Annotated in this window: 56 protein-coding genes, 6 tRNA genes and 3 rRNA genes (2 of these 65 cut by a window edge); 8 read left to right on the top strand and 57 right to left on the bottom strand. The window is 57.0% G+C overall.

The window, feature by feature from the left end:
* From M1E04_RS02645 to M1E04_RS02635, 3 genes are all read left to right on the top strand, one after another.
* Nucleotides 1–1,026, top strand: the 3' portion of a protein-coding gene (locus tag M1E04_RS02645) for an ABC transporter permease (RefSeq protein ID WP_456292341.1). Its footprint begins 240 nt before the window's first position; 1,026 of the gene's 1,266 nt are visible here — the last part of the coding sequence; its start codon lies beyond the left edge, outside the window; the stop codon is at nucleotides 1,024–1,026.
* 25 nt (nucleotides 1,027–1,051) lie between these two features.
* Nucleotides 1,052–1,558: a DUF3299 domain-containing protein gene (locus M1E04_RS02640; RefSeq protein WP_456292340.1), complete on the top strand. Its 507-nt coding sequence runs from the start codon at nucleotides 1,052–1,054 to the stop codon at nucleotides 1,556–1,558.
* A 113-nt stretch (nucleotides 1,559–1,671) separates the two neighbouring features.
* Nucleotides 1,672–2,358 carry an OmpW/AlkL family protein gene (locus M1E04_RS02635; RefSeq protein WP_065988442.1) on the top strand — a complete coding sequence of 229 codons (687 nt, stop codon included), beginning with the start codon at nucleotides 1,672–1,674 and terminating at the stop codon, nucleotides 2,356–2,358.
* Nucleotides 2,359–2,424: 66 nt separating this feature from the next.
* On the opposite strand, the gene M1E04_RS02630 is transcribed toward M1E04_RS02635, so the two are convergent.
* Nucleotides 2,425–3,354 carry an NAD-dependent epimerase/dehydratase family protein gene (locus tag M1E04_RS02630; RefSeq protein ID WP_192133444.1) on the bottom strand — a complete coding sequence of 310 codons (930 nt, stop codon included), beginning with the start codon at nucleotides 3,352–3,354 and terminating at the stop codon, nucleotides 2,425–2,427.
* Nucleotides 3,347–4,231, bottom strand: a complete 885-nt coding sequence (locus M1E04_RS02625) for a sugar nucleotide-binding protein (protein ID WP_065988444.1) — start codon at nucleotides 4,229–4,231, stop codon at nucleotides 3,347–3,349. The genes M1E04_RS02630 and M1E04_RS02625 overlap by 8 nt, the downstream gene beginning before the upstream one ends.
* A gap of 191 nt (nucleotides 4,232–4,422) precedes the next feature.
* Between M1E04_RS02625 and M1E04_RS02620 the strand changes: the two genes are divergently transcribed.
* Nucleotides 4,423–8,736 (top strand): DNA glycosylase AlkZ-like family protein, encoded by a 4,314-nt coding sequence (locus M1E04_RS02620; RefSeq protein WP_192133442.1) that lies wholly within the window; start codon nucleotides 4,423–4,425, stop codon nucleotides 8,734–8,736.
* Nucleotides 8,737–8,790: 54 nt separating this feature from the next.
* Here M1E04_RS02620 and M1E04_RS02615 read toward each other — a convergent pair whose 3' ends face one another.
* A complete protein-coding gene (locus M1E04_RS02615; protein ID WP_456292339.1) occupies nucleotides 8,791–10,953 on the bottom strand; it encodes a mechanosensitive ion channel family protein in 2,163 nt (720 codons plus the stop codon).
* A gap of 217 nt (nucleotides 10,954–11,170) precedes the next feature.
* On the opposite strand from M1E04_RS02615, the gene M1E04_RS02610 reads away from it, so the two are divergent.
* The 3 genes from M1E04_RS02610 to M1E04_RS02600 are packed head-to-tail and all read left to right on the top strand — an operon-like array spanning nucleotide 11,171 to nucleotide 14,690.
* Nucleotides 11,171–13,525, top strand: a complete 2,355-nt coding sequence (locus M1E04_RS02610) for an FdhF/YdeP family oxidoreductase (protein ID WP_456292338.1) — start codon at nucleotides 11,171–11,173, stop codon at nucleotides 13,523–13,525.
* A gap of 57 nt (nucleotides 13,526–13,582) precedes the next feature.
* Nucleotides 13,583–14,161, top strand: coding sequence for a TetR/AcrR family transcriptional regulator (locus M1E04_RS02605; RefSeq protein WP_296306172.1), 579 nt, complete (start codon nucleotides 13,583–13,585; stop codon nucleotides 14,159–14,161).
* 49 nt (nucleotides 14,162–14,210) lie between these two features.
* Complete coding sequence (locus M1E04_RS02600) at nucleotides 14,211–14,690, top strand: nuclear transport factor 2 family protein (protein WP_456292337.1); 480 nt, start codon at nucleotides 14,211–14,213, stop codon at nucleotides 14,688–14,690.
* 91 nt (nucleotides 14,691–14,781) lie between these two features.
* Here the strand turns inward: M1E04_RS02600 and M1E04_RS02595 are convergent, their stop codons facing one another.
* Entirely contained in the window at nucleotides 14,782–15,321 is a 540-nt protein-coding gene (locus M1E04_RS02595; RefSeq protein WP_037017756.1) for a single-stranded DNA-binding protein, read from the bottom strand.
* A 9-nt stretch (nucleotides 15,322–15,330) separates the two neighbouring features.
* Nucleotides 15,331–16,725: an MFS transporter gene (locus M1E04_RS02590; RefSeq protein WP_074891760.1), complete on the bottom strand. Its 1,395-nt coding sequence runs from the start codon at nucleotides 16,723–16,725 to the stop codon at nucleotides 15,331–15,333.
* A 189-nt stretch (nucleotides 16,726–16,914) separates the two neighbouring features.
* On the opposite strand from M1E04_RS02590, the gene uvrA reads away from it, so the two are divergent.
* The gene (gene uvrA, locus M1E04_RS02585; RefSeq protein ID WP_456292336.1) at nucleotides 16,915–19,749 is read left to right on the top strand and encodes an excinuclease ABC subunit UvrA; all 2,835 of its coding nucleotides are present in this window, start codon (nucleotides 16,915–16,917) and stop codon (nucleotides 19,747–19,749) included.
* Nucleotides 19,750–19,821: 72 nt separating this feature from the next.
* On the opposite strand, the gene bfr is transcribed toward uvrA, so the two are convergent.
* From bfr to M1E04_RS02325, 52 genes are all read right to left on the bottom strand, one after another.
* The gene (bfr, locus tag M1E04_RS02580) at nucleotides 19,822–20,286 is read right to left on the bottom strand and encodes a bacterioferritin (RefSeq protein ID WP_122623962.1); all 465 of its coding nucleotides are present in this window, start codon (nucleotides 20,284–20,286) and stop codon (nucleotides 19,822–19,824) included.
* Nucleotides 20,287–20,538: 252 nt separating this feature from the next.
* On the bottom strand, nucleotides 20,539–20,925 hold the full coding sequence (gene rplQ / locus M1E04_RS02575; RefSeq protein WP_065988453.1) for a 50S ribosomal protein L17: 387 nt from the start codon (nucleotides 20,923–20,925) through the stop codon (nucleotides 20,539–20,541).
* A gap of 42 nt (nucleotides 20,926–20,967) precedes the next feature.
* Entirely contained in the window at nucleotides 20,968–21,969 is a 1,002-nt protein-coding gene (locus M1E04_RS02570) for a DNA-directed RNA polymerase subunit alpha (protein ID WP_007970428.1), read from the bottom strand.
* Nucleotides 21,970–21,991: 22 nt separating this feature from the next.
* Nucleotides 21,992–22,612, bottom strand: coding sequence for a 30S ribosomal protein S4 (gene rpsD, locus M1E04_RS02565; RefSeq protein ID WP_037017742.1), 621 nt, complete (start codon nucleotides 22,610–22,612; stop codon nucleotides 21,992–21,994).
* A gap of 18 nt (nucleotides 22,613–22,630) precedes the next feature.
* On the bottom strand, nucleotides 22,631–23,020 hold the full coding sequence (rpsK, locus tag M1E04_RS02560; RefSeq protein ID WP_002555466.1) for a 30S ribosomal protein S11: 390 nt from the start codon (nucleotides 23,018–23,020) through the stop codon (nucleotides 22,631–22,633).
* Nucleotides 23,021–23,050: 30 nt separating this feature from the next.
* Nucleotides 23,051–23,407 carry a 30S ribosomal protein S13 gene (rpsM, locus tag M1E04_RS02555; protein WP_037017739.1) on the bottom strand — a complete coding sequence of 119 codons (357 nt, stop codon included), beginning with the start codon at nucleotides 23,405–23,407 and terminating at the stop codon, nucleotides 23,051–23,053.
* A gap of 130 nt (nucleotides 23,408–23,537) precedes the next feature.
* A complete protein-coding gene (gene rpmJ, locus M1E04_RS02550) occupies nucleotides 23,538–23,654 on the bottom strand; it encodes a 50S ribosomal protein L36 (RefSeq protein ID WP_002555468.1) in 117 nt (38 codons plus the stop codon).
* Nucleotides 23,655–23,682: 28 nt separating this feature from the next.
* The gene (gene secY / locus M1E04_RS02545) at nucleotides 23,683–25,014 is read right to left on the bottom strand and encodes a preprotein translocase subunit SecY (RefSeq protein ID WP_065988454.1); all 1,332 of its coding nucleotides are present in this window, start codon (nucleotides 25,012–25,014) and stop codon (nucleotides 23,683–23,685) included.
* Nucleotides 25,015–25,446, bottom strand: coding sequence for a 50S ribosomal protein L15 (rplO, locus tag M1E04_RS02540; protein ID WP_037017733.1), 432 nt, complete (start codon nucleotides 25,444–25,446; stop codon nucleotides 25,015–25,017). It lies immediately after the preceding gene.
* A 3-nt stretch (nucleotides 25,447–25,449) separates the two neighbouring features.
* The gene (rpmD, locus tag M1E04_RS02535; RefSeq protein WP_028621547.1) at nucleotides 25,450–25,626 is read right to left on the bottom strand and encodes a 50S ribosomal protein L30; all 177 of its coding nucleotides are present in this window, start codon (nucleotides 25,624–25,626) and stop codon (nucleotides 25,450–25,452) included.
* Between the two features lie 2 nt (nucleotides 25,627–25,628).
* Nucleotides 25,629–26,129, bottom strand: a complete 501-nt coding sequence (gene rpsE, locus M1E04_RS02530; protein ID WP_037017729.1) for a 30S ribosomal protein S5 — start codon at nucleotides 26,127–26,129, stop codon at nucleotides 25,629–25,631.
* Nucleotides 26,130–26,132: 3 nt separating this feature from the next.
* A complete protein-coding gene (gene rplR, locus M1E04_RS02525; RefSeq protein ID WP_037017727.1) occupies nucleotides 26,133–26,483 on the bottom strand; it encodes a 50S ribosomal protein L18 in 351 nt (116 codons plus the stop codon).
* Between the two features lie 10 nt (nucleotides 26,484–26,493).
* Nucleotides 26,494–27,027: a 50S ribosomal protein L6 gene (gene rplF, locus M1E04_RS02520; protein ID WP_122536825.1), complete on the bottom strand. Its 534-nt coding sequence runs from the start codon at nucleotides 27,025–27,027 to the stop codon at nucleotides 26,494–26,496.
* Between the two features lie 12 nt (nucleotides 27,028–27,039).
* Nucleotides 27,040–27,432 (bottom strand): 30S ribosomal protein S8, encoded by a 393-nt coding sequence (rpsH, locus tag M1E04_RS02515; protein ID WP_037017722.1) that lies wholly within the window; start codon nucleotides 27,430–27,432, stop codon nucleotides 27,040–27,042.
* 214 nt (nucleotides 27,433–27,646) lie between these two features.
* On the bottom strand, nucleotides 27,647–27,952 hold the full coding sequence (gene rpsN / locus M1E04_RS02510; RefSeq protein WP_003186042.1) for a 30S ribosomal protein S14: 306 nt from the start codon (nucleotides 27,950–27,952) through the stop codon (nucleotides 27,647–27,649).
* 13 nt (nucleotides 27,953–27,965) lie between these two features.
* The gene (gene rplE, locus M1E04_RS02505; RefSeq protein WP_037017720.1) at nucleotides 27,966–28,505 is read right to left on the bottom strand and encodes a 50S ribosomal protein L5; all 540 of its coding nucleotides are present in this window, start codon (nucleotides 28,503–28,505) and stop codon (nucleotides 27,966–27,968) included.
* Nucleotides 28,506–28,525: 20 nt separating this feature from the next.
* On the bottom strand, nucleotides 28,526–28,840 hold the full coding sequence (gene rplX / locus M1E04_RS02500) for a 50S ribosomal protein L24 (protein WP_002555478.1): 315 nt from the start codon (nucleotides 28,838–28,840) through the stop codon (nucleotides 28,526–28,528).
* Nucleotides 28,841–28,851: 11 nt separating this feature from the next.
* Complete coding sequence (rplN, locus tag M1E04_RS02495) at nucleotides 28,852–29,220, bottom strand: 50S ribosomal protein L14 (protein WP_002555479.1); 369 nt, start codon at nucleotides 29,218–29,220, stop codon at nucleotides 28,852–28,854.
* 23 nt (nucleotides 29,221–29,243) lie between these two features.
* Nucleotides 29,244–29,510 (bottom strand): 30S ribosomal protein S17, encoded by a 267-nt coding sequence (rpsQ, locus tag M1E04_RS02490; protein WP_003194644.1) that lies wholly within the window; start codon nucleotides 29,508–29,510, stop codon nucleotides 29,244–29,246.
* Between the two features lie 2 nt (nucleotides 29,511–29,512).
* The gene (rpmC, locus tag M1E04_RS02485) at nucleotides 29,513–29,704 is read right to left on the bottom strand and encodes a 50S ribosomal protein L29 (protein ID WP_002555481.1); all 192 of its coding nucleotides are present in this window, start codon (nucleotides 29,702–29,704) and stop codon (nucleotides 29,513–29,515) included.
* Entirely contained in the window at nucleotides 29,704–30,117 is a 414-nt protein-coding gene (gene rplP / locus M1E04_RS02480; protein ID WP_003186052.1) for a 50S ribosomal protein L16, read from the bottom strand. Before rplP ends, rpmC begins: the two co-directional genes overlap by 1 nt.
* 12 nt (nucleotides 30,118–30,129) lie before the next feature.
* Entirely contained in the window at nucleotides 30,130–30,816 is a 687-nt protein-coding gene (gene rpsC, locus M1E04_RS02475) for a 30S ribosomal protein S3 (RefSeq protein ID WP_003176422.1), read from the bottom strand.
* A 13-nt stretch (nucleotides 30,817–30,829) separates the two neighbouring features.
* A complete protein-coding gene (gene rplV, locus M1E04_RS02470) occupies nucleotides 30,830–31,162 on the bottom strand; it encodes a 50S ribosomal protein L22 (protein ID WP_003103908.1) in 333 nt (110 codons plus the stop codon).
* A 13-nt stretch (nucleotides 31,163–31,175) separates the two neighbouring features.
* Entirely contained in the window at nucleotides 31,176–31,451 is a 276-nt protein-coding gene (rpsS, locus tag M1E04_RS02465; RefSeq protein WP_002555486.1) for a 30S ribosomal protein S19, read from the bottom strand.
* Nucleotides 31,452–31,467: 16 nt separating this feature from the next.
* Nucleotides 31,468–32,292 (bottom strand): 50S ribosomal protein L2, encoded by an 825-nt coding sequence (rplB, locus tag M1E04_RS02460; RefSeq protein ID WP_003176423.1) that lies wholly within the window; start codon nucleotides 32,290–32,292, stop codon nucleotides 31,468–31,470.
* A 14-nt stretch (nucleotides 32,293–32,306) separates the two neighbouring features.
* The gene (gene rplW, locus M1E04_RS02455; protein ID WP_065988457.1) at nucleotides 32,307–32,606 is read right to left on the bottom strand and encodes a 50S ribosomal protein L23; all 300 of its coding nucleotides are present in this window, start codon (nucleotides 32,604–32,606) and stop codon (nucleotides 32,307–32,309) included.
* Nucleotides 32,603–33,205, bottom strand: a complete 603-nt coding sequence (rplD, locus tag M1E04_RS02450) for a 50S ribosomal protein L4 (protein WP_037017717.1) — start codon at nucleotides 33,203–33,205, stop codon at nucleotides 32,603–32,605. Before rplD ends, rplW begins: the two co-directional genes overlap by 4 nt.
* Before the next feature lie 12 nt (nucleotides 33,206–33,217).
* Nucleotides 33,218–33,853 (bottom strand): 50S ribosomal protein L3, encoded by a 636-nt coding sequence (gene rplC / locus M1E04_RS02445; protein ID WP_065988459.1) that lies wholly within the window; start codon nucleotides 33,851–33,853, stop codon nucleotides 33,218–33,220.
* An 81-nt stretch (nucleotides 33,854–33,934) separates the two neighbouring features.
* A complete protein-coding gene (rpsJ, locus tag M1E04_RS02440; protein ID WP_003186070.1) occupies nucleotides 33,935–34,246 on the bottom strand; it encodes a 30S ribosomal protein S10 in 312 nt (103 codons plus the stop codon).
* Nucleotides 34,247–34,385: 139 nt separating this feature from the next.
* The gene (tuf, locus tag M1E04_RS02435) at nucleotides 34,386–35,579 is read right to left on the bottom strand and encodes an elongation factor Tu (protein ID WP_024646116.1); all 1,194 of its coding nucleotides are present in this window, start codon (nucleotides 35,577–35,579) and stop codon (nucleotides 34,386–34,388) included.
* A 31-nt stretch (nucleotides 35,580–35,610) separates the two neighbouring features.
* Nucleotides 35,611–37,716, bottom strand: a complete 2,106-nt coding sequence (gene fusA, locus M1E04_RS02430) for an elongation factor G (protein WP_065988460.1) — start codon at nucleotides 37,714–37,716, stop codon at nucleotides 35,611–35,613.
* Nucleotides 37,717–37,746: 30 nt separating this feature from the next.
* A complete protein-coding gene (rpsG, locus tag M1E04_RS02425; RefSeq protein WP_002555493.1) occupies nucleotides 37,747–38,217 on the bottom strand; it encodes a 30S ribosomal protein S7 in 471 nt (156 codons plus the stop codon).
* Nucleotides 38,218–38,334: 117 nt separating this feature from the next.
* Nucleotides 38,335–38,706 (bottom strand): 30S ribosomal protein S12, encoded by a 372-nt coding sequence (gene rpsL / locus M1E04_RS02420; protein WP_002555494.1) that lies wholly within the window; start codon nucleotides 38,704–38,706, stop codon nucleotides 38,335–38,337.
* Nucleotides 38,707–38,907: 201 nt separating this feature from the next.
* Nucleotides 38,908–43,107: a DNA-directed RNA polymerase subunit beta' gene (rpoC, locus tag M1E04_RS02415; protein WP_192133301.1), complete on the bottom strand. Its 4,200-nt coding sequence runs from the start codon at nucleotides 43,105–43,107 to the stop codon at nucleotides 38,908–38,910.
* A gap of 63 nt (nucleotides 43,108–43,170) precedes the next feature.
* Nucleotides 43,171–47,244, bottom strand: a complete 4,074-nt coding sequence (gene rpoB, locus M1E04_RS02410; protein WP_065988462.1) for a DNA-directed RNA polymerase subunit beta — start codon at nucleotides 47,242–47,244, stop codon at nucleotides 43,171–43,173.
* Between the two features lie 221 nt (nucleotides 47,245–47,465).
* Nucleotides 47,466–47,831 carry a 50S ribosomal protein L7/L12 gene (gene rplL, locus M1E04_RS02405; protein WP_019409897.1) on the bottom strand — a complete coding sequence of 122 codons (366 nt, stop codon included), beginning with the start codon at nucleotides 47,829–47,831 and terminating at the stop codon, nucleotides 47,466–47,468.
* Between the two features lie 78 nt (nucleotides 47,832–47,909).
* A complete protein-coding gene (gene rplJ / locus M1E04_RS02400) occupies nucleotides 47,910–48,410 on the bottom strand; it encodes a 50S ribosomal protein L10 (RefSeq protein WP_065988463.1) in 501 nt (166 codons plus the stop codon).
* A gap of 197 nt (nucleotides 48,411–48,607) precedes the next feature.
* The gene (gene rplA, locus M1E04_RS02395; RefSeq protein WP_065988464.1) at nucleotides 48,608–49,303 is read right to left on the bottom strand and encodes a 50S ribosomal protein L1; all 696 of its coding nucleotides are present in this window, start codon (nucleotides 49,301–49,303) and stop codon (nucleotides 48,608–48,610) included.
* A complete protein-coding gene (gene rplK / locus M1E04_RS02390) occupies nucleotides 49,303–49,734 on the bottom strand; it encodes a 50S ribosomal protein L11 (RefSeq protein WP_037017696.1) in 432 nt (143 codons plus the stop codon). The genes rplA and rplK overlap by 1 nt, the downstream gene beginning before the upstream one ends.
* A gap of 119 nt (nucleotides 49,735–49,853) precedes the next feature.
* Nucleotides 49,854–50,387: a transcription termination/antitermination protein NusG gene (gene nusG, locus M1E04_RS02385; RefSeq protein WP_003317113.1), complete on the bottom strand. Its 534-nt coding sequence runs from the start codon at nucleotides 50,385–50,387 to the stop codon at nucleotides 49,854–49,856.
* Nucleotides 50,388–50,396: 9 nt separating this feature from the next.
* Nucleotides 50,397–50,765 carry a preprotein translocase subunit SecE gene (secE, locus tag M1E04_RS02380; RefSeq protein WP_037017694.1) on the bottom strand — a complete coding sequence of 123 codons (369 nt, stop codon included), beginning with the start codon at nucleotides 50,763–50,765 and terminating at the stop codon, nucleotides 50,397–50,399.
* Nucleotides 50,766–50,809: 44 nt separating this feature from the next.
* Nucleotides 50,810–50,885: transfer RNA gene (locus M1E04_RS02375), tRNA-Trp, on the bottom strand.
* Nucleotides 50,886–51,059: 174 nt separating this feature from the next.
* Nucleotides 51,060–51,135, bottom strand: a tRNA-Thr gene (locus tag M1E04_RS02370).
* 26 nt (nucleotides 51,136–51,161) lie between these two features.
* A tRNA-Gly gene (locus M1E04_RS02365) sits at nucleotides 51,162–51,235 on the bottom strand.
* A 27-nt stretch (nucleotides 51,236–51,262) separates the two neighbouring features.
* Nucleotides 51,263–51,347: transfer RNA gene (locus tag M1E04_RS02360), tRNA-Tyr, on the bottom strand.
* 142 nt (nucleotides 51,348–51,489) lie between these two features.
* On the bottom strand, nucleotides 51,490–51,927 hold the full coding sequence (locus tag M1E04_RS02355; RefSeq protein ID WP_456293139.1) for a hypothetical protein: 438 nt from the start codon (nucleotides 51,925–51,927) through the stop codon (nucleotides 51,490–51,492).
* A 57-nt stretch (nucleotides 51,928–51,984) separates the two neighbouring features.
* Nucleotides 51,985–52,941, bottom strand: coding sequence for a bifunctional biotin--[acetyl-CoA-carboxylase] ligase/biotin operon repressor BirA (birA, locus tag M1E04_RS02350; protein WP_456292335.1), 957 nt, complete (start codon nucleotides 52,939–52,941; stop codon nucleotides 51,985–51,987).
* 191 nt (nucleotides 52,942–53,132) lie between these two features.
* Nucleotides 53,133–53,248 (bottom strand): 5S ribosomal RNA (rrf, locus tag M1E04_RS02345).
* A 146-nt stretch (nucleotides 53,249–53,394) separates the two neighbouring features.
* Nucleotides 53,395–56,287 (bottom strand): 23S ribosomal RNA (locus M1E04_RS02340).
* Between the two features lie 233 nt (nucleotides 56,288–56,520).
* Nucleotides 56,521–56,596 (bottom strand) — tRNA-Ala (locus M1E04_RS02335).
* A gap of 107 nt (nucleotides 56,597–56,703) precedes the next feature.
* Nucleotides 56,704–56,780: transfer RNA gene (locus tag M1E04_RS02330), tRNA-Ile, on the bottom strand.
* A 94-nt stretch (nucleotides 56,781–56,874) separates the two neighbouring features.
* A 16S ribosomal RNA gene (locus tag M1E04_RS02325) occupies nucleotides 56,875–56,937 on the bottom strand (it continues 1,474 nt past the right edge of the window).
* Together the 16S, 23S and 5S rRNA genes with 2 tRNA genes alongside form the textbook arrangement of a ribosomal RNA operon.

The following is a 56,937-nucleotide window of genomic DNA, read 5'->3' as shown; positions in this document are numbered from 1 at the left end:
ATTCGCTGGGACAGCTTCGAGCACTTCGCCAACAGCAAGCAGGTGAAGTGGGCGATCCCGATTTCCCTGGGTGACAGCCATCGCGGCTATCGGGTGATGGGCACCAATGAATCGTATTTCGAGCACTACCAGTACGGTCGTCAGCAGCATCTCGAAATGGCCGACGGCCGGCCGTTTGCCACCGACCCGTTTGAAGTGGTGCTCGGCGCGGAAGTGGCGGACGCGCTGCATTACAAGCTCGGCGACAAGCTGGTGCTGGCCCACGGCGTCGCGACGGTGAGTCTGGTCAAGCATGACGACAAGCCGTTCACCGTCGTCGGCATCCTCAAACGCACCGGCACGCCGGTGGACCGCACGCTGCACATCAGCCTGGGCGGTATGGAAGCGATTCACATCGACTGGCACAACGGCGTGCCGGCACAAGGCGCCGGTCGGATCAGTGCCGACCAGGCGCGCAATATGGACCTCACGCCCACGGCCATCACTGCCTTCATGCTCGGGCTGAACAGCAAGATCGCGACCTTTGCCGTGCAGCGCGAGATCAACGAGTTCCGCGGCGAACCGATGCTGGCGATTCTGCCGGGGGTGGCGCTGCAGGAGCTGTGGAGCCTGATGGGCACCGCTGAAAAAGCGCTGTTCGTGATCTCGTTGTTCGTTGTCTTGACCGGGCTGATCGGCATGCTGACGGCGATTCTCACCAGCCTCAACGAGCGGCGCCGCGAGATGGCGATTCTGCGTTCGGTGGGCGCGCGGCCTTGGCATATCGCCAGTCTGCTGGTGCTGGAAGCCTTTGCCCTGGCGCTGGCAGGCTTGGTCTGCGGCCTGGCGCTGCTTTACATCGGCATTGCCTCCGCGCAGGGTTACGTGCAGGCCAATTACGGTTTGTATCTGCCGCTGTCCCTGCCCAGCGCCTACGAGTGGACGCTGCTGGCAGGCATTCTCGGCGCTGCCGTGTTAATGGGCACCGTGCCCGCGTGGCGAGCCTATCGCCAGTCGCTGGCAGACGGGTTGTCGATTCGTTTATGAGGTCGTTGTGATGCGGATCGGTTGGATGCTGTTAATGCTCGTCGTGACGCCGTTGTGGGCGCAGGACCTGCGCGTGCTGACGTGGCAGGAAATGATCCCGCCTGACGCGCCGCCGGTGAAGCTGATCACCGCGCCCATTCACAACCTGTCGAGCATGGCGGACACCCTGTCAGTCGAGTCGGCGCCCGCCGCCCATCAACTGGCGCCCCATGCGCCGGTGGTCAAATCGCTCGATGGCCAGCGAGTGCGGCTGCCGGGGTATATCGTGCCGCTGGAAGTCAGCGAGGAAGGCCGGGTGACAGAGTTTCTCCTGGTACCGTATTTCGGCGCCTGCATTCACGTGCCCCCACCGCCGCCGAATCAGATCGTCCATGTGACCAGCGAACTGGGCGTCAAGGTGGACGAGCTGTACCAACCCTACTGGATCGAAGGTCCGATGCAGGTCAAATCCTCGACCAGCGAATTGGCCGACGCGGGTTACCAGATGGAAGCGGACAAGATTCTGGTGTACGAAATGCCGGATGAGCAGTGAGTGGCCGTTAACAGGCACACCCTAATCGAGTTTTCATTGAGCCAGGTCAAAAACCGCGACCTAGACGCTTCGTAACATACGGCATACCTTTTTTATGCCCTTACGGAGCCCCCATGCACAAGTACCTGCTCAGCGCGCCCCTGCTCGCGCTTGCACTCGGTGTCCCCCTCGCTGCTCACGCTCACCAGGCCGGTGACTTCATCATTCGCGCCGGTGCTGCCACAACGGCGCCCAATGAAGAGAGCGGCAACCTCAAGCTGGACGGCACCAAAGTCCCGGGGACCAAAGCGACACTGGACAGCGACACCCAACTGGGCCTGGCCTTCGCCTACATGCTCACCGACCACGTGGGCCTTGAGTTGCTGGCGGCAACGCCTTTCCAGCACACCGTTGCGGTCAAGGGCCTGGGCCCGGGTCTGGATGGCAAGCTGGCGGACGTGAAGCAGCTGCCGCCGACCCTGTCGCTGCAGTACTACCCGATGGATGCGACGTCGAAATTCCAGCCCTATGCCGGTGTCGGCGTGAACTACACCTGGTTCTACGATGAAAACCTGAGCAGCGAACGCAAAGGCCAGGGCATGAACAACCTGCACATCAAGAATTCGTGGGGCTGGGCCGGTCAGATCGGCGCGGACTACATGCTGACGGACAAGATCATGCTCAACGCCGCCGTCTGGTACGTGGACATCGACACCCAAGCGACGCTGGACGGCCCGTCGGCGCTGGGCGTCGGCCGGACCAAAGTGAACGTGGACGTCGATCCGTGGGTGTACATGGTTGGCGTGGGCTACAAGTTCTAAGCGCTTGCGCCCCAACGAACAGGCATAAAAAAGGCACCTCATCGGTGCCTTTTTGCTGCGCGGGTTTCAGCGCCCCAGCAGTCGCGCCAGCCCGACCTTCAGCGGCGTGGGCTCTGGCACTTTGAAGCGCTCAAGCAGACGCTGATTGCTCGCCCGGGAATGCTTGATGTCACCCGAACGCGCCGGCAGGTAGCTTACCGCTGGCAGGTTCCCCACCACCTCGGCAAGGGCGGCCAGCAGCTCATTCAGCGAAGTCGTCGCGTTCAGGCCGACATTGACCGCGCCCTCTGCCACGGTCGGCATTTCGATTCCCTGTACCACAAGGTCAACCAGGTCCTCGACGTAGAAGAAGTCGCGGGTCTGCTCGCCATCACCGAAAACGGCAATCGGCAGGCCGTTTACCGCACGCTCTGCGAAGATGCTGATCACGCCGGAGTACGGCGATGAAGGGTCTTGGCGCGGGCCGAAGATGTTGAAGAAGCGGAACACGACAGGCTCCAAACCATGCTGACGGCGATAGAAATCGAAGTAGTGCTCACCGGCCAGTTTGTCCGACGCATAGGGCGTCAGCGGTGCTTTCGGGGTGTCTTCGGTGATGGCCTCGCCTTCACCGTTGTTGCCGTACACCGCAGCGCTGGAAGCAAACACCACGCGTTTGATACCGGCCTGGCGCATCGCTTCGCAGACATTCAGCGTGCCGATGAAATTGCTCTGGTGCGTCTTCACCGGATCATCCACCGAGGCCTGCACCGACGCGACGGCAGCCAGGTGCGCCACGGCCTGGCAACCTACCGCCGCTCGGGCCACCAGCGCGGCATCGGCCACATCACCTTCGATCAGCTCAACACGCGGGTTGTCCAGCGGCAGGTTGCTGGGCTTGCCGGTGGACAGGTCGTCGAGAATACGCACGGCATAGCCTTTGGCGAGCAGCGCGTCCGTCAGGTGCGAACCGATGAAACCGGCGCCGCCGGTGATGAGGACAGGAGCATCAGACATGGCGGTAATAGCGGTCCAGTAGGTTGGGCAGGCCGGCACGCCAGGCGCGTGGCTTGATACCGAAAGTGTGGAGAATTTTCTTGCAGGCGAGCACGGCGTTCTGCGGCTCCTCGCTGGCGTCCGGACGTGCGGCGTGGGCCTGCGCGGTAGGTACCTCGATCGCCAGCGGGCGCAGCAGACGGGCTTCGGTCAACACGGCCTGACCGAACGCCAGTGGCGTGGTCGCTTCGTGGCCGGCGTAGTGATAAGTACCCCACAGCGGCGCGGCGCAATCGAGCTGTTTGAGCACCGAAATGATCACCCTCGCGGCATCGTCGACCGGCGTCGGATTGCCACGACGGTCGTCTGCCAGCAGCAATTCACCAGGGGATTCGGCGCGGCTGAGAAAGCGCCCCAGTACACCTTCGGCGCTGTCGTCGAGCAGCCAGCCAAAACGCAGCAGCACATGCTGCGGACAGGTTGCCCGCACGCTTTGCTCGATGCGCCACAGGGCCTGCCCACGGGAACCCAGCGGCACGGGCTCGTCTTTTTCGCTGTAAGCCGTCGCCCGCGAACCGTCGAAAACGCGGTAGCTGGAGGGTTGAACAAGGACGATGTTGTGGTGCTGGCACAGTTCAGCGAGACGCTCCACAGAGCGTTCCTGATTATCCAGCCTGTCAGCGCTTACCCGATCCGCCTGAAACCAGTCGAAGTAGTAAGCGAGATTGATCAAGGCATCCGGGCGGGTGTCATCGAGCAGTTGCGTCAGGCTTGCCGCATCCCAACCGTCTTGCGGTGGGCGCGGCGCGAGGAATCCAATGTTCTCCTCGGCACCTAGACGAATCAACGCCTGCCCGAGGGCATTCCCGCCGCCCAATAGCATAAGGCGCATTCGCATAGAGTCAGCAGGCTCAGTCTTCAGGTCGATTAAAATTAGGTGAAAAACGTCCGCAAACATAACACGTCGACGGGCAAGTCCCAACAGCCTCGGGCGCGCGGGACTGCGTGAAGCTGTTGAGGCGCGCCGCCGATCACTTGGCCCGGTATCTGCCTCTTGCATCCGCCTGTCTGCGCCCGCATTAATTAGCGATGAACCTTCCCCAGACACCCGACCCGGTGCTCGACGCCTTTCACCCGGCGGTCAGCGCGTGGTTTCGCTCGACATTCCCGGCCATTACCGCGGCCCAGGCCCAGGCGTGGCCGCTGATCAAACGCCGCGAGTCCACGCTGATTGCCGCGCCCACCGGATCCGGGAAAACCCTGACCGCGTTTCTGGCGGTCATCGATGATCTGGTGCATCAGGGGCTGGAGCGGGGTGGCGAGCTGCCGAACGAGACCTTCGTGGTGTACGTTTCGCCCCTGAAAGCGCTGTCCAACGACATCCAGATCAATCTGCAAAACCCGCTGGCGGGCATCACCGATCAGCTGATTCAGCAAGGTCTGCCCGGGCTGCGCATCACCACTGCCGTGCGCACCGGTGACACGCCGCAGAAAGAACGCACCGCGATGCGTAAAACCGCGCCGAACATTTTGGTGACGACGCCGGAATCGCTCTACGTGCTGCTGGGGTCCGACTCCGGTCGGCGCATGCTCGCGAGCACTCAGACCGTCATCGTCGATGAGATTCACGCGATCGCGGCCGGCAAGCGCGGCAGTCATCTCGCCCTGACACTGGAGCGTTTACAGGCGCTGTGTGCAAAACCGCTGCTGCGCATCGGGCTGTCGGCGACGCAAAAACCTATCGAGCGGGTGTCGCGCTTTCTGGTGGGCAGCGACCCGGTCAGCCGGCCGTGCGCCATCGTCGACATCGGCCACGCGCGCCCCCGGGATCTGGCTATCGAAGTGCCGCCTGTGGCCCTGAGCGCCGTGATGTCCAGCGACGTCTGGCAACTGGTCTACGACCGGCTCGCGGTGCTGGCGCGTGAACATCGCACCACGCTGATTTTCGTCAACACCCGGCGCCTGGCCGAGCGCATGGCGCGGCATTTGAGCGAGCGACTGGGCAACGAGGCCGTTGCCGCCCACCACGGCAGCATGGCCAAGGAACAGCGGCTCGACGCCGAGCAGCGCCTCAAGCGCGGTGATCTGCAAGTGCTGATTGCCACCGCTTCGCTGGAGTTGGGGATTGATATCGGTGACGTCGATCTGGTCTGCCAGATCAGCTCGCCCCGCTCCATCGCGTCCTTTTTGCAGCGCGTCGGCCGCTCCGGTCACCACGTTGGCGGCACACCCAAGGGGCGGCTGTTCGCGGTTTCCCGGGATGATCTGATCGAGTGCGCGGCGCTGCTGGATTGCGTGCGTCGCGGCGAGCTCGACACGCTGGTCATTCCCAAGGCGCCGCTGGATGTGCTGGCGCAGCAGATCATCGCCGAGGTCAGCTGTCAGGAATGGCAGGAGCAGGACCTGTTGGCGCTGTTCCGCAAGGCTTCGCCCTACGCCGACGTCGATGAAGGCCATTATCAGGCGCTGCTGAGCATGCTCGCCGAAGGCTACAGCGGGCGTCAGGGCGTGCGCGCGGCGTACCTGCATCGCGACGCGCTGACCCGCACGTTGCGTGGCCGGCGCGGCAGCAAACTCACGGCGGTCACCAGTGGCGGCACGATTCCGGACAACGCCGATTACAGCGTCGTCCTCGAACCCCAGGCGCTGAACATCGGTACCGTCAACGAAGACTTCGCCGTGGAGAGCGCCGCGGGGGACATCTTCCAGCTGGGCAACACGTCCTACCGGATTCTGCGGATCGAGTCCGGCCGCGTGCGGGTCGAGGACGCCCACGGCATGCCGCCGAACATTCCGTTCTGGATGGGTGAAGCGCCCGGGCGCAGCGACGAGTTGTCGTTCGCCGTCGCCCGCTTGCAGGCCGACATCGACGAGCAGCTCAGCGCCCACCCCGGCAATCTTCAGGCCTGCACGGACTGGCTGGTAAAAAGCCTGGGCCTGGACCTCGCCAGCGCCGAGCAGATCATTGAATACCTCGCCCGCGCGCACTCGGCCCTGGGCGCGCTGCCGTCACAGGACACGCTGGTCATCGAGCGCTTTTTCGATCAGTCCGGCGGCACGCAACTGGTGATTCATTCCCCGTTCGGCAGCCGGGTCAATCGCGCGTGGGGGCTGGCGCTGCGCAAGCGCTTCTGCCGCACCTTCAACTTCGAGCTGCAAGCCGCCGCCAGCGAGGACGCCATCGTGCTGTCGCTGTCCACGGCGCACAGCTTTGCGCTTGACGAAGTCTGGCGTTATCTCAACGCCGCCACCGCCGAGCATTTACTGATTCAGGCGGTGCTGGATGCGCCGCTGTTCGGCGTGCGCTGGCGCTGGAACGCCGGGGTCGCCCTGGCCCTGCCGCGTTACACCGGGGGGCGAAAAGTGGCGCCTCAGTTGCAGCGGATCAAGAGCGATGACCTGATCGCCACGGTGTTTCCGGACCAGATCGCCTGTCTGGAAAATCTGGTGGGCGAGCGGGATGTGCCGGAGCATCCGCTGATTGAGCAGACCCTGGACGACTGCTTGCATGAAGCCATGGACGCCGAAAGCTGGCTGAAATTGCTGCGGCGCATGGAGAACGGCGAAGTGCGTCTGGTCAGTCGCGATCTGCCTGCGCCCTCGCCGCTGGCGGCGGAAATCCTCAACGCCAAGCCGTATGCGTTTCTCGACAACGCGCCGCTGGAAGAACGTCGCACCCAGGCGGTGCTCAATCGGCGCTGGAGCGACCCGGAATCCACCGACGATCTCGGCGCGCTGGATGTCGATGCGATCAAAGCGGTGGCCGATGAAGCCTGGCCGCAGCCGCAAAACGTGGATGAGATGCACGAGGCGCTCATGAGCCTGGGGTGCATCACCGGCGTGGAGGCCCGCGAGCACAGCGACTGGATGAAATGGCTGGAGAGCCTGGCCCGCTCGGGTCGTGGCACGCGCTTGCAGGTCACCCCGGAACAGGCGCTGTGGATTCCTCTGGAGCGGCTGACGTGTTTGCAGGCGATCTACCCCGCAGCTGAAATGCACCCGCCATTGGCGGCATTGGCCGGGTTCGACGAAGCGTGGACCGAAGACGAAGCGCGCGTCGAAATCGTGCGGGCGCGGCTGGGCGGTTTCGGCCCGCTTACGGTCGCTGACATCGCCGAGCCGCTGGCGCTGACGCAGAACGAAGTCGCCCAGGCACTCGCGCAGCTGGAGAACGAAGGTTACGTGCTGCGCGGTCAGTTCAACCCTGACGCCGGCAAGGAAGAATGGTGCGAGCGGCATCTGCTGTCGCGCATCCACCGTTACACGGTCAAACGCCTGCGCCGGGAAATCGAGCCGGTGTCGCTGCAGGACTTCACTCGATTCCTGTTCGACTGGCAGCATCTCTCTGCGACCACCCAGAGCCAGGGCAAAGCTGCGCTGCCGGAAGTCGTCGCGCAACTGGAGGGGTTTTCGTCAGCAGCAGGCGCCTGGGACAGTGATCTGCTTCCGGCACGCTTGAAGGATTATTCATCGATCTGGCTGGATGACTTGTGTCGGTCCGGCAAGGTGGTGTGGATGCGTCTGACCAGTCGCAACAAGGTTGGCAGCGCTGCGTTGCGCAGTACGCCGATTGTGCTGCTGCCGCGACCGCAGGTCCGCCTGTGGACCGGGCTGACCGAACAGCCGGCGCCGACTGAATTATCCCTGCGCGCGCAGAAGGTTCACGAGGTATTGTCGAGCCAGGGCGCGATGTTTTTCGATGAGCTGACCGGCGAAGCGCACTTGTTGCGGGCCGAGCTGGAAACGGCACTGCAGGAATTGGTCGGTGCCGGGTTGGTCAATGCCGACAGCTTCGCCGGGCTGCGAGCGCTGATCACGCCGGCGAGCAAACGCAGCAGCCACACCAGTCGACGCAATCGCGGCGCGTTCATTGGCGGCATGGACGATGCCGGGCGCTGGGCGTTGTTGCGTCGCGCGCCGGCGAAAGAAGAAGGCGCGTCACAACGGATCGACAGTGACACGCTGGAGCATGTCGCCATGACCTTGCTACGCCGATACGGCGTGGTGTTCTGGCGCCTGTTGGAGCGCGAGGCGGACTGGCTGCCGACTTGGCGCGAGCTGTTGCGCACGTTCCACAGGCTTGAGGCACGCGGAGAGATTCGCGGCGGGCGCTTCGTTTCAGGCCTGGCCGGTGAGCAATTCGCATTGCCCGAAGCCATCCCGCTGTTGCGCGAAGTCCGCAACCGCCCATTGGACGGCAGCTTGATTGCCGTCAGCGGCGTCGACCCGCTCAACCTCGCCGGGACGCTGCTGCCCGGCGCGAAGGTCCCGGCGATAGTGGGCAACAAGCTGGTTTACCGCGACGGCATTCCCATCGCCGCCATCATCGCCGGCAAGCCGCAGTACTGGGGCGAGGTGGATGAGGCGCTGATGTTGCAGGTGCGCGATCGGTTGTTCAGATAAGCGCAGCCGAGTGGGGCGTGTGATGACCAACCCCGACTCTGCTGCGGCCCGGCCTCAGACAGGGCTTTCGGAGCCATCCTTGTTCACCACCGAGGTTTTGCCCGGCAGCGCTTGTTGCTCTGCGCCCTCCTCGCCACCCTTGTCTTCCGGTGCCTGGCGATTGTGCGGGCTCATCACCAGCTGTGGATAAGTTTGCGCGAATCGTACCTCGAGGGACTTATCCACAAGTCGCTTGAGCCGATCATTGAATGCACGGCTCACCGCGTACTGCCCGCCCGATGACGTGCGGAACTGCGCCGTGATGACAATGCCGTTCATGTCCATTCGATCCAGCCCGAACACCTCCAGCGGCCCCTGCAGTTTGCTCGCCAGCAGCAAATCATCGCTGATCGACTGGCCCGCTTCACGAATCAGCGAAGTCGCCGCGTCCACGTCGGTGTCGTAGGTGAACTGGAACGAGAAGAAGGCGTAAGCGAACTGCCGCGACTGGTTGGTGACCGCCTTGATCTGCCCGAACGGCACCGAATGCACGAAGCCCTTGCCGTCGCGAAGACGCAACGTACGGATCGTCAGGCTCTCGACCGTGCCGGCATGGCCTGAATCCAGCACCACCCAATCGCCGATGGAAATGGTGTCCTCGATGATGATAAACAGGCCGGTAATGACGTCCTGCACCAACTGCTGCGAACCGAAGCCGATCGCCAGACCGACAACCCCCGCACCGGCCAGCAGTGGCGCGACGTTGATGCCCAGATTGGCCATGGTCGTGATGGTGCAGATCACCACGAGGATGATCTTCATCGCGTTGCGCAGCAGCGGCAGGATGGTCTTCACCCGCGTGCTAGGCTGACGCGCGGAACGTCCACTGGCCGGAGGCTTCAGGGCTTCCTGAATGGCCGTGTCCATCACCACCCACAGCAACCAGGTCACCAACAGAATCAGGCCGATGCTGCTGAGGGAATCGCTGATCACTTTGCCCAGTGCATTGCGTTGGGCAAATTCGAACAGCGAGAAACCCCAGATCCGGCCCAGCAACTCGATGAAGCCGATCGCCAGCGCAATACGCATGACCGCGTGCAACAGGCTCAGCAGACGCTCCTTGTAAACACTGTCGGTCCGCGTCTCGGTGGGCTTGAACACGTGCTGGAACAAGGTGCTCAGAAACACCGCGCCAATCAACAGGACTGTCGTCAGCAACGCGCAACGCAGGGCTTCCTGACTGCCTTCGCCGGCACCGATCAGATTCACCGCCGAGACCAGAATCATCAGCAGGATCGGCAAGTGCCACAGGCTGGAGAAAATCTTCAGCGTCTGTTGCACCGCGGGCCGCGCCAGCCGGGCGCCGAGGGAACGGTTGCGGATCAGATGGGCGATCGGCCGACGCATGCGGATGACGACCATGCCAAACATGACCGACGCCATCAGCCCGGTGAACGCCGCGATGCTGGTGGTCACGTTGCCACCAAACAGCCGGGCAATCTGCGGGCTGGTCAACGCGTCGCTCAACGCCGCGAGAAAGCCGATGATGAACAGCGGATGCGGCGCGTAGTGACGAATGATGCGCACCGCTGGCCGTTTATGGCCCGAGTTGAACAGCACAATCAGGGACAACAGCACCGAGGTGGAGAAAATCCCGCTGCTGGTCGAGTACGCCAGACACAGCGCCAGCGCGCGTCCGACCGATGTCGGCATGAAGTGGCTGACGTACAGGGTCAGCGGCAGGCAGATGAGCGCCGGCACCATATAAGGAAGCATATAACCCAGCACCCCGACCACGCGATCACGGCGAATCAAAAACCGGTGCCGCGATAGCCGGGTGACGAGGAACGCGCCGATGCGATTGAGCAGCAGGAACGCCCCCGCCCACACCAGGGACAGCATCACGAAATCGCCGGCGATCCGCCACGCTGAGCGCGACTGCGGCTTGTTGACCAGCGCGTCGATCTCGTCGGCGGCGCGGTCAGCGCGCAGACGCCAGGAGTCGAGCAGGTGGCCATCCACATCGAGCTTGTCTTGCACGCTGTCGATGCTGGAACTGATGGCGCCGAGCAATCCTCCCTTGACCAGAATCTCCGCTTTGGCGGGATCCTGCGGTGCAGAATCGGCGGGTGCCGCAGCGGCAGCGGTTGTTGCGGCGGGGGCGTCAGCGGCTTGAACATTGACGCTGCAAACGCTTAACAGCAGGCAAAGCAACAGAAAGGGTTTGAAATTCGGCAAAACGCGAGTCACTCCTTCGATCAGGGAACCGTGGAAAAAACGGCCCTCTGACACTGATCGGATTTCACCCGGCAAGTTCGCTCCGACACGCAATCGTCATGTTGGCCGTTGACGGTCCTCTTACCGACAAATGTAACGAACCTTTACCGAGCCGCTTCGTCGTAGCCTTACGAGGGCGACTGTCTCCAGTGCGCCCGCTCCGCCGAGGATCAACTCCATGTCGCTCATCCATCCCAAAGCCCATTTCCGCCCCTACACCTCTGCCGCCGGCGGTTGGGGCTCGGCGAAGTCGGTGATGGAGATCCTCTGGCGTGAGCAGGCACCGATTCGTGCAGGCCTGCCGCTGATCAAGCAGAACAAGCCGGGCGGGTTTGCCTGTGTCAGCTGCGCATGGGCCAAGCCCGGCAAACCCCACAGCCTGGAGTTCTGCGAAAACGGCGCGAAGGCCACCGCGTGGGAGCTGACGTCGCGGAAGACCGACCCGGCCTTTTTCGCCCGGCACACCCTCACCGAGTTGCGCCAGTGGCCCGATTACGACCTTGAGCAACAGGGCCGCCTCACGCACCCCATGCGGTACAACGCTGGAACTGATCGTTACCAGGAAACCACGTGGGAGGAGGCCTACCGCGACATTGGCGCGCAGCTGAAAAGCATGACGCCGGAGAGCGTGGTTTTTTATGCATCGGGGCGGGCCTCGCTGGAAACGTCGTTCATGTACCAACTGGTCGCCCGTGCCTACGGCAACAACAATTTGCCCGACAGCTCGAACATGTGCCACGAGAGCACGTCGGTCGGCCTGCAGGAAAGTATCGGCGTACCGGTAGGAACAGTGACGCTGGATGACTTCGAGCACACCGATTGCATCCTGTTTTTCGGCCAGAACGTGGGCAGCAACAGCCCGCGTATGCTGCATCAGCTGCGTGAAGCGCGACAGCGTGACGTGCCGATCATCACGTTCAATCCGATCCGCGAGCGCGGCCTGGAACGCTTCGTCAATCCGCAGTCCCCGGTGGAAATGCTCGGGCCGAAATCGACGGTCATCAGCACTCAATATCACCAGCTGGCAATCGGTGGCGACACGGCGGTGGTGCTGGGCATTGCCAAATCGCTGTTCGAAATGGACGAGGCGGCGCTGGCTAAGGGTCAGCCCGGAATCATCGATCAGGCGTTTATCGCCCAGCACACCGAAGGATTCGCCGAGTTCTGCAACTGCGCGCTCGAAACGCCTTGGGACACCATCGAGCGTCAGGCAGGACTGAGCCGCAACGCGCTGGAGGCGGTGGCGACGGTGTACGCCAGACACGAGCGCGTGATGCTGGTTTACGGCATGGGCATCACCCAACACCGGCGCGGCGTGACTAACGTGCAGATGTTGGTGAACCTGCTCCTGCTGCGCGGCAACATCGGCAAGCGCGGCGCGGGCATCTGCCCGGTGCGCGGTCACTCCAACGTGCAGGGCCAGCGCACCGTCGGCATTACCGAAGACCCGAACAAGATTCCTGTGGATAAGATTGAGGCACTGTATGGCTTCGCGGTCCCCTCGAAAAAAGGGCTGAATACCGTTGAGACCTGCGAAGGACTTCTGGACGGGAGCGTGCGCGGATTCATCGGGCTCGGCGGGAATTTTCTGCGGGCGATCCCCGACACGTCCCGCATGGAGCCGGCCTGGAATACCTTGGACCTGAACGTTCAGATCGCCACCAAGCTGAACCGTACTCACCTGGTTCCGGGGAAAAATGCATGGATCCTGCCCTGCCTCGGGCGCATCGAAAAGGATGTGCAAAACGGCGTCGAGCAGGTTTATACCACCGAAGACAGCACCGGCTGCGTGCGGGCGTGGCAGGGTAACAGCGAACCGGCCAGCGCCCACGCCCGCGCCGAAGCCGCGATCCTCGCTGGCATTGCCGAGACAACATTATCCGGTGCCACCCGGATCGATTGGGACGCCTGGCGCCGCGATTACGCGCTGATCCGTCAGGGCATCGCTCAGGTCTATCCCGAGATTTTCCACGACATGGAAACCCGCATGTGGGAAACCGGCGGCTTTCATCGCCCCATCGCGGCAGCGAAGCGTGAATGGAAAACCGAGAGTGGCCGCGCGATGTTCATCACGCCCGAACTGCTCGAAGAAAACGATGATGTGTACCCGAACCACACACGCCGCGACGTGCTGCAACTGATGACGTTGCGCAGCAATGACCAGTTCAACACCACGATTTACGGCTACGAAGATCGCTTCCGTGGCGTGAGCGGCACCCGCGCGGTCATCTTCATGAACCGCAACGACGTCCTGCGAATGGGCTTCAAACCGGGAGACTGGGTCAACGTCACCACCGCCATCGAGCCTCAGGTCACGCGTTCGGTAGGACCTCTGCAGATCATTGCCTATGACATCCCCGAGAACTGCTGCGCGGCGTACTACCCCGAGTGCAATCCACTTGTTCCGTTGTGGCATCACGCTGAACGCAGCAAGGTGCCTGCGGCTAAATCCATCCCCGTAACGCTGGCCAAGGCATCACCCAGTGCAGAGGATTTGAAACGCGCGCTGCCGGAGTCTGACCAGGTGCGCTGAGCCTGTTCTTGAAGGAGCGGCTTGACGCGGGAGAACGGACGTTCTACCTTCCGCGTCATGAATACATCAACGGCCAATACCCGCGAGAAAATCCTCGCGACCGCCGAACAGCTTATTTACCAGAATGGCATTCAGGCCACCGGCATGGACCTTCTGGTAAAGACGTCGGGCGTCGCGAGGAAAAGCATCTATCGCTACTTCGCTACCAAAGACGAGGTCGCGGCTGCTGCGCTCAACGCACGTGACGTACGCTGGATGGACTGGTTTCGGACTGAATCAAGCAAGGCCGACACCCCTGAAGCGCGCGTTCTAAATATGTTTGATGTGCTCAAAGGCTGGTTCGAGTCCGAAGGCTTTCGCGGCTGTGCGTTCATCAATACCGCCGGCGAAGTTGGCGATCCACAGGACCCCATCCGTCTTATTGCCAAGCTGCACAAGCAGAAACTGCTGGATTACACGCTGGAGCTCTGCGAGCAGCTCGGGATTGCCGATCCGCACACTCTTGCCAGACAGCTGCTCATCCTCATGGAAGGCGCGATCACCGTCGCTCGCGTTATGGGCGACTACAGTGCTGCAGAGAGCGCCAAGGCTGTTGCCCAGTTGATGCTCGAACAGCGCTTGCCTTCCAGTTCCTAGCCACACACGTCCCACCCACCGCCGAATCATCACCGCCTGGAGGTCCATCATGTCGTCCAATGCCCAAACTCGCCCGCCACTTCCTCCTTTCACCCGAGAATCCGCCACCGAAAAGGTTCGCCTGGCTGAAGATGGCTGGAACAGCCGGGACGCTGAAAAAGTCTCGCTGGCCTACACACTCGACACCCAATGGCGCAATCGCGCCGATTTCGTCGAGAACCGTGAAGAGGCGCAAAATTTCCTGATTCGCAAATGGAACAAGGAGCTCGACTACCGCCTGATCAAAGAGCTCTGGGCGTTCACCGACAACCGCATCGCGGTCCGTTACGCCTACGAATGGCACGACGATTCAGGCAACTGGTTCCGCTCGTACGGCAACGAGAATTGGGAGTTCAATGAAGACGGCTTGATGGCGCGGCGTTTCGCCTGCATCAATGACATGCCGATCAAAGAGGCAGAGCGCAAGTTTCACTGGCCGCTGGGACGCCGTCCTGACGATCATCCCGGGTTATCGGATCTGGGTTTGTAACCCTCGAACGCGACCCAAAACAAAGCCCCCGACAACTGAGCTGTGCGGGGGCTTTTGTTTGCTGCGTTATCGCGGCTGGAGCACGCGGTGTTTAGAAAGGAATGTCGTCATCGAAGCTGTCGAAATCAGGCGCTGGCTGCGGCGCTTGTTGCGGCGCAGGGCGTGATTCACGCTGTGGCTGAGGAGCGGATTGCTGCGGGCGTGCCTGCTGCTGCGGACGCGGTGCCGAGTTCTGGGAGTTCTGATAACCGCCACCACCCTGGCCCTGTGGAGCGCCGTCGCCTTGAGGACGGCCACCGAGCAATTGCATGGTGCCTTGCATGTCGACGACGATTTCAGTCGTGTAACGCTTGATGCCGTCTTTTTCCCATTCGCGGGTCTGCAGCTTGCCTTCGATGTAAACCTGCGAACCCTTGCGCAGGTACTCGCCGGCGATTTCGGCGACCTTGCCGAACATCGAAACACGGTGCCACTCGGTCTTCTCGACCTTCTGACCGGTTTGCTTGTCAGTCCACTGTTCGCTTGTTGCCAGACTCAGGTTGGTCACGGCATTACCGTTAGGCATGTAGCGGACTTCGGGATCCTGGCCGCATGTGCCGACCAATATGACTTTGTTAACCCCACGGGCCATAACGTTCTCCTAGGCTTCACACGTTTCCGACGCTGGATTGACCACTTCGTCGAAAGACGCCCGATCCAACAGTTCTTTGTCAAATTTGATATAGATGGCAGCCTCATCGGCGACCACTACTGCATCTGTTACTCCGCGTACGGCCAACACGCGATCGGCAAGGCCTGTGTCGCGTTGAGCCTCGGGCGACAACGGCAAGCGAAGGCTGGTTACGTAGGGAGGTTCGCGCATGGTAACAGCAAACGCCAGCCAGATGGCGGCCAGCCCGGCGCCGCCGAGGAACACCACATCCAGTCCGCCGTGCTGGAAAAGCCACCCGCCGAGGATGCCCCCCGCCGCCGAACCCAGGAACTGACTGGTGGAGTAAATCCCCATCGCCGTGCCCTTCCCGCCCGCCGGAGACACTTTGCTGATCAGCGACGGCAGCGACGCTTCGAGCAAATTGAATGCGGTGAAAAAGACCACAGTGCCGATGACCAGCGCCCGCAGCGTGTCTCCGAACTCCCAGAAGAATAGCTCAGTGAGCATCAGCACCAGCACGGCGCCGAGCAAAACCCGCTTCATCTGACGCTTCTTTTCGCCGTAGATGATGAAAGGGATCATCGCGAAGAAAGAAATCAGCAGCGCTGTGAGATACACCCACCAGTGCTGCTCCTTGGGCAAGCCGGCTTTTTCGACCAGCGCCAGCGGCAATGCAACGAAACTGGACATCAGCATGGCGTGCAACGCGAAGATACCCAAGTCCAGACGCAACAGGTCGGGATGACGAAGCGTCGCGCCCAGTGCCTGTCGTGCCAGACCGGATTCCCGGTGCTGCAGGGTCACCGTGGACTTGGGCACGACGAAGGCAACGATCGCCACGCCGACCAGCGCCATCGCGCCGGTCGCCAGAAAAAGTCCGGACAATCCGAATGCACTGGTCAGAATGGGGCCGACCACCATCGCAACGGCGAACGACACGCCGATCGTCATGCCGATCATCGCCATGGCTTTGGTGCGATGCTGCTCGCGGGTCAGATCGGACAGCAACGCCATGACCGCCGCGGAGATAGCACCCGCGCCTTGCAGGACCCGACCGGCGATCACGCCCCAGATCGAGGTGGACTGGGCGGCCAGCACGCTGCCCAGCGCAAACACGATCAGCCCTAAATAGATGACGGGGCGACGGCCGATGCGATCGGAGATAATGCCAAAAGGAATCTGCAACACCGCCTGTGTCAGGCCATAAGCACCGATCGCCAGACCGATGAGTGCCGGGCTCGCGCCGGCCAGGTCCATCCCGTAAGTGGCGAGTACGGGGAGCACCATGAACATGCCAAGCATACGGAAGGCGAACACCAGCGCCAGACCGCCCGCCGCGCGGGTTTCGCTGCCGCTCATGCGCTCGCTGTGAGAATCGTGCATGAAGAAACCTCGTATGAACCGGCGGCGATTCTACCAGTCCCATCGTTTAGAGCACATACGACGGTTTGCCGCGCATCGCAGGAATATTCTTTTTTCCGAGTGAGGCGGCACGCCCTTCAATAGTGTGTATCCATCCAGTATTTCCCCGTATACTTCCACGTTTTACACGCCCGCCGTGCGAGGCCAGCTTTGGACAAGATCTTGATTCGTGGGGCTCGAACCCACAACCTGAAGAACATCGACCTGACCCTTCCACGCGACAAGCTGATCGTCATCACCGGATTGTCCGGCTCAGGAAAATCGTCCCTGGCGTTCGATACGCTCTACGCCGAGGGCCAGCGCCGCTATGTTGAATCGCTGTCCGCCTACGCGCGTCAGTTTCTGTCGATGATGGAGAAGCCGGACGTCGACACGATTGAAGGCCTCTCCCCGGCCATTTCCATCGAGCAGAAGTCTACGTCCCACAACCCGCGCTCGACCGTGGGCACCATCACCGAAATCTACGACTACCTGCGCCTTCTCTATGCACGAGTGGGCCAGCCGCGCTGCCCGGATCACGACATTCCTCTGGAGGCGCAGACCGTCAGCCAGATGGTCGATCTGGTGCTGGCACAACCCGAAGGCGCGAAACTGATGCTGCTTGCTCCCGTGGTTCGGGAGCGTAAAGGCGAGCACCTGGCGGTTTTCGAAGAGCTCCGCGCTCAGGGTTTCGTACGTGCCCGGGTCAACGGCCGTCTGTGCGAGCTGGACGAGCTGCCGAAGCTCGACAAGCAGAAAAAGCATTCGATCGACGTCGTGGTTGACCGCTTCAAGGTACGCTCAGACCTGCAACAGCGTTTGGCCGAATCCTTTGAAACCGCGCTGAAGCTGGCAGATGGCATTGCGCTGGTCGCGCCGATGGACGATGAGCCAGGCGAAGAGATCATTTTCTCCGCGCGCTTCGCCTGTCCGATCTGCGGTCATGCGATCAGTGAGCTGGAGCCAAAGCTGTTCTCGTTCAACAATCCTGCCGGCGCATGCCCAACCTGCGACGGCCTGGGCGTGAAGCAATTCTTTGACACCAAGCGGCTGGTCAATGGCGAACTCACGCTGGCAGAAGGCGCGATCCGTGGCTGGGACAGGCGTAACGTCTACTACTTCCAAATGCTCGGCTCGCTGGCCAAGCATTACCGCTTCAGCCTCGAGGTGCCGTTCAAGGAGCTCCCTGCCGATCTGCAGAAGGTCTTGCTGGGCGGCAGTGGCAAGGACAGCGTCGACTTCCGTTACTTGAACGACCGTGGCGACATCGTCAAACGTGCGCACCCGTTCGAAGGCATCGTTCCCAATCTGGAGCGCCGTTACCGGGAAACCGAATCGACCACAGTCCGCGAGGAGCTGGCGAAATTTCTCAGCACCCAGCCCTGCCCCGAGTGCCGTGGCACGCGGTTGCGCCGTGAAGCGCGTCACGTGTGGGTCGGCGAGAAGACACTTCCCGCCGTGACCAACATGCCTATTGGCGACGCTACCCATTATTTTGGCGAGTTGAAGCTCACAGGCCGCCGCGGTGAAATCGCTGATAAGATTCTCAAAGAGATTCGCGAGCGCCTGCAGTTCCTCGTTAACGTCGGGCTGGACTATCTGACACTGGACCGTAGCGCCGATACGCTCTCTGGCGGTGAGGCGCAGCGGATTCGTCTGGCCAGTCAGATCGGTGCCGGGCTGGTCGGCGTCATGTACATCCTCGATGAGCCTTCAATCGGCTTGCATCAGCGCGATAACGATCGTCTGCTGGAGACGTTGCGACACCTGCGAGACATCGGCAACACGGTGATCGTGGTTGAGCACGACGAGGACGCCATCCGACTGGCCGACTACGTAGTCGACATCGGTCCGGGCGCAGGCGTGCATGGCGGCAAGATCGTCGCGGAAGGCACGCCGCAGGAAGTGATGGATCATCCGGACTCGTTGACGGGTAAGTACCTGTCGGGCCGGGTGAAGATCGCTGTGCCTGCCAAGCGCACGCCGCGTAATAAAAAGCTGTCGCTCAAACTCAAAGGCGCGCGCGGCAACAACCTGCGCAACGTCGATCTGGAAATTCCAATCGGCCTGCTGACCTGCGTGACCGGTGTATCGGGCTCGGGCAAGTCGACGCTGATCAACAACACCCTGTTCCCTCTCAGCGCCACCGCACTCAATGGTGCAACGACGCTTGAGGCTTCGGCACACGACAGCATGGACGGCCTGCAGCACCTGGATAAGGTCGTCGACATTGACCAGAGCCCCATCGGGCGTACACCACGGTCAAATCCTGCGACGTACACCGGGCTGTTTACACCCATCCGTGAGTTATTCGCGGGCGTGCCTGAATCAAGATCACGGGGTTACGGGCCTGGCCGATTCTCCTTCAACGTGAAAGGGGGTCGCTGCGAAGCGTGCCAGGGTGACGGCCTGATCAAGGTCGAGATGCATTTCCTGCCTGACATCTACGTCCCTTGCGATGTGTGCAAGAGCAAGCGATACAACCGTGAGACGCTTGAGGTCAAGTACAAGGGCAAAAACGTCCACGAAGTACTGGAGATGACGATCGAAGAGGCGCGGACGTTCTTTGACGCCGTACCTGCTCTCGCCCGGAAGTTGCAGACGCTGATGGATGTGGGTCTTTCCTATATCAAGCTGGGTCAGTCGGCGACCACGCTTTCCGGTGGCGAAGCCCAGCGTGTGAAGCTGTCTCGCGAGCTGTCCAAGCGTGACACCGGCAAGACCCTGTACATCCTCGATGAGCCCACCACGGGTCTGCATTTCGCGGATATCCAGCAATTGCTGGACGTCCTGCATCGCCTGCGAGATCACGGCAACACGGTCGTCGTGATCGAGCATAACCTAGACGTGATCAAGACCGCGGACTGGTTGGTCGACCTGGGCCCGGAAGGCGGTTCGAAAGGCGGACAGATCATCGCTACCGGTACGCCCGAGCAGGTGGCGGAAATGAAACAGTCCTACACCGGCCACTATCTGAAGCCGCTCCTGGAGCGTGATCGCGCCTAATCGCATGCTCCTAATAAAAAGCCCCTGTCGCGATCTGCGGCAGGGGCTTTTTTGTAGCGAGCTTTTCAGTCCTCAGAACTGCGACTGAAGGTAATTCTCGAGGCCGATGGATTTGATCAGGCCCAGCTGCTTTTCAAGCCAGTAGGTATGGTCTTCTTCCGTGTCGGCGAGCTGAATGCGGAGGATGTCACGGCTGACGTAATCCCTGTGCTGCTCACAGAGCGCAATACCTTTGCACAGCGCGGCCCGGACCTTGTATTCCAGACGAAGATCGCTGGCGAGCATCTCGGGGACCGTAGTACCCACATCCAGGTCGTCCGGACGCATGCGTGGGGTGCCTTCGAGCATCAGAATCCGGCGCATCAACGCATCAGCGTGCTGAGCCTCTTCTTCCATCTCGTGATTGATACGTTCGTAAAGCTTGCTGAAACCCCAATCTTCGTACATACGCGAGTGGACAAAATACTGGTCGCGCGCAGCCAGTTCGCCAGTCAGCAGGGTATTGAGGTAATCAATTACATCCGGGTGGCCTTGCATCGCCGTCCATCTCCTCGTGAAAGGCGTTAGTTTGAACCAACCAGACTGGTTGGTCACCCTATGGGATAGCAAATAAAGTCAGAAATACTGCGAAATTCGGCCATTTGGTACCGAAAAGGGTGGGAAATGAGGAGGGTTCCGATTATCACTTAGAGTCACCCCATATTCGAGACAATCCGGTTACCAGGGGACGATTATCGCAGGCAACAAAAAACCGGGCACTGGGCCCGGTTCTTTGTAATGACTGATGTCTTATTCAGCGGTTTCTACAGAACCACCGACAGGACGATCAACCAGTTCGACGTACGCCATTGGCGCGTTGTCGCCAGCGCGGAAGCCGCACTTGAGGATGCGCAGGTAGCCACCCTCACGAGTTGCATAACGCTTGCCCAGATCGTTGAACAGTTTGCCGACCATTTCTTTCGAACGGGTACGGTCAAATGCCAGACGACGGTTAGCAACGCTGTCAATCTTGGCCAAGGTGATCAGCGGCTCAGCAACGCGACGCAGTTCTTTGGCTTTCGGCAGGGTAGTTTTGATCAGCTCGTGCTCGAACAGCGACACCGCCATGTTCTGGAACATGGCCTTGCGGTGAGAGCTGGTACGGCTCAGGTGACGTCCACTTTTACGATGACGCATGGTTCATTCCTTACCAAACACTACGTTCGGTGATTACGACGATCAGGCAGTCGCCTTGTCGTCCTTCTTAAGACTTGCAGGCGGCCAGTTGTCGAGGCGCATGCCGAGGGAGAGACCACGAGAAGCCAGAACGTCCTTGATCTCGGTCAAGGATTTCTTGCCCAGGTTCGGAGTCTTCAACAGTTCTACTTCGGTGCGCTGAATCAGGTCGCCGATGTAGTAAATGTTCTCCGCCTTAAGGCAGTTGGCCGAACGTACGGTCAGTTCCAAATCGTCAACCGGACGAAGCAGGATCGGATCGATCTCGTCTTCCTGTTCGACTACAACGGGTTCGCTGTCACCTTTGAGGTCGACGAACGCAGCCAACTGCTGTTGCAGGATGGTTGCTGCACGACGGATAGCCTCTTCAGGATCCAGAGTACCGTTGGTTTCCAGATCAATAACCAGCTTGTCCAGGTTGGTACGTTGCTCGACACGGGCGTTTTCCACCACGTATGCAATGCGACGGACCGGGCTGAACGAAGAGTCGAGCTGCAAGCGACCAATGCTGCGGCTTTCGTCTTCATCGCTCTGACGCGAGTCTGCTGGTTCATAACCGCGACCACGAGCTACAACGAGCTTCATGTTCAGGGCGCCGTTAGACGCCAGGTTAGCGATTACGTGATCGGGGTTAACGATCTCGACATCATGATCCAGCTGAATATCGGCAGCGGTAACCACCCCCGAACCCTTCTTCGACAAGGTCAGCGTAACTTCGTCTCGACCGTGCAGCTTGATAGCCAGACCTTTAAGGTTCAACAGGATTTCAATGACATCTTCCTGTACACCTTCGATGGCGCTGTACTCATGGAGCACACCGTCAATCTCGGCCTCGACTACTGCACAGCCGGGCATGGAGGACAACAGGATGCGGCGCAGCGCGTTGCCCAGGGTATGGCCGAAACCACGCTCGAGAGGCTCGAGGGTGATTTTGGCGCGGGTCGGACTGACAACCTGCACATCAATGTGGCGGGGTGTCAGGAACTCATTTACCGAAATCTGCATGGATGCACCTATTTTCTAGCCCTTACTTGGAGTAGAGCTCGACAATCAGGCTTTCGTTGATGTCGGCGGACAGATCACTGCGAGCTGGAACGCTTTTGAAGACGCCAGATTTTTTCTCAGTGTCTACTTCTACCCATTCTACGCGGCCACGTTGGGCACACAGATCGAGAGCCTGGACAATACGCAGTTGGTTCTTCGCTTTTTCACGAATTGCCACTACGTCACCAGCACGGACCTGGTAGGACGGAACGTTAACGGTTTTGCCGTTTACGCTGACCGACTTGTGCGATACCAGCTGACGCGATTCGGCACGAGTCGAACCAAAGCCCATGCGGTATACAACGTTGTCCAGACGGCATTCGAGCAGTTGCAGCAGGTTCTCACCAGTTGCGCCTTTCTTGCCGGCAGCTTCTTTGTAGTAGCCGCTGAACTGACGCTCGAGAACGCCATAAATACGACGGACTTTCTGCTTTTCACGCAGTTGAGTGCCGTAGTCGGACTGGCGACCGCGGCGTTGGCCGTGGATACCAGGTGCTGCTTCGATGTTGCACTTCGATTCGATCGCGCGCACGCCGCTCTTCAGAAAGAGATCGGTGCCTTCGCGACGAGCGAGTTTGCATTTTGGACCAATGTAACGAGCCATTCTTTACAATCTCCTGGATTACACGCGGCGCTTCTTCGGCGGACGGCACCCGTTATGCGGGATTGGCGTCACGTCGGTGATGCTGGCGATCTTGTAGCCGCAGCCGTTCAAAGCACGGACAGCAGATTCACGACCTGGACCTGGACCTTTGACATTGACGTCGAGGTTTTTCAGGCCGTATTCCAGCGCAGCTTGACCAGCACGTTCAGCAGCTACTTGAGCAGCGAACGGCGTGGACTTGCGAGAACCGCGGAAACCCGAACCACCGGAGGTTGCCCAGGAAAGAGCGTTACCTTGACGGTCGGTGATGGTCACGATTGTGTTGTTAAAAGATGCATGGATGTGGGCGATGCCATCAACCACTGTCTTTTTAACTTTTTTACGAGGACGAGCAGCAGGTTTTGCCATGATTTAATTCCTGTCGATTCGCTGGGGCGATTACTTGCGGATCGGCTTACGCGGACCTTTACGGGTACGCGCGTTAGTCTTGGTACGCTGACCGCGCACTGGAAGACCACGACGATGACGCAGACCGCGATAGCAACCGAGGTCCATCAAGCGCTTGATTTTCATGTTGATTTCGCGACGCAGATCACCTTCAGTGGTGAACTTCGCGACTTCGCCACGCAGCTGTTCAATCTGCTCGTCGCTCAGATCTTTGATCTTTACCGCCGGGTTAACCCCGGTAGTAGCACAGATTTTGTGTGCAGTTGTGCGACCAACACCATAGATGTAGGTCAGCGAGATAACAGTATGCTTGTTATCTGGAATGTTAACGCCTGCAATACGGGCCATTCAGTGGGACTCCAATTGACAGCTACCTACGCCCCGGAAGCCAAGAAATAGGGCGCGAGATAATATCGCTGTAATAACAAATAATCAACCCAGCAGCGCACTAGCTGCTGGGCTTTTAGCACAGATCACATTAGCCTTGGCGCTGCTTGTGACGTGGTTCCGCGCTGCAAATTACTCGAACAACACCTTCGCGGCGAATAATCTTGCAGTTGCGGCACAGCTTTTTCACCGATGCACGAACTTTCATCACCAACTCCTCGAACCTTATGGGTGCTTCAGCGCAGCATGCCGCTGCCGTAGCCCTTCAGGTTGGCTTTCTTCATCAGGGATTCATACTGGTGCGAAACGAGGTGCGATTGCACTTGGGACATGAAGTCCATCACAACCACGACCACGATCAGCAACGAGGTCCCGCCAAGGTAAAACGGCACGTTTGCAGCGACCACGAGAAACTGTGGGAGCAAGCATACGGCCATCATATAGAGAGCACCGAACATGGTCAGACGAGTCAGAACGCCATCAATATAGCGCGCCGACTGCTCACCAGGACGAATGCCCGGAATAAAGGCACCGGACTTCTTCAGGTTTTCCGCTACGTCTTTCGGATTGAACATCAACGCCGTATAGAAGAAGCAGAAGAAAATAATCCCTGCACTAAACAGCAGAATATTCAACGGCTGACCAGGTGCGATCGACTGCGAGATGTCCTGCAACCAGCCCATACCCTCAGACTGACCGAACCAGGCACCCAGCGAAGCCGGAAACAGCAAGATGCTGCTCGCGAAGATGGCAGGAATAACACCCGCCATGTTCACTTTCAACGGCAAGTGGCTCGTCTGCGCAGCGAAGACCTTTCGGCCCTGCTGACGCTTGGCGTAGTGAACAGCAATACGACGCTGACCACGCTCGATGAACACCACGAAACCGATGATCGCTACTGCCAGCAAACCGATGGCGACCAAAGCGAAGATATTGATATCACCTTGACGTGCAGACTCGAAAGACTGCCCGATCGCTCTCGGAAGACCGGCGACGATACCCGAAAAAATCAACATCGAGATACCGTTGCCAACACCGCGCTCAGTGATCTGCTCGCCCAGCCACATCATGAACAGCGCACCAGCAACAAACGTGGTGACTGCAACGAAGTGGAAGCCGATATCTGCTGAGAACGCAACGCCCTGCCCGGCCAAGCCAATGGACATGCCAATGGCTTGAACCAGGGCCAGGACGACGGTGCCATAGCGGGTGTACTGGCTGATCTTACGACGACCAGCCTCACCTTCCTTCTTCAACTGCTCCAGCTGCGGGCTGACCGCGGTCATGAGCTGCATGATGATCGATGCCGAGATATACGGCATGATCCCCAGTGCGAAAATGCTCATGCGCTCCAGCGCACCGCCGGAAAACATGTTGAACAAGCTAAGAATGGTCCCCTCATTCTGTCGAAACAGGTCCGCCAGCCGGTCAGGGTTGATACCTGGAACTGGGATATGCGCACCGATCCGATAGACGATAATCGCCAGGAAAAGGAAACGCAGACGAGCCCAGAGTTCGGACAACCCGCCGCTTTTGCCGAGCGCTGAGAGAGCACCTTGCTTAGCCATTTATTCCTCGAACTTGCCGCCAGCTGCTTCGATAGCCGCACGCGCACCTTTGGTGGCTGCGATACCTTTGAGGGTGACTGCGCGAGTAACCTCACCGGACAGCATGATTTTCACACGCTGCACGTTTTGGTTGATCACGTTGGCATCCTTCAGGGACTGCACAGTGACGACGCCTTCAACTTTAGCCAGCTCGGAGGTGCGAACTTCTGCACGATCCATAGCCTTCAAAGAGACGAAGCCGAACTTAGGCAGACGACGATGCAACGGCTGTTGGCCGCCTTCGAAGCCCGGAGCGATGGTGCCACCGGAGCGGGAGGTCTGACCCTTGTGGCCACGGCCACCGGTCTTACCCAAACCACTACCGATACCACGGCCCGGACGATGCTTTTCGCGACGGGAACCCGGCGCTGGACTCAGATCATTGAGTTTCATCGATTAACCCTCGACTCGCAGCATGTAGTAAGCCTTGTTGATCATCCCACGGTTTTCCGGGGTATCAACGACTTCTACAGTGTGACCGATGCGACGCAGACCCAAACCCTTAACGCACAATTTGTGGTTAGGGATGCGGCCGGTCATGCTTTTGATCAGCGTTACTTTAACGGTAGCCATGATCAGAAGATCTCCTGGACGTTCAGGCCGCGTTTGGCAGCGATGGACTCAGGGGACTGCATGGTTTTCAAACCCTTGAACGTTGCGTGAACAACGTTGACCGGGTTGGTCGAACCGTAGCACTTGGCCAGAACGTTGTGGACGCCGGCAACTTCGAGAACGGCGCGCATTGCACCGCCAGCGATGATGCCAGTACCTTCCGACGCAGGCTGCATGTAAACCTTGGAAGCCCCATGAGCAGACTTGATGGCGTACTGCAGCGTGGTGCCGTTCAGATCAACCTGGATCATGTTGCGGCGGGCAGCTTCCATTGCCTTCTGAATCGCGGCAGGCACTTCACGTGACTTGCCACGGCCGAAGCCAACGCGCCCTTTACCATCACCAACCACGGTCAACGCGGTGAAAGTGAAGATACGGCCGCCTTTAACGGTTTTTGCTACGCGATTAACCTGTACCAGCTTCTCGATGTAGCCTTCGTCGCGTTTTTGGTCGTTATTTGACATAACTTAGAACTCCAGCCCGCCTTCACGAGCAGCATCAGCCAGCGCCTTAACGCGACCGTGGTACTTGAAGCCAGAACGATCAAAAGCCACTTGCGATACACCGGCGGCTTTCGCACGCTCAGCGATCAGCTGGCCAACTTTAGTGGCCGCGTCGATGTTGCCAGTGGCGCCATCACGCAGTTCTTTGTCCAAAGTCGAGGCGTTTGCCAAGACTTTGCTGCCGTCGGCCGAGATGACCTGGGCATAAATGTGCTGCGAAGAGCGGTACACGCAGAGACGCACGACTTCGAGTTCGTGCATTTTCAGGCGTGCTTTGCGAGCGCGACGCAGTCGGGTAACTTTTTTGACGGTCATTTGCTATGCCCTACTTCTTCTTGGCTTCTTTACGACGGACGACTTCGTCCGCGTAACGCACGCCTTTGCCTTTGTACGGCTCTGGACGGCGGAAGTCGCGGATCTCAGCGGCCACTTGACCAACCAACTGCTTGTCGATACCGCGGATGACGATATCGGTTTGGTTGGGAGTCTCAGCGGTGATGCCTTCCGGCAATTCGTAGTCCACTGGGTGCGAGAAGCCAAGGGCCAGGTTCAGCACCGTGCCTTTTGCTTGCGCTTTGTAACCAACACCGACCAGCTGGAGCTTGCGCTCAAAGCCTTGGCTTACGCCTTGGACCATGTTGTTTACCAACGCACGAGTGGTACCAGCCATTGCGCGAGTTTGTTGATCGCCATTGCGAGCAGCAAAACGCAACTCACCGGCTTCTTCAACAATTTCAACGGCCGAATGAATGTTCAGGTCTAGAGTGCCCTTGGCACCCTTCACCGAAAGCTGCTGGCCGACGAGTTTAACTTCGACGCCTGCTGGCAACTTAACGGGGTTCTTAGCTACGCGTGACATGCTTATCCCCCCTTAGAACACAGTGCAAAGCACTTCGCCGCCGACACCGGCAGCGCGCGCAGCACGATCCGTCATCACACCTTTGTTGGTGGAGACGATAGACACACCGAGGCCGCCACGAACTTTTGGCAACTCATCGACGGACTTGTACTGACGCAGGCCTGGACGGCTAACGCGCTTCACTTCTTCGATGACCGGACGGCCTTCGAAGTACTTCAGCTCGATGGATAGCAACGGCTTGGTTTCGCTGCTGATCTGATAACCCGCAATGTAACCTTCGTCCTTCAGGACTTTGGCTACAGCCACCTTCAACGTGGAGGATGGCATGCTTACGACGGGCTTTTCAGCCATCTGGGCATTACGGATACGAGTTAGCATGTCCGCTAACGGGTCCTGCATACTCATGGGCTAGACGCTCCTGATACAAAAAAAATGAGCCTTACGGCTACAACCTATCGCCTTAAAATTTCGGGCACGTGCAAGCACGGGCTCTGGCGAGCCGGCAATTCTAGGCGCACCCCAGAAATGAATCAAGCCCCAAAAGGGGCTTGATTCAAATTCAGGCTCTACGCCCATCGGTTCATGGAGATCACGATGGACGCAGTGCGAGAATAGCTGCTTACCAGCTGGCTTTAACCAGACCTGGTACGTCGCCACGCATTGCTGCTTGGCGCAGCATGTTACGGCCGAGGCCGAACTTGCGATATACGCCGTGCGGACGACCTGTCAGGCGGCAACGGTTACGCATGCGCGAGGCACTTGCGTCACGTGGTTGCTTCTGCAGTGCGACCGTTGCTTCCCAACGTGCTTCTGGACTTGCGTTCAGATCCACGATGATCGCTTTCAGCGCAGCACGCTTGGTAGCGTACTTGGCAACGGTGAGCTGACGCTTCAGCTCACGGTTTTTCATGCTCTTCTTGGCCATGGTCCTACTCCAATCAGTTGCGGAACGGGAACTTGAAAGCACGCAGCAATGCGCGACCTTCTTCGTCCGTACGAGCAGTGGTGGTCAGGGTAATGTCCAGACCGCGCAGGGCATCAATCTTGTCGTAGTCGATTTCCGGGAAAATGATCTGTTCTTTAACGCCCATGCTGTAGTTACCACGACCATCGAAGGACTTGGCATTCAGGCCGCGGAAGTCGCGGACCCGAGGCAGGGAGATCGACAGCAGACGATCCAGGAATTCATACATACGCTCACGGCGCAGAGTCACTTTGACACCGATCGGCCAACCTTCACGGACTTTAAAGCCTGCGATAGATTTGCGAGCGTAAGTCACAACGACTTTTTGGCCGGTGATTTTTTCCAGGTCTGCAACAGCGTGCTCGATGACTTTCTTGTCACCGATCGCTTCGCCCAGACCCATGTTCAGGGTGATCTTGGTAACGCGTGGAACTTCCATCACGTTCGAAAGCTTAAGTTCTTCCTTAAGCTTCGGTGCGATTTCTTTCCAGTAAATCTCTTTTAGTCGTGCCATGGTCTTCTACCTAGCAGTGTTCAAGCATCAACCGCTTTTTGGGTCGACTTGAAGACACGAATTTTCTTGCCGTCTTCAACTTTGAAACCAACGCGATCAGCTTTGTTGGTTGCGCCGTTGAAAATGGCGACGTTAGAAGCGTGCAGTGGCGCTTCTTTCTCGACGATACCGCCCTGTACGCCCGACATCGGGTTTGGCTTGGTATGACGCTTCACCAGGTTGATCCCACCAACGACCAGACGGTCGTCAGCGAGAACCTTGAGCACCTTACCGCGCTTACCTTTGTCTTTGCCGGCGATCACGATGATCTCGTCGTCACGACGAATCTTTTGCATGTCGGATCTCCTTACAGCACTTCTGGGGCGAGCGAGACGATCTTCATGAACTTCTCAGTACGAAGTTCACGGGTCACTGGCCCAAAGATACGGGTGCCGATCGGCTCTTGCTTGTTGTTCAACAGAACAGCAGCGTTGCCATCAAAGCGGATGATGGAGCCGTCTGCGCGACGAACACCGTGGCGAGTGCGGACTACTACGGCAGTCATCACTTGGCCTTTCTTCACCTTACCGCGCGGAATTGCTTCCTTGACGGTAACTTTGATGATGTCACCGATACCAGCGTAACGACGATGAGAGCCACCAAGCACCTTGATGCACATAACGCGGCGTGCGCCGCTGTTATCGGCCACATCGAGCATGGATTGAGTCTGAATCATATAATTTCTCCGACCCCTAGCCCTTAGACTTCCACAGCGCGTTCGAGAACATCAACCAGCGCCCAAGATTTAGTCTTGGCCATCGGACGAGTTTCACGAATAGTGACCTTGTCGCCGATGTGGCACTGATTGGTTTCGTCGTGCGCGTGCAGCTTAGTCGAACGCTTAACGTATTTACCGTAGATTGGGTGCTTGACGCGACGCTCGATCAGTACGGTGATGGTCTTGTCCATCTTGTCGCTGACGACACGGCCAGTCAGCGTACGGACGGTTTTTTCGGCTTCAGCCATGATTACTTACCTGCCTGCTGGTTGAGCACAGTCTTCACGCGAGCGATGTCACGCTTAACTTGCGAGAGCAGGTGAGACTGCCCCAACTGGCCAGTTGCTTTCTGCATGCGCAGATTGAACTGGTCGCGCAGCAAGCCGAGCAGTTGCTCGTTCAGTTGCTGTGCTGATTTTTCACGAAGTTCATTCGCTTTCATCACATCACCGTCCGCTTAACAAAGGAGGTGGCGAGCGGCAGCTTTGCAGCAGCCAGGGCGAAAGCCTCACGCGCCAACTCTTCGGAAACACCCTCGATTTCATACAGGACTTTGCCTGGCTGAATCTGGGCAACCCAGTACTCCACGTTACCCTTACCTTTACCCATCCGAACTTCGAGGGGCTTTTTGGTAACAGGCTTGTCCGGGAATACACGGATCCAGATCTTGCCGCCACGTTTAACGTGACGGGTCAGTGCGCGACGCGCTGACTCGATCTGACGAGCGGTGAGACGACCACGAGCAACAGACTTCAGCGCGAACTCGCCGAAGCTGACTTTGCTACCGCGCAGTGCCAGACCACGGTTGTGGCCGGTCATCTGCTTGCGGAACTTCGTACGCTTAGGTTGCAACATTTGGCGTACCCCTTACTTAGCAGCTTTTTTACGAGGCGCTGGTGCTTGCGGCTTCAGCTCTTCTTGGCGACCACCAATTACTTCGCCTTTGAAGATCCAAACCTTTACACCGATCACACCATAAGTGGTGTGAGCTTCGTAGTTGGCATAGTCGATGTCGGCACGCAGGGTGTGCAAAGGCACACGACCTTCGCGATACCATTCAGTACGTGCAATTTCAGCACCGCCGAGACGACCGCTCACTTGGATTTTGATGCCTTTGGCACCAATGCGCATGGCGTTCTGCACTGCGCGCTTCATAGCGCGACGGAACATTACACGACGCTCCAGCTGCTGAGCTACGCTCTGCGCAACCAGCATACCGTCGAGCTCCGGCTTACGGATCTCTTCGATATTGATGTGCACAGGCACACCCATTTGCTTGGTCAGGTCCTGACGCAGCTTCTCAACATCTTCACCTTTCTTCCCGATAACGATACCTGGACGAGCGGTGTGGATGGTGATGCGTGCAGTCTGCGCCGGACGATGGATATCGATACGGCTTACGGACGCGCTTTTTAGTTTGTCTTGGAGATACTCTCGCACCTTCAGATCAGCGAACAAATAGTCCGCATAAGTCCGACCGTCTGCGTACCAGACGGAGGTGTGCTCCTTGACGATTCCCAGGCGAATGCCAATGGGATGTACTTTCTGACCCATCTCTTCGACTCCGTTACTTGTCAGCAACCTTGACAGTGATATGGCAAGACCGCTTGACGATGCGATCAGCACGGCCTTTGGCACGTGGCATGATTCGCTTCAGCGAACGCCCTTCGTTGACGAAAACGGTGGAGACCTTAAGGTCATCAACGTCTGCGCCTTCGTTATGCTCGGCGTTGGCTACGGCCGACTCCAGCACTTTCTTCATGATCTCGGCGGCTTTCTTACTGCTGAAAGCCAACAGGTTGAGCGCTTCGCCCACCTTCTTCCCGCGGATCTGGTCGGCGACCAAGCGGGCTTTCTGGGCGGAGATTCGAGCGCCCGACAACTTAGCGGCTACTTCCATCGTTCCTTACCCCTTAACGCTTGGCTTTCTTGTCTGCCACGTGCCCACGATAAGTGCGGGTACCGGCAAACTCGCCTAGTTTGTGGCCGACCATGTCTTCGTTCACGAGAACAGGAACATGCTGACGACCGTTATGCACAGCAATGGTCAAACCGACCATTTGTGGCAGGATCATAGAACGGCGCGACCAGGTCTTAACTGGTTTGCGATCGTTCTTTTCCGCCGCCACTTCGATCTTCTTCAGTAGGTGAAGATCAATAAAAGGACCTTTTTTCAGAGAACGTGGCACTGTCGTATCCCTCTATTTACTTGCGACGACGGACGATCATTTTGTCGGTACGCTTATTACCACGAGTCTTCGCGCCCTTAGTCGGGAAGCCCCACGGCGATACCGGATGACGACCACCAGAGGTACGACCTTCACCACCACCATGTGGGTGGTCAACCGGGTTCATGGCAACACCACGAACGGTTGGGCGAACGCCACGCCAGCGTTTGGCACCAGCTTTACCCAGCGAACGCAGGCTGTGCTCGGAGTTCGAGACCTCGCCCAGAGTCGCACGGCATTCAGCCAGAACTTTACGCATCTCACCGGAGCGAAGACGCAGGGTCACGTAGACACCTTCACGAGCGATCAGCTGTGCAGATGCACCAGCGGAACGAGCGATCTGGGCACCTTTACCCGGCTTCAATTCGATGCCGTGAACGGTAGAACCCACTGGAATGTTGCGCAGCTGCAGAGCGTTGCCTGGCTTGATTGGAGCCAGAGCGCCTGCGATCAGCTGGTCGCCAGCACTCACGCCTTTAGGCGCGATGATGTAACGACGCTCGCCGTCTGCGTACAGCAGCAGTGCGATGTGAGCAGTACGGTTTGGATCGTATTCAATACGCTCGACGGTGGCAGAAATGCCATCCTTGTCGTTGCGACGGAAATCGACCAGACGATAATGCTGCTTATGACCACCACCGATGTGACGAGTAGTGATGCGGCCATTGTTGTTACGACCACCAGTCTTCGATTTTTTCTCGAGCAGCGGTGCGTGAGGAGCGCCTTTATGCAGCTCCTGGTTGACCACCTTGACCACAAAACGGCGGCCAGGGGAAGTCGGTTTGCATTTAACGATTGCCATGATGCACCCCTTCCTTACTCAGCACTGCTGCTGAAATCGAGATCTTGGCCTGGCTGAAGGGAGATAACTGCCTTCTTCCAGTCATTACGCTTGCCCAGACCGCGAGCAGTGCGCTTGGTCTTACCCATAACATTCAGGGTAGTGACACGCTCTACTTTCACGCTGAACAGGCTTTCGACGGCCTTCTTGATTTCCAGCTTGGTTGCATCAGTAGCAACCTTGAAAACGAACTGACCTTTTTTGTCTGCCAGAACCGTAGCCTTCTCGGAAACGTGCGGGCCAAGCAGAACTTTAAATACGCGTTCCTGGTTCATCCCAGCAGCTCCTCGAATTTCTTCACGGCCGACACAGTGATCAACACTTTGTCGTATGCGATCAGACTAACTGGATCGGAACCTTGAACATCACGCACATCAACGTGCGGCAGGTTACGAGCAGCCAGGTACAGGTTCTGATCAACAGCGTCCGACACGATCAAAACGTCGGTCAGGCTCATGTCGTTCAGCTTGCCCAGCAGATCTTTGGTTTTCGGCGATTCAACAGCGAAATCCTGAACCACGACCAGACGATCAGTGCGAACCAGTTCAGCAAGGATGGAGCGCAGTGCAGCGCGATACATCTTCTTGTTGAGCTTCTGAGAATGATCCTGAGGACGTGCTGCGAAAGTGGTACCGCCGCCGCGCCAGATCGGGCTACGGATAGTACCGGCACGAGCACGGCCAGTACCCTTTTGACGCCAAGGGCGCTTACCGCCACCGGATACGTCAGAACGGGTCTTTTGCTGCTTGCTGCCCTGACGACCGCCAGCCATGTAGGCCACGACTGCCTGGTGAACCAGCGTCTCGTTGAATTCGCCGCCAAATGTCAGTTCGGAAACTTCGATCGCTTGGGCGTCATTTACATTTAATTGCATGTCAGCTTCCCCTTAACCGCGAGCCTTGGCTGCTGGACGTACAACCACATTGCCGCCAGTAGCGCCAGGAACAGCACCCTTGACCAACAACAGATTGCGTTCAGCGTCCACGCGCACTACTTCCAGGGACTGCACGGTCACGCGCTCAGCGCCCATATGACCGGACATTTTTTTGCCCTTGAATACACGACCAGGAGTCTGGCACTGGCCGATAGAGCCCGGGACGCGGTGGGACACGGAGTTACCGTGAGTATTATCTTGGCCACGGAAATTGTGGCGCTTGATAGTACCTTGGAAGCCTTTACCTTTGGACTGACCGGTAACATCTACCATCTGGCCAGCAGCAAAGATTTCTGCATTGATCAGATCGCCAGCCTTGTATTCGCCTTCTTCAAGACGGAATTCCAAGACAGTACGACCAGCGGCAACGTTCGCCTTAGCGAAGTGACCTGCTTGAGCAGCAGTCACACGGGAAGCACGACGCACGCCGACAGTGACTTGCACTGCACGATAGCCATCGACTTCTTCGGTTTTGAACTGGGTGACGCGATTCGGCTCGATCTCAATGACCGTAACCGGAATGGAGACACCTTCTTCGGTGAAAATACGGGTCATACCGCATTTACGACCGACTACACCAATAGTCATGTTGTAAACCTCATGAGTGTACGGGGCTTTCACCCGCTATGGCCGCCCATTTCAGAGCGTTACACGACTAAGACCCGAGTCTTAGCCGAGGCTGATCTGTACTTCCACACCTGCCGCAAGATCAAGCTTCATCAGCGCATCAACGGTTTTATCCGTTGGCTGGACAATGTCCAGAACACGCTTATGAGTACGGATCTCGTACTGGTCGCGCGCGTCTTTGTTGACGTGCGGAGAAACCAGAACGGTGAACCGCTCTTTACGGGTAGGGAGTGGAATCGGACCACGCACTTGAGCACCAGTACGTTTCGCGGTTTCCACGATTTCCTGGGTGGATTGGTCGATCAGGCGATGGTCAAAAGCCTTCAACCTGATACGGATTTGCTGATTTTGCATTGGATTTCAGACTCCAGGCTACTTCCCACCGAGCGCAATACGCCCGTTTAAAGGAGGCGCAATTCTATAGACGACCTAACAGGGTGTCAACCCAATAAAAAAGCCCCCGCAAGCGGGGGCTCTTTTTGAAGATCATCGCTTACGCGATGATTTTGGCTACGACGCCAGCGCCGACGGTACGACCGCCTTCACGGATAGCGAAACGCAGACCGTCTTCCATTGCGATTGGCTTGATCAGGGTAACGGAAACTTTCACGTTATCACCTGGCATAACCATCTCAACGCCTTCCGGCAGTTCGCAGCTACCAGTTACGTCGGTAGTACGGAAATAGAACTGTGGACGGTAGCCTTTGAAGAAAGGAGTGTGACGACCGCCTTCTTCTTTGCTCAGAACGTAGATTTCAGCTTCGAACTGAGTGTGAGGCTTGACGGTACCTGGCTTGACCAGAACCTGACCACGCTCAACGTCGTCACGCTTGGTGCCGCGCAACAGAACGCCGCAGTTCTCGCCAGCACGACCTTCGTCGAGCAGCTTACGGAACATTTCAACACCGGTGCAGGTGGTGACGGTAGTGTCACGCAGACCAACGATTTCCAGTGGATCTTGAACCTTGACGATACCGCGCTCAACACGACCAGTCACAACAGTACCGCGACCAGAGATCGAGAATACGTCTTCGATTGGCATCAGGAACGGCTTGTCGACAGCACGCTCTGGCTGAGGGATGTAGCTGTCCAGAGTTTCAACCAACTTCTTGACGGCAGTGGTGCCCATCTCGTTGTCGTCTTTGCCTTCCAACGCCATACGGGCGGAGCCGATGATGATTGGAGTGTCGTCACCTGGGAAGTCGTAAGTGCTCAGCAGATCGCGCACTTCCATCTCAACCAGTTCCAGCAGCTCAGCGTCGTCTACCAGGTCAGCCTTGTTCAGGAAGACCACGATATACGGAACGCCTACCTGACGGGACAGCAGGATGTGCTCACGAGTCTGTGGCATCGGACCATCAGCAGCCGAACAAACCAGGATAGCGCCGTCCATCTGGGCAGCACCGGTGATCATGTTCTTGACGTAGTCAGCGTGACCCGGGCAGTCAACGTGTGCGTAGTGACGTACAGACGAGTTGTACTCAACGTGAGCAGTGTTGATGGTGATACCGCGAGCCTTCTCTTCTGGTGCGCTGTCGATCTTATCGAAGTCAACACGAGCCGAACCGAAGACTTCGGAGCAGACGCGAGTCAGAGCAGCGGTCAGCGTGGTTTTACCATGGTCAACGTGACCGATGGTGCCAACGTTGACGTGCGGAAGGGAACGATCAAATTTTTCTTTAGCCACGACAAATAACTCCTAGCCTAAAGGCGCTGAATCAGCCTTGTTTTTTGGTTACAGTTTCGACGATGTGCGACGGAGCTGTATTGTATTTTTTGAATTCCATAGAGTAGCTTGCGCGACCTTGGGACATGGAGCGAACGTCGGTCGCATAACCGAACATCTCACCCAACGGAACCTCGGCACGAATTACCTTGCCGGAGACCGTATCTTCCATACCCAGGATCATGCCGCGACGACGGTTAAGGTCGCCCATCACGTCACCCATATAGTCTTCAGGCGTAACAACCTCTACAGCCATGATCGGCTCAAGCAACTCACCGCCGCCCTTCTGGGCCAGTTGCTTGGTCGCCATGGAAGCAGCCACCTTAAACGCCATCTCGTTCGAGTCGACGTCGTGGTAAGAACCATCAAACACGGTAGCCTTCAGGCCGATCAGCGGATAGCCGGCGACAACGCCGTTCTTCATCTGCTCTTCGATACCCTTCTGGATAGCCGGGATGTATTCCTTAGGAACCACACCACCCACTACTTCGTTCACGAATTGCAGACCTTCCTGACCTTCGTCAGCAGGTGCAAAACGGATCCAGCAGTGGCCGAACTGACCACGACCGCCGGACTGACGAACGAACTTGCCTTCGATTTCACAGTTCTTCGTGATGCGCTCACGATACGAAACCTGAGGCTTACCGATGTTGGCTTCGACGTTGAACTCACGGCGCATCCGGTCAACCAGGATGTCCAAGTGCAGCTCGCCCATGCCAGAGATGATCGTTTGACCAGTCTCTTCATCAGTTTTGACGCGGAAAGACGGGTCTTCTTGAGCAAGCTTGCCCAGTGCGATACCCATTTTTTCCTGGTCATCCTTGGTTTTAGGCTCTACGGCAACCGAAATAACCGGCTCCGGGAAGTCCATCCGAACCAGGATGATTGGCTTGTCAGCGTTGCACAAGGTTTCACCAGTGGTGACATCCTTCATGCCGATCAAGGCCGCGATGTCGCCAGCGCGTACTTCCTTGATCTCTTCGCGAGCGTTGGCGTGCATTTGCACCATACGACCCACGCGCTCTTTCTTGCCCTTGACCGAGTTGATCACGCCGTCGCCGGATGCCAACACGCCCGAGTAAACACGGACGAAGGTCAGCGTACCCACGAACGGATCGGTAGCGATCTTGAACGCCAGAGCCGAGAACGGCTCGTTGTCGTCCGCGTGACGCTCCATTTCCTCTTCCTCGTTATCAGGGTTGGAACCCTTGATAGCAGGAATGTCGACTGGAGCCGGCAGGTAGTCGATCACAGCGTCGAGAACCAGGGGAACACCCTTGTTCTTGAAGGAAGAACCGCAAACAGCAAGAACGATCTCACCAGCAATAGTACGCTGACGCAGAGCAGCCTTGATTTCCTCGTTGGTGAGTTCCTCACCCTCAAGGTATTTGTTCATCAGTTCTTCGCTGGCTTCAGCCGCAGCCTCAACCATGTTGCTGCGCCATTCGTCAGCCAGCTCCTGCAGCTCAGCAGGGATAGGCTTGCGAACAGGGACCATACCTTTGTCGGAATCGTTCCAGTAGACCGCTTCCATAGACATCAGATCAATCTGACCCTGGAAGTTGTCTTCAGAACCGATTGCCAACTGGATCGGCACCGGAGTGTGACCCAAACGCTGCTTGATCTGGGCAATTACGCGCAGAAAGTTTGCGCCAGCACGGTCCATTTTGTTCACGTAAACGATACGTGGAACCCCGTACTTGTTGGCTTGACGCCATACGGTTTCGGACTGAGGCTCTACGCCAGAGGTACCACAGAAAACAACGACCGCGCCGTCGAGTACACGCAGGGAACGCTCAACTTCAATCGTGAAGTCTACGTGGCCCGGGGTGTCAATCACGTTGAAGCGATATTGGTCTTTGTGCTGCTTCTCGGAACCCTGCCAAAAGGCAGTAATAGCAGCAGAAGTAATGGTAATACCACGCTCCTGCTCCTGAACCATCCAGTCGGTGGTCGCGGCGCCATCATGCACCTCGCCCATCTTGTGGCTTTTGCCGGTGTAAAAAAGGACGCGCTCGGTGGTGGTGGTTTTACCAGCATCCACGTGAGCGACGATACCAATGTTACGGTAACGGCTGATCGGTGTAGTACGAGCCATAAAGCCCTCGCAAAATTAGTGACGCTGAAATTAGAAGCGGTAGTGCGAGAAAGCTTTGTTGGCTTCAGCCATACGGTGCACGTCTTCACGCTTCTTGACCGCAGCACCTTTACCTTCGGCGGCGTCCAACAGTTCGCCAGCCAAACGCAGAGCCATAGACTTCTCACCGCGCTTGCGCGCGAAGTCTACCAGCCAACGCATTGCCAGAGCATTACGACGGGACGGACGAACTTCGACCGGGACCTGGTAAGTAGCACCGCCTACACGGCGCGACTTCACTTCGACCAGCGGAGCGATGGCGTCGAGAGCTTTCTCGAAGATTTCCAGGGGATCGGAGTTCTTGCGTTCTTTAACCTTTTCCAGCGCGCCATAAACGATACGCTCGGCAACGGCTTTCTTGCCGCTTTCCATAACGTGGTTCATGAACTTGGCCAGAATCTGGCTGCCGTATTTTGGATCGTCAAGCACTTCGCGCTTGGCTGCTACGCGTCTTCTTGGCATGGATAAGCCCTCAAACGGTCTTCAGGTTCGCTCGGAATCAGCACCTAATGGCGCCTCCGACCTTACTCTTATCGACTCAGAAAATAAGATGATTCAGTTTTTTTCAAAAAGCCGCTACTACTTAGGCTTCTTGGTACCGTACTTCGAACGACCCTGGTTACGACCTTTGACACCGGAGGTATCCAACGAACCGCGGACGGTATGGTAACGAACACCTGGCAAGTCTTTTACACGGCCGCCGCGAATCAGTACGACGCTGTGCTCTTGCAGGTTGTGGCCTTCACCGCCGATGTACGAGGAAACCTCGAAACCGTTGGTCAGACGCACACGGCATACTTTACGCAGTGCCGAGTTAGGTTTTTTCGGCGTAGTTGTGTACACGCGAGTGCACACACCACGACGCTGCGGGCAGTTCTGCAGCGCAGGCACGTCGGATTTCTCGACGATACGCTTACGCGGCTGACGTACCAGCTGGTTGATAGTTGCCATCTACTAGCTCCACTGTTGTCTTGCGACGCTATTGTCTTACAAGAAAAGCAAAATGGCAGGACATACGTCCCGCCAGATTTAGGGGTACAAGAGTCTAAAGAGGATCCTGCCCCCAGTCAAGGCAAAGCCCCGACGTCCACAGCCACTGGCAACCCATCAAACCGGTTGAGACCAATGACTGTGAAAATCGGGGCCCTACTCTCAATTACTGCTTGAGTTCAACGCTTCAGTCAGCGCGGCTTCAACTTCGCTCGCACTTACACGCATCGGCTTGTCGGCTTCACGACGACGCTTGCGCTCGCTGTGATATGCCAGACCGGTACCTGCAGGGATCAGACGACCCACTACCACGTTTTCTTTCAGGCCGCGCAGATAATCGCGCTTGCCGGTAACCGCCGCTTCGGTCAATACGCGAGTGGTCTCCTGGAAGGAGGCCGCCGAGATGAACGATTCGGTGGACAGCGACGCCTTGGTGATACCAAGCAACACACGAGTGAATTTGGAAACAAATTTCTCGTCGGTCGCAAGGCGCTCGTTTTCAACCAGGACATGCGTCAACTCCATCTGGTCACCCTTGATGAAGCTGGAGTCGCCAGACTCAGCGATCTCGACCTTACGCAGCATCTGACGAAGGATCGTTTCAATGTGCTTGTCGTTGATCTTCACGCCTTGCAGGCGGTAAACGTCCTGAATCTCGTTGACGATATATTTCGCCAGAGCGCTGACACCCAGCAGGCGCAGGATATCGTGCGGATCGCTTGGGCCGTCGGAGATAACCTCACCACGGCTGACTTGCTCACCTTCGAAGACGTTCAGATGACGCCATTTTGGAATGAGCTCTTCGTACGGATCGGTACCGTCGTTTGGCGTGATAACGAGACGACGCTTGCCTTTGGTCTCTTTACCAAACGCGATCGTACCGCTGACTTCAGCCAGGATCGATGCTTCTTTAGGGCGACGCGCTTCGAACAGGTCGGCAACGCGCGGCAGACCACCAGTGATGTCACGGGTTTTGGAGGTCTCTTGCGGGATACGGGCGATAACGTCACCCACACCCACTTGCACACCATCCGCAACACCGACGAGGGCGTTCGCCGGCAGGAAGTACTGAGCCGGTACGTCAGTACCCGGCAGCAGCAGATCCTTACCATCAACACCAACCATCTTGACCGCAGGACGAATGTCTTTACCTGCTGCAGGGCGATCTTTGGCATCCAGTACTTCGATGTTCGTCAAACCGGTCAATTCGTCCGTCTGGCGCTTGATCGTAATACCTTCCTCCATGCCCACGTAGGTCACAGTACCTTTCATCTCGGTGACGATTGGGTGAGTGTGTGGGTCCCACTTGGCCACGATGGACCCGGCGTCGACCTTGTCACCTTCCTTCACCAGAATCACAGCACCATACGGCAGCTTGTAGCGCTCGCGCTCACGACCGAACTCGTCGGCTATTGCCAACTCACCGGAACGCGACACCGCGACCAGGTGACCATCAAGACGCTCAACGTGCTTCAGGTTGTGCAGACGAACGATACCGCCGTTCTTCACCTGAACACTGTCAGCAGCAGAAGTACGGCTTGCCGCACCACCGATGTGGAACGTACGCATGGTCAGCTGGGTACCCGGCTCACCGATCGACTGAGCCGCGATAACGCCGACCGCCTCACCGATGTTCACCTGGTGACCGCGCGCCAGATCACGGCCATAGCACTTGGCGCAGATACCGAAACGTGTTTCACAGCTGATCGGAGAGCGTACGATCACTTCGTCGATGCTGTTCAGCTCGATGAATTCAACCCACTTCTCGTCAACCAGCGTGCCGCCTGGAACGATGACATCTTCAGTGCCAGGCTTGAATACGTCGCGGGCGATCACTCGACCCAATACGCGTTCGCCCAACGGCTCTACGACGTCGCCACCTTCAATGTGCGGCGTCATGACCAGACCGTGTTCAGTACCGCAGTCAACCTCGGTAACGACCAGATCTTGTGCCACGTCTACAAGACGACGAGTCAGGTAACCAGAGTTCGCGGTTTTCAACGCGGTATCCGCAAGCCCCTTACGAGCACCGTGCGTCGAGATGAAGTACTGAAGAACGCTCAAACCTTCACGGAAGTTAGCAGTAATCGGTGTCTCGATGATCGAGCCATCCGGCTTGGCCATCAGACCCCGCATGCCTGCCAACTGACGAATCTGTGCTGCGGAACCCCGCGCACCCGAGTCAGCCATCATGTACATCGAGTTGAAGGATTCCTGATCAACGGTCTCACCGTGACGATCGACAACCTTCTCTTTCGAGAGGTTCGACATCATCGCCTTGGAGACTTCATCGTTGGCCTTGGACCAGAGGTCGATCACCTTGTTGTACTTCTCGCCCTGGGTAACCAGGCCGGAGGCGTACTGACTCTCGATTTCTTTCACTTCATCGGTTGCTGCGTCGATGATGCGAGCTTTTTCATCAGGGATAACAAAGTCGTTAACGCCGATGGAGACACCCGAGATCGTCGAATAGGCAAAACCGGTGTACATCAGCTGGTCAGCGAAGATTACAGTCTCTTTCAGGCCAACCACCCGGTAGCACTGGTTGATCAGCTTGGAGATTGCCTTCTTCTTCATCGGCTGATTGACGACGTCGTATGACAAGCCGGCCGGAACCACTTGGAACAGCAGCGCACGGCCGACGGTTGTGTCGACGATACGAGTGTTCTTGACGCTGCCGCCGTCACGATCATTGATCGTTTCGTTGATGCGCACTTTCACTTTTGCATGCAGAGCGGCTTCGCCCGCACGGAATACACGGTCCACTTCCTGCAGATCCGCGAATACACGACCTTCGCCTTTGGCGTTGATCGCTTCACGAGTCATGTAGTACAGACCCAATACAACGTCCTGCGAAGGAACGATGATTGGCTCACCGTTCGCTGGCGACAGAATGTTGTTGGTCGACATCATCAGCGCACGGGCTTCGAGCTGGGCTTCCAGCGTCAGCGGCACGTGAACAGCCATCTGGTCACCGTCGAAGTCGGCGTTGTATGCCGCACAGACCAACGGGTGCAGCTGGATCGCTTTACCTTCGATGAGAACCGGCTCAAACGCCTGGATCCCCAGACGGTGAAGCGTCGGCGCACGGTTCAGGAGCACCGGGTGTTCGCGAATGACTTCGGCGAGAACGTCCCAGACTTCTGGCAGCTCGCGCTCGACCATTTTCTTGGCAGCTTTGATGGTGGTAGCGAGACCACGCATCTCGAGCTTGCCGAAAATGAACGGCTTGAACAGCTCCAGTGCCATCTTCTTGGGCAGACCGCACTGATGCAGACGCAGGGTCGGACCTACGGTAATTACCGAACGGCCAGAGTAGTCAACACGCTTACCGAGCAAGTTCTGACGGAAACGGCCCTGCTTACCCTTGATCATGTCAGCCAGGGATTTCAGAGGACGCTTGTTCGAACCTGTGATGGCGCGACCGCGACGACCGTTATCAAGCAACGCATCCACAGCTTCCTGCAACATGCGCTTTTCGTTGCGCACGATGATGTCAGGAGCAGACAGATCGAGCAGGCGCTTCAAGCGGTTGTTACGGTTGATCACTCGACGATAGAGATCGTTAAGGTCGGAAGTCGCGAAACGACCACCATCCAGCGGGACCAGTGGACGCAGATCTGGCGGCAGAACCGGCAGGACGGTCAACACCATCCATTCTGGAAGGTTGCCGGAACCTTGGAAGGCTTCCATCAACTTCAGACGCTTGGACAGCTTCTTGATTTTGGTCTCGGAGTTGGTTTGCGGAATCTCTTCGCGCAGCCGGCCAATCTCGTGTTCCAGATCAATAGCGTGCAGCAGCTCGCGGACAGCCTCGGCACCCATACGGGCGTCGAAATCGTCACCGAACTCTTCGAGAGCCTCGAAGTATTGCTCGTCGTTTAGCAGTTGCCCTTTTTCGAGCGTGGTCATGCCCGGATCGATAACGACATAGCTCTCGAAGTAGAGAACGCGTTCGATATCACGCAGGGTCATGTCCATCAGCAAGCCGATACGGGACGGCAGCGATTTCAGGAACCAGATGTGAGCTACCGGCGAAGCCAGCTCGATGTGAGCCATGCGCTCACGACGGACTTTGGCCAGCGCGACTTCAACGCCACACTTCTCGCAGATGACGCCACGATGCTTCAAGCGCTTGTACTTACCGCACAGGCACTCGTAATCCTTGACCGGGCCAAAGATCTTGGCGCAGAACAGGCCGTCACGCTCAGGTTTGAACGTACGGTAGTTGATGGTTTCCGGTTTTTTAACTTCACCGAACGACCACGAACGGATCATCTCAGGCGACGCCAATCCAATACGGATAGCGTCGAACTCTTCGACTTGACCCTGGTTTTTCAGCAAATTCAGTAGGTCTTTCAAGGCCTTTCCTCCTGGCGGAGCAGAGGGCAGTCATACCGACCCACCCTCGATTCGCGTCACGTGTTATTCGGTTTCCAGATCGATATCGATACCGAGCGAACGGATTTCTTTGATCAACACGTTGAAGGACTCGGGCATGCCCGGCTCCATACGGTGATCGCCGTCCACGATGTTCTTGTACATCTTGGTCCGACCGTTCACGTCGTCCGACTTCACTGTGAGCATTTCTTGCAGAGTGTACGCCGCGCCATAAGCTTCCAGCGCCCAAACCTCCATCTCCCCGAAACGCTGACCACCGAACTGAGCCTTACCACCCAGCGGCTGCTGGGTAACCAGGCTGTACGAACCAGTGGAACGCGCGTGCATCTTGTCGTCCACCAAGTGGTTCAGCTTCAGCATGTACATGTAGCCAACGGTGACCGGACGCTCAAACTTGTTGCCGGTACGGCCGTCGAACAGCTGCATCTGGCCACTGTCCGGCATGTCCGCCAGGCGGAGCATTGCCTTGATTTCGGATTCCTTCGCACCGTCAAATACCGGGGTAGCCATTGGAACGCCGCCACGCAGGTTCTTCGCCAGATCCAGAATCTCCTGATCAGACAGGTCATCTAGACTCTCTTGACGGCCGCCGATCTCGTTATAGATCTCGTTCAGGAACTTACGCAGTTCAACGACTTTACGCTGCTCTTCAAGCATGCGGTTGATCTTCTCGCCCAACCCCTTAGCCGCGAGGCCGAGGTGGGTTTCGAGGATCTGACCGACGTTCATACGCGAAGGTACACCCAACGGGTTGAGGACGATATCCACCGGAGTACCGTTGGCATCGTGCGGCATGTCTTCAACCGGCATGATCACGGAGACCACACCTTTGTTACCGTGACGACCGGCCATCTTGTCGCCAGGCTGGATACGACGGCGGATGGCAAGGTAAACCTTGACGATCTTGAGTACACCTGGAGCAAGATCATCGCCCTGCTGCAGCTTGCGCTTCTTGTCTTCGAACTTGTCGTCAAGCAGACGGCGACGATCGACGATGTAAGCCTGAGCTTTCTCGAGTTGCTCGTTCAGCGCATCTTCGACCATGCGCAGCTTGAACCACTGACCGTGTTCCAGGCCGTCCAGAATTTCATTGGTGATTTCCTGCCCCTTCTTCAGGCCAGCACCACCTTCAGCGGTACGACCCACCAGAGCGGAACGCAAACGTTCGAACGTTGCGCCTTCAACAATGCGGAACTCTTCGTTCAGGTCCTTGCGGATCTCGTCGAGCTGGCTCTTCTCGATGGACAGCGCACGAGCATCACGCTCAACGCCATCACGAGTGAAGACCTGAACGTCGATAACGGTGCCTTTGGTACCGGTAGGCACGCGCAAGGACGTGTCTTTAACGTCGCTTGCTTTTTCACCGAAGATCGCACGCAGCAGCTTCTCTTCCGGGGTCAGCTGGGTCTCGCCTTTCGGAGTGACCTTACCTACCAGGATGTCGCCTGCGCCGACTTCAGCGCCTACATAAACGATACCAGCTTCATCCAGCTTGTTCAGTGCTGCCTCACCCACGTTAGGGATGTCGGCAGTGATCTCTTCAGGCCCGAGCTTGGTATCACGCGCCACACAGGTCAGTTCCTGAATGTGGATCGTGGTGAAGCGGTCTTCCTGAACAACACGCTCGGACAGGCAGATGGAGTCTTCGAAGTTGAAGCCGTTCCACGCCATGAACGCGATGCGCATGTTCTGACCCAGCGCCAGTTCACCCATATCGGTGGACGGGCCGTCAGCCATGATGTCGCTACGCTGAACGCGGTCACCCTTGCTCACCAGCGGACGCTGGTTGATGCAGGTATTCTGGTTCGAACGTGTGTATTTGGTCAGGTTGTAGATGTCGACACCGGCTTCGCCTGTCTCAACTTCGTCATCTGCAACACGAACCACGATACGGCTGGCGTCTACCGAGTCGATCACGCCGCCACGACGGGCCACGACGCAAACACCGGAGTCACGCGCAACGTTGCGCTCCATGCCAGTACCAACCAGCGGCTTGTCAGCGCGCAATGTTGGGACAGCCTGACGCTGCATGTTCGAACCCATCAACGCACGGTTGGCGTCGTCGTGCTCAAGGAACGGGATCAGCGATGCCGCGACCGATACAACCTGCTTCGGCGAAACATCCATCAGGGTGACGTCTTCCGGCGCCTTGACGGTGAACTCGTTCAAGTGACGAACAGCAACCAGCTCGTCAATCAGGATCTTCTTGTCGTTCATTGCGGCAGAAGCCTGGGCAATGACGTGATCTGCTTCCTCAATAGCCGAGAGGAAAACAATTTCGTCAGTTACCAGAGCATCTTTAACCACACGGTACGGGCTCTCGAGGAAGCCGTACTGGTTGGTGCGCGCATAGGCAGCCAAGGAGTTGATCAGACCAATGTTCGGACCTTCCGGCGTTTCAATCGGGCACACGCGACCGTAGTGAGTCGGGTGTACGTCACGGACTTCAAAGCCAGCACGCTCACGCGTCAGACCACCAGGGCCGAGTGCAGAGACGCGACGCTTGTGAGTGATCTCGGACAGCGGGTTGTTCTGGTCCATGAACTGTGAAAGCTGGCTGGAACCGAAGAACTCTTTCACCGCCGCCGCTACAGGCTTGGCGTTGATCAGGTCTTGAGGCATCAGGCCTTCGCTTTCCGCCATCGAAAGACGTTCTTTGACCGCGCGCTCAACACGCACCAGACCTACACGGAACTGGTTCTCGGCCATCTCACCTACGCAACGAACGCGACGGTTACCAAGGTGATCGATGTCATCGACGATGCCTTTACCGTTCCGGATGTCGACCAGAGTCTTCAATACAGCGACGATGTCGTCTTTGTGAAGCACGCCAGAACCTTCGATCTCGGTACGACCGATACGACGGTTGAACTTCATCCGACCTACAGCCGACAGATCGTAACGCTCTGGGCTAAAGAACAGATTGTTGAACAAGGTCTCGGCAGCATCCTTGGTAGGTGGCTCGCCAGGACGCATCATCCGATAGATTTCGACCAGGGCTTCAAGCTGATTGCCGGTCGAGTCGATCTTCAAGGTGTCGGAAATGAACGGGCCGCAGTCGATATCGTTCGTGTACAGCGTCTCGATACGGACAACCTGAGCCTTGGCAATCTTCGCCAGGATCTCGGTGTTCAGCTCGGTATTGCACTCGGCAATGATCTCGCCCGTCGCGGGGTGCACGATCGCTTTGGCGCTAGTGCGGCCGATTACGTAGTCGAGCGGAACTTCAAGGGTCTTGATGTTCGCTTTTTCGAGCTGGTTAATGTGGCGAGCCGTGATACGACGGCCTTGCTCAACGATGACCTTGCCCTTGTCGTCCAGTATATCCAGAACGGCAATTTCGCCACGCAGGCGCTGAGGCACCAACTCCAGATTCAGGTTCTCGCCATGAACGTGGAATACGTTGGTGGTGTAGAAGGCATCCAGCACTTCTTCAGTGGTGTAACCCAATGCACGGAGCAGAACCGATGCAGGGAGTTTGCGGCGACGGTCGATACGTACGAAGACACAGTCTTTCGGATCGAATTCGAAGTCCAGCCACGAACCACGGTAAGGAATGATGCGAGCCGAGTACAACAGTTTGCCAGAGCTGTGCGTCTTACCGCGGTCGTGGTCAAAGAACACGCCTGGGGAACGGTGCAGCTGGGAAACGATCACTCGTTCGGTACCGTTGATAACGAAGGTACCGTTCTCAGTCATCAGGGGGATTTCACCCATGTAGACTTCTTGCTCTTTGATGTCCTTGATCGCTTTATTCGACGATTCTTTGTCGAAAATGATCAGACGTACTTTTACCCGCAAAGGTACGGCGTATGTCACACCGCGGAGCACGCATTCCTTGACATCAAAAGCCGGTTCGCCCAGACGATAACCCACATACTCCAAAGCAGCATTGCCGGAGTAGCTGATGATCGGGAAAACAGATTTGAAGGCCGCATGCAGGCCCACGTCGCGGAACTGATCTTTAGTCGCTCCCGCTTGCAAGAATTCACGATACGAATCCAGCTGGATGGCCAGGAGGTAAGGCACATCCATGACGTCCGGCAACTTGCTAAAGTCCTTGCGGATACGTTTTTTCTCAGTATATGAGTAAGCCATCAGCGTTCCCCAGCTTGGTCACCTGCTTGTTTGGCTCCTCCCGACGGGAGCAGCCAGAAAAATCTTGCGAACCCCATGGTTCGCGCCACCGTTCAAGGTGGGTAGATCACGTAATCAGCGCTAACCGAATCAGCTGCCAACAACGGAAAAAGGCCGGTGGCAGAAGCCACCAGCCATCAGCCTTTCGCTTAACGCTTGGGCTGGAAACGCAAAGTCGATGCTTACTTCAGCTCGACTTTAGCGCCTGCTTCTTCCAGGGTAGCCTTGGCTTTGTCAGCAGCGTCTTTTGCTACTGCTTCCAGGACCATTGCTGGAGCACCGTCAACGACTGCCTTGGCTTCTTTCAGGCCCAGACCGGTCAGTTCACGAACTGCTTTAATGACGTTAACTTTCTTCTCGCCCGCTTCCAGCAGCATGACGTTGAATTCGGTTTGCTCTTCAACAACGGCAGCAGCAGCAGCTGGACCAGCGGAAGCAGCGGCAGCGCTAACACCGAATTTTTCTTCGAATGCTTTGATCAGCTCTACAACCTGCAGAACGGACATTTCAGCTACGGCGTTGAGGATATCGTCTTGAGAGATAGACATGACTCTAATTCCTGAATTGGGGGACGGCCTACGCGACCATCGAAATAAACAAAAATACGCGAGAGGAAGTGCCTGCCCTTAGGCTGCAGCGGCTTCTTTCTGTTCGCGGATGGCCGCCAGTGTACGAGCGAGCTTGCTGGTAGCGCCTTGAATCACGCTCATCAGCTGGGAAATCGCTTCGTTGCGGGTCGGCAATGTTGCCAGTACGTCGATCTGATTAGGTGCGAGGAACTTGCCCTCGAACGCAGCTGCCTTGATCTCGAACTTATCCTGACCTTTAGCGAACTCTTTGAACAAACGGGCAGCAGCGCCAGGGTGTTCATTGGAGAACGCGATCAAGGTCGGGCCGGTGAACACATCGTTGAGGACACTGTATTCAGTGTCAGCAACGGCGCGCTTGAGCAGGGTGTTACGTACGACACGCACGTATACGCCAGCTTCACGAGCCTCTTTACGGAGTCCGGTCATCGCGCCTACTGTCACACCGCGGGCATCAGCCACAACAGCAGACAGAGCGTTTTTGGCAGCCTCGTTGACTTCAGCGACGATGGCCTTCTTGTCTTCGAGTTTAATTGCCACGGGTTTAACTCCTGCTTGTTACCGTTTCATCTGACCTGAGCCGGATGTCGTTTTGGTGTCTGATTCGGTAAGGAACCGGGAGCACCATCTGCGTAGGCTTGAGGTTTAAGACTTTCGCCGCCTACGGTCTTGGATAGCCCCCGCCAGGCAGGGACCCCAATTTTCGCAACGGCGCGGTTACCCGCGCCGTGCCAGTCTCACGCGTCCAACGAACCTTGGTCGATGACCAAGCCTGGGCCCATAGTAGTGCTCAGGGTTACGCGCTTGACGTAGATACCTTTCGAGGAAGCAGGCTTGATACGCTTCAAATCAGCGATCAGTGCTTCAACGTTCTCACGCAGCTTGTCTGCTTCGAAGCCGACCTTGCCAACGGAAGTGTGGATAATGCCGTTTTTATCGGTGCGATAGCGAACCTGACCAGCCTTGGCATTTTTAACGGCAGTGGCTACGTCTGGAGTAACAGTACCGACCTTCGGGTTAGGCATCAGGCCACGCGGGCCGAGGATCTGACCCAACTGACCAACAACACGCATTGCGTCCGGGGAGGCAATAACGACGTCATAGTTCAGATCGCCGCCCTTCATTTCAGCAGCCAGATCGTCCATACCAACGCGATCAGCACCGGCAGCCAGAGCAGCTTCAGCAGCTGGACCCTGAGTAAATACAGCTACACGAACGGTCTTGCCAGTGCCGTGTGGCAGTACGGTAGCGCTACGTACAACCTGGTCGGATTTACGTGGGTCAACACCGAGGTTCACAGCGACGTCTACGGACTCGCTGAACTTCACTGTCGACAACTCAGCCAGCAGGGCAGCAGCTTCGTTGAAGTTATACGATTTGCCAGCTTCAACCTTGGAAGCGATAGCCTTTTGGCGCTTAGTCAGCTTAGCCATTACACACCCTCCACGTTAAGGCCCATGCTACGAGCGGAACCGGCGATTGTACGCACGGCGGCGTCCATATCAGCAGCGGTCAAGTCGGCATTTTTTGCCTTGGCGATTTCTTCAAGCTGAGCACGGGTCACAGTGCCAACTTTTACGGTATTCGGACGAGCCGAGCCGCTGGTCAAGCCAGCTGCTTTTTTCAGCAGTACCGAAGCCGGGGTGCTTTTGGTTTCAAATGTGAAGCTGCGGTCACTGTAAACAGTGATGATCACAGGAGTAGGCAGACCTGGCTCAATACCCTGAGTACGGGCGTTGAACGCTTTGCAGAACTCCATGATGTTCACGCCGTGCTGACCCAGTGCAGGACCAACGGGCGGGCTCGGGTTAGCCTGAGCTGCTTTCACTTGAAGCTTGATGTAAGCGGTAATCTTCTTGGCCATGAGGCACTCCAATTACGGGTTCTAGCGCCTCGAGAGGCTCCCCGGTTACTTGCGCGTTTATCCCGGTGACGAAAAAACCCCACAGCCCAAGGCTGCGGGGTATGGGATTCTGAGATCAGTTACGCCTTTTCGACCTGACTGAACTCCAGCTCCACCGGAGTGGAGCGTCCGAAAATGAGCACGGCCACCTGGATCCGACTCTTCTCGTAATTGACCTCTTCAACGGTACCGTTGAAGTCAGCAAACGGACCGTCTGTAACACGAACGACTTCGCCCGGCTCGAACAGAGTTTTTGGCTTTGGCTTATCGCTGCCATCAGCGACGCGACGCAGAATGGCTTCAGCTTCTTTATCGGTAATTGGGGCAGGCTTGTCTGCAGTGCCGCCAATGAAGCCCATGACACGAGGAGTATCCTTAACCAAGTGCCAGGTACCTTCGTTCATGTCCATCTGGACAAGCACATAGCCAGGGAAGAACTTACGTTCACTTTTGCGTTTCTGGCCGTTACGCATTTCCACTACTTCTTCAGTAGGGACCAGAATTTCGCCGAAGCCATCTTCCATGCCTGCAAGCTTTACGCGCTCAACCAGTGAGCGCATGACATGCTTCTCGTAACCCGAGTAGGCATGCACTACGTACCAACGCTTAGCCACGGGACACCCTTAGCCGACAATCAAGGAAACAAGCCAGCCGAGCAGGGAATCCAACCCCCACAACAGCAGCGCCATCACAAGAACCACTGCAACCACGATCAAAGTGGTCTGGGTAGTCTCTTGGCGCGTAGGCCACACGACTTTACGAATCTCAGCGCGCGCTTCCTTGGCCAAAACAAAGAAAGCCTTGCCCTTCCCCGTCTGCAGCGCCACATAGGCTGCCACGGCGGCGATTACAAGCAGGGCAAGAACGCGATACAGGATTGGTTGCGCAGAATAGTATTGATTTCCAACGACACCCACGACCACCAGAAGCACTACTACAAGCCACTTCACGAGATCAAACCGGGAGTCTTGGGCTTCAGCCTTTGGATTCATCTACTAAAATCCTGTGAAAAGAAAGCCAGATACATTTGAGAATCTGGCAGGTCAGGAGGGAATCGAACCCCCAACCTACGGTTTTGGAGACCGTCGCTCTGCCAATTGAGCTACTGACCTAAAAGCAAAATCAGGCCGAACATTATGCGGACCTGACAGGAAGATTTCAACAGCAACTCGATAATGCGATGGCAAAAATCGACTCACTGCAGCACCAGCTCACCAAGAGCGTAAAGATCCCGGGATTCTTGGCGCCTAAAACAAAGGCAGATACTCACATATCTGCCTTAGTAATGGAGCTCTTGAGCGGATTTGAACCGCTGACCTCACCCTTACCAAGGGTGTGCTCTACCAACTGAGCTACAAGAGCAAAACACATTGCACAACCAGCAAACTTGGAGCGGGTAGCGGGAATCGAACCCGCATCATCAGCTTGGAAGGCTGAGGTTCTACCACTAAACTATACCCGCTGAGCTTTGCTGCTTACGCTCAAAATATGGTGGAGGGGGAAGGATTCGAACCTTCGAAGTCGTAGACGTCAGATTTACAGTCTGATCCCTTTGGCCGCTCGGGAACCCCTCCTAAGCGAGGCAGCATTCTATATGATGCCACCCTTCTGTCAACCTTTTTCTCAATAAAAACTTGAGGTTACAAGCATTGACTCTTGCTACACCAGTACGAATCAAGCGATCTGCACTGCGAAGCGGGCGCCATTCTATTCAAACTAATCTGGGGTTGCAATGCCTTCACACGACATTATTTCATTTTTTAGCATGGGAAAATCTCTACGGAGCTCGGCGATAAGCGCATCGCTCACCAGCCGCCTACTCGCAGGCGCAATTTTTAGCCAAAACACGCTGCCTCGCTGATCCAGGCGCTTTCCCAGGTGAGTATCGATATCCAACGCAACAAGGCGCTGCTCGAGAAGCGTCACCTCAGCCCGCTTGGCGGTGCCGCCCAAATAGAGGCATTTCTCTTGCTCTGCGTCCATCCGCTCCTTACTCCTACCCAATCCGGACTCGCTAAGCAGCCGAATATCCTGGCCATATGATCGATGGGTTAACAGCGGCTCGACCTCTTTCGGGCGTAGCGGCGCATCCTGCTGATGCCAGACAAAATAAAGACCGTTCAACATGAGCAACAAAAAAAACGCCCAGGGCATAATCACCTCATAGACAACACGCATCCGAATGCATATCTATCAACTCCTATCTCTCCCCTAATTACCCTCGAGCCTCAGACTCACCTCCCCCCCGGCAAACTGCTCCTCACGGCCACCTACCTCCAGCCGTAGCGCTCCATCGTCACCAACTCCCAAGACCACACCCTTGGTGATCTGCGCACCCGTAGTGAGAGCGACCGCAAGGCCCTGCCATAAGTGCTTGTCTTCCCAATCTCTTCGGTAGGCCGCAAAGCCTTTCTCCTGATGACCAGCAAGATAAACGCTGAGATTTCGACTGAGCGCGCAAGCAACGCGATTCCGATCCTGAACATGCACAAGCTCCAGAGCCAATGAAGTCCAAGCCTGGTCTACGTTAATGGATTCACGCATATTCACGTTGATCCCAATACCAATCACTACATGACATACATTGGCAGGATCGCCGGTGAGTTCGAGCAGAACCCCAGCAATCTTCTTACCGCCAACCAGAATGTCGTTAGGCCATTTCAGCCCCGCAGTACCAATACCGAGCTCTCGCAGCGTATCTACCACAGCAAGGCCTACGAGAAGACTGAGGCCATCCAGGCGGCGCGTCCCGCCATCCAGACGCAAGGCGAGGCTGTAATAGAGATTTTCAGCGAAAGGACTTACCCACTGACGGCCACGCCTTCCGCGGCCAGCCGTCTGCCGCTCTGCAAGAACCAAGCAAGGAAGTTCAGCGCCTGAATTCGCTACGCGCATGGCTTCAGCATTAGTTGAGTCGATAATTTCGTGAATCCTGCACGTCCAACCCAACCCGACATGTTCCCGGCGCAGCGCCTCATAGTCCAGCAAGGACAGCGGCGACGCCAATCGGTAGCCACGACCGCGCACCTTGTAAATTTCTATGCCGAGGTCAGCCTGGACCTGCTGCAGCTTCTTCCAGACGGCGCTCCGGCTGACGCCCAGCGCAAGCCCCAGATCCTCGCCGGAGTGAAACGCACCGTCTTCAAGTAGCTTTAGCAGTGTATGCATGAGTGAGAGTGCCTAGTAGTAAGACGCGCATGATAGCCATACAGAAGACCTGCGCAAGCATACGTTTCACCACTTGGGCCGCAGGCGTGCTGCGCTTGAGCTCTAATTGGTTGGGAGGGTTAGTTGGCAGCTTTTTCCGCGCGCAAAAACAAAACCCCATCTGCTTTCGCAAATGGGGTTCTGGAATTTAATCTTGACGATGACCTACTCTCACATGGGGAAACCCCACACTACCATCGGCGATGCATCGTTTCACTGCTGAGTTCGGGATGGGATCAGGTGGTTCCAACGCTCTATGGTCGTCAAGAAATTCGGGTACTGACTCGTTCCTGAGAACGCTTCAGCAAATCGGGTATGTGATCAAGGTACCGCTTGTGTGTACGCAAACTTTCGTCTTCATGCGTCTTCACACACCGCAATCTGCTGTCTTTTTGCAGATTGCTTGGGTGTTATATGGTCAAGCCTCACGGGCAATTAGTATTGGTTAGCTCAACGCCTCACAGCGCTTACACACCCAACCTATCAACGTCGTAGTCTTCGACGGCCCTTCAGGGAACTCAAGGTTCCAGTGAGATCTCATCTTGAGGCAAGTTTCCCGCTTAGATGCTTTCAGCGGTTATCTTTTCCGAACATAGCTACCCGGCAATGCCACTGGCGTGACAACCGGAACACCAGAGGTTCGTCCACTCCGGTCCTCTCGTACTAGGAGCAGCCCCTCTCAAATCTCAAACGTCCACGGCAGATAGGGACCGAACTGTCTCACGACGTTCTAAACCCAGCTCGCGTACCACTTTAAATGGCGAACAGCCATACCCTTGGGACCGGCTTCAGCCCCAGGATGTGATGAGCCGACATCGAGGTGCCAAACACCGCCGTCGATATGAACTCTTGGGCGGTATCAGCCTGTTATCCCCGGAGTACCTTTTATCCGTTGAGCGATGGCCCTTCCATACAGAACCACCGGATCACTAAGACCTACTTTCGTACCTGCTCGACGTGTCTGTCTCGCAGTCAAGCGCGCTTTTGCCTTTATACTCTACGACCGATTTCCGACCGGTCTGAGCGCACCTTCGTACTCCTCCGTTACTCTTTAGGAGGAGACCGCCCCAGTCAAACTACCCACCATACACTGTCCTCGATCCGGATAACGGACCTGAGTTAGAACCTCAAAGTTGCCAGGGTGGTATTTCAAGGTTGGCTCCACGCAGACTGGCGTCCACGCTTCAAAGCCTCCCACCTATCCTACACAAGCAAATTCAAAGTCCAGTGCAAAGCTATAGTAAAGGTTCACGGGGTCTTTCCGTCTAGCCGCGGATACACTGCATCTTCACAGCGATTTCAATTTCACTGAGTCTCGGGTGGAGACAGCGCCGCCATCGTTACGCCATTCGTGCAGGTCGGAACTTACCCGACAAGGAATTTCGCTACCTTAGGACCGTTATAGTTACGGCCGCCGTTTACCGGGGCTTCGATCAAGAGCTTCGCGTTAGCTAACCCCATCAATTAACCTTCCGGCACCGGGCAGGCGTCACACCCTATACGTCCACTTTCGTGTTTGCAGAGTGCTGTGTTTTTAATAAACAGTCGCAGCGGCCTGGTATCTTCGACCGGCATGAGCTTACGGAGCAAGTCCTTCACCCTCACCGGCGCACCTTCTCCCGAAGTTACGGTGCCATTTTGCCTAGTTCCTTCACCCGAGTTCTCTCAAGCGCCTTGGTATTCTCTACCCAACCACCTGTGTCGGTTTGGGGTACGGTTCCTGGTTACCTGAAGCTTAGAAGCTTTTCTTGGAAGCATGGCATCAACCACTTCGTGTTCTAAAGAACACTCGTCATCAGCTCTCGGCCTTGAAACCCCGGATTTACCTAAGATTTCAGCCTACCACCTTAAACCTGGACAACCAACGCCAGGCTGGCCTAGCCTTCTCCGTCCCTCCATCGCAATAACCAGAAGTACAGGAATATTAACCTGTTTTCCATCGACTACGCTTTTCAGCCTCGCCTTAGGGACCGACTAACCCTGCGTCGATTAACGTTGCGCAGGAAACCTTGGTCTTTCGGCGTGGGTGTTTTTCACACCCATTGTCGTTACTCATGTCAGCATTCGCACTTCTGATACCTCCAGCAAGCTTCTCAACTCACCTTCACAGGCTTACAGAACGCTCCTCTACCGCATCATCCTAAGATGATACCCGTAGCTTCGGTGCATGGTTTGAGCCCCGTTACATCTTCCGCGCAGGCCGACTCGACTAGTGAGCTATTACGCTTTCTTTAAAGGGTGGCTGCTTCTAAGCCAACCTCCTAGCTGTCTAAGCCTTCCCACATCGTTTCCCACTTAACCATGACTTTGGGACCTTAGCTGACGGTCTGGGTTGTTTCCCTTTTCACGACGGACGTTAGCACCCGCCGTGTGTCTCCCATGCTCGGCACTTGTAGGTATTCGGAGTTTGCATCGGTTTGGTAAGTCGGGATGACCCCCTAGCCGAAACAGTGCTCTACCCCCTACAGTGATACATGAGGCGCTACCTAAATAGCTTTCGAGGAGAACCAGCTATCTCCGAGCTTGATTAGCCTTTCACTCCGATCCACAGGTCATCCGCTAACTTTTCAACGGTAGTCGGTTCGGTCCTCCAGTTAGTGTTACCCAACCTTCAACCTGCCCATGGATAGATCGCCCGGTTTCGGGTCTATTCCCAGCGACTAGACGCCCTATTAAGACTCGCTTTCGCTACGCCTCCCCTATTCGGTTAAGCTCGCCACTGAAAATAAGTCGCTGACCCATTATACAAAAGGTACGCAGTCACCCAACAAAGTGGGCTCCCACTGCTTGTACGCATACGGTTTCAGGATCTATTTCACTCCGCTCTCCGCGGTTCTTTTCGCCTTTCCCTCACGGTACTGGTTCACTATCGGTCAGTCAGTAGTATTTAGCCTTGGAGGATGGTCCCCCCATGTTCAGACAAGGTTTCTCGTGCCCCGTCCTACTCGATTTCATTGACAAGAGATTTTCGCGTACAGGGCTATCACCCACTATGGCCGCACTTTCCAGAGCGTTCCGCTAATCTCAAATCAACTTAAGGGCTGGTCCCCGTTCGCTCGCCACTACTAAGGGAATCTCGGTTGATTTCTTTTCCTCAGGGTACTTAGATGTTTCAGTTCCCCTGGTTCGCTCCATACACCTATGTATTCAGTGTAAGGTAACTGTCTTATGACAGCTGGGTTCCCCCATTCAGACATCTCCGGATCACAGTCTGTTTGCCGACTCCCCGAAGCTTTTCGCAGGCTACCACGTCTTTCATCGCCTCTGACTGCCAAGGCATCCACCGTATGCGCTTCTTCACTTGACCATATAACCCCAAGCAATCTGGTTATACTGTGAAGACGACATTCGCCGAAAGTTTGCATTTCACAAACTTTACCTTAGCCTGGACACGCACCAGTGAAAGAGGTGCCCAGTCTATATTTCAATCACATACCCAAATTTTTAAAGAACGATCCAGTCAAAAGACCAGAAATCAACACTCATCATCCCAGCGGATGGAGCGCTCATTTCTAAGCTTTCAGCAATCAGAAGCAGTTATGGTGGAGCCAAACGGGATCGAACCGTTGACCTCCTGCGTGCAAGGCAGGCGCTCTCCCAGCTGAGCTATGGCCCCATAACAAAATTGGTGGGTCTGGGCAGATTCGAACTGCAAAGAACCTGACCTCACCACTCTTTACCTTGGGGGCGGGGTGCGCTCTAACCAACAACTCACCAAGTAACTGGTGGGTCTGGGCAGATTCGAACTGCCGACCTCACCCTTATCAGGGGTGCGCTCTAACCAACTGAGCTACAGACCCGAATCGGGTTTGCAAAGCAAAAACTGCTTCTATCGTCTTCTTCAATGAATCAAGCAATTCGTGTGGGAACTTGCGAAGAAGCTGAGTCTTCGATTAAGGAGGTGATCCAGCCGCAGGTTCCCCTACGGCTACCTTGTTACGACTTCACCCCAGTCAT

It is taken from the genome of Pseudomonas sp. AK106 (assembly GCF_053903055.1).
The sequence above is the reverse complement of the archived record's forward strand: the minus strand, read 5'-3'. Positions and strand labels throughout refer to the sequence as shown.

Coding starts and splice junctions, on each gene's coding strand:
- rpsM (WP_037017739.1), bottom strand. CDS start 23,407: ATGGCCCGTATTGCAGGCGTTAACATTCCAGATAACAAGCATACTGTT.
- rplD (WP_037017717.1), bottom strand. CDS start 33,205: ATGCAATTAAATGTAAATGACGCCCAAGCGATCGAAGTTTCCGAACTG.
- rplL (WP_019409897.1), bottom strand. CDS start 47,831: ATGTCTATCTCTCAAGACGATATCCTCAACGCCGTAGCTGAAATGTCC.
- fusA (WP_065988460.1), bottom strand. CDS start 37,716: ATGGCTCGTACTACACCGATCAGCCGTTACCGTAACATTGGTATCGTC.
- secY (WP_065988454.1), bottom strand. CDS start 25,014: ATGGCTAAGCAAGGTGCTCTCTCAGCGCTCGGCAAAAGCGGCGGGTTG.
- bfr (WP_122623962.1), bottom strand. CDS start 20,286: ATGCAAGGCCACCCGGATGTAATTGATTACCTCAATACCCTGCTGACT.
- M1E04_RS02605 (WP_296306172.1), top strand. CDS start 13,583: ATGAATACATCAACGGCCAATACCCGCGAGAAAATCCTCGCGACCGCC.
- rplV (WP_003103908.1), bottom strand. CDS start 31,162: ATGGAAGTAGCCGCTAAGTTGTCGGGCGCTCGAATCTCCGCCCAGAAA.
- rplN (WP_002555479.1), bottom strand. CDS start 29,220: ATGATTCAGACTCAATCCATGCTCGATGTGGCCGATAACAGCGGCGCA.
- rpsK (WP_002555466.1), bottom strand. CDS start 23,020: ATGGCAAAACCTGCTGCTCGTCCTCGTAAAAAAGTTAAAAAGACAGTG.
- rpsG (WP_002555493.1), bottom strand. CDS start 38,217: ATGCCAAGAAGACGCGTAGCAGCCAAGCGCGAAGTGCTTGACGATCCA.
- M1E04_RS02600 (WP_456292337.1), top strand. CDS start 14,211: ATGTCGTCCAATGCCCAAACTCGCCCGCCACTTCCTCCTTTCACCCGA.
- rplW (WP_065988457.1), bottom strand. CDS start 32,606: ATGAACCAGGAACGCGTATTTAAAGTTCTGCTTGGCCCGCACGTTTCC.
- rpsN (WP_003186042.1), bottom strand. CDS start 27,952: ATGGCCAAGAAGAGCATGAAAAACCGTGAGCTGAAGCGTCAGCTCACC.
- rpsQ (WP_003194644.1), bottom strand. CDS start 29,510: ATGGCTGAAGCCGAAAAAACCGTCCGTACGCTGACTGGCCGTGTCGTC.
- rpsL (WP_002555494.1), bottom strand. CDS start 38,706: ATGGCAACTATCAACCAGCTGGTACGTCAGCCGCGTAAGCGTATCGTC.
- rpmJ (WP_002555468.1), bottom strand. CDS start 23,654: ATGAAAGTTCGTGCATCGGTGAAAAAGCTGTGCCGCAACTGCAAGATT.
- rpmD (WP_028621547.1), bottom strand. CDS start 25,626: ATGGCTACCGTTAAAGTAACGCTGATCAAAAGCATGACCGGCCGCATC.
- M1E04_RS02570 (WP_007970428.1), bottom strand. CDS start 21,969: ATGCAGATTTCGGTAAATGAGTTCCTGACACCCCGCCACATTGATGTG.
- birA (WP_456292335.1), bottom strand. CDS start 52,941: ATGCATACACTGCTAAAGCTACTTGAAGACGGTGCGTTTCACTCCGGC.
- rplX (WP_002555478.1), bottom strand. CDS start 28,840: ATGCAAAAGATTCGTCGTGACGACGAGATCATCGTGATCGCCGGCAAA.
- M1E04_RS02625 (WP_065988444.1), bottom strand. CDS start 4,231: ATGCGAATGCGCCTTATGCTATTGGGCGGCGGGAATGCCCTCGGGCAG.
- M1E04_RS02635 (WP_065988442.1), top strand. CDS start 1,672: ATGCACAAGTACCTGCTCAGCGCGCCCCTGCTCGCGCTTGCACTCGGT.
- rplF (WP_122536825.1), bottom strand. CDS start 27,027: ATGTCACGCGTAGCTAAGAACCCCGTTAAGTTGCCAGCAGGCGTCGAA.
- M1E04_RS02355 (WP_456293139.1), bottom strand. CDS start 51,927: ATGCCCTGGGCGTTTTTTTTGTTGCTCATGTTGAACGGTCTTTATTTT.
- rplQ (WP_065988453.1), bottom strand. CDS start 20,925: ATGCGTCATCGTAAAAGTGGACGTCACCTGAGCCGTACCAGCTCTCAC.
- rpmC (WP_002555481.1), bottom strand. CDS start 29,704: ATGAAAGCGAATGAACTTCGTGAAAAATCAGCACAGCAACTGAACGAG.
- rplR (WP_037017727.1), bottom strand. CDS start 26,483: ATGACCGTCAAAAAAGTTACCCGACTGCGTCGCGCTCGCAAAGCACGC.
- rplE (WP_037017720.1), bottom strand. CDS start 28,505: ATGGCACGACTAAAAGAGATTTACTGGAAAGAAATCGCACCGAAGCTT.
- rplC (WP_065988459.1), bottom strand. CDS start 33,853: ATGACTATTGGTGTAGTCGGTCGTAAATGCGGTATGACCCGTATTTTC.
- secE (WP_037017694.1), bottom strand. CDS start 50,765: ATGAATCCAAAGGCTGAAGCCCAAGACTCCCGGTTTGATCTCGTGAAG.
- M1E04_RS02620 (WP_192133442.1), top strand. CDS start 4,423: ATGAACCTTCCCCAGACACCCGACCCGGTGCTCGACGCCTTTCACCCG.
- rpsE (WP_037017729.1), bottom strand. CDS start 26,129: ATGTCAAATAACGACCAAAAACGCGACGAAGGCTACATCGAGAAGCTG.
- rpsH (WP_037017722.1), bottom strand. CDS start 27,432: ATGAGTATGCAGGACCCGTTAGCGGACATGCTAACTCGTATCCGTAAT.
- M1E04_RS02595 (WP_037017756.1), bottom strand. CDS start 15,321: ATGGCCCGTGGGGTTAACAAAGTCATATTGGTCGGCACATGCGGCCAG.
- rplP (WP_003186052.1), bottom strand. CDS start 30,117: ATGTTGCAACCTAAGCGTACGAAGTTCCGCAAGCAGATGACCGGCCAC.
- rpsJ (WP_003186070.1), bottom strand. CDS start 34,246: ATGCAAAATCAGCAAATCCGTATCAGGTTGAAGGCTTTTGACCATCGC.
- rplB (WP_003176423.1), bottom strand. CDS start 32,292: ATGGCAATCGTTAAATGCAAACCGACTTCCCCTGGCCGCCGTTTTGTG.
- rpoB (WP_065988462.1), bottom strand. CDS start 47,244: ATGGCTTACTCATATACTGAGAAAAAACGTATCCGCAAGGACTTTAGC.
- rplK (WP_037017696.1), bottom strand. CDS start 49,734: ATGGCCAAGAAGATTACCGCTTACATCAAGCTTCAAGTGAAAGCAGCT.
- M1E04_RS02640 (WP_456292340.1), top strand. CDS start 1,052: ATGCTGTTAATGCTCGTCGTGACGCCGTTGTGGGCGCAGGACCTGCGC.
- rpsC (WP_003176422.1), bottom strand. CDS start 30,816: ATGGGTCAGAAAGTACATCCCATTGGCATTCGCCTGGGAATCGTCAAG.
- M1E04_RS02630 (WP_192133444.1), bottom strand. CDS start 3,354: ATGTCTGATGCTCCTGTCCTCATCACCGGCGGCGCCGGTTTCATCGGT.
- rplA (WP_065988464.1), bottom strand. CDS start 49,303: ATGGCTAAGCTGACTAAGCGCCAAAAGGCTATCGCTTCCAAGGTTGAA.
- rplO (WP_037017733.1), bottom strand. CDS start 25,446: ATGAAACTCAATGATCTGAGTCCAGCGCCGGGTTCCCGTCGCGAAAAG.
- M1E04_RS02590 (WP_074891760.1), bottom strand. CDS start 16,725: ATGCACGATTCTCACAGCGAGCGCATGAGCGGCAGCGAAACCCGCGCG.
- rpsD (WP_037017742.1), bottom strand. CDS start 22,612: ATGGCTCGTTACATTGGTCCAAAATGCAAACTCGCTCGTCGCGAAGGC.
- M1E04_RS02610 (WP_456292338.1), top strand. CDS start 11,171: ATGTCGCTCATCCATCCCAAAGCCCATTTCCGCCCCTACACCTCTGCC.